This is a genomic window from Paenibacillus paridis (genome assembly GCF_006345825.1).
Classification (GTDB): domain Bacteria; phylum Bacillota; class Bacilli; order Paenibacillales; family Paenibacillaceae; genus Pristimantibacillus; species Pristimantibacillus paridis.
Map to the genome: position 1 here is coordinate 1,439,461 of NZ_VCIX01000092.1, position 57,288 is coordinate 1,496,748.

The window sequence follows — 57,288 nt, forward strand, 5'->3', positions numbered from 1 at the left end:
TGGAAATTATCGAATTTGCGAATAAAATATTAGGCAGCATGATTGGTGGTGTCAAGCCTGCCGTACCCGTGTTCCGCAGCGGCGACGAAGTGCTTGCGGAGCATGCGCCGGAAGAAAAATGGCTCGCTGGCATTGAAGCTACCGTTCGTGAATGGCAGGCAAAGGGCGAGTACGAGACGATTTCGGTTATCGGCCGTACAGCGCTTGAATGTGACGAAATTTATGAATATTTGATAAAACAGGGCTTTGATGCTTCGCTCGTACAGAGCAAACAACCTGCTTACGGCGGTGGATTGTCAGTCGTTCCCGTCTATTTATCGAAAGGGCTGGAATTTGATGCCGTGCTGGTTGCGGATGCAGGCGAGGGAGCGTATACGCCTCTCGATGCCAAGCTTCTATATGTTGGGTGTACTCGTGCCCTGCATAAGCTGAAGCTGTTCTACCGAGGCACGCTTTCTTCGCTGCTGGCAGATCATTCTTAATTCAGCTATACTTAAAAGGCATGCCGCTGCGATTACCGCAGCGGTTATTGCTATATGCTGACGCTCAGTGTGCTCGGCAAGAATGCCTCTCCTATTTCTTTTTTGTTTACGAACCGTTCATTTGGAACAATAATGTGAACAACGAATCCATTTGTCGTTTGTGAGCGTATTACAAGCGAATAAGGAGCGTGTATAAGAAAATGGGGACGGGCATCGATACGCAAGAGCAATTGCAAGCAGCTTTACTGGAAATCGAAGTATGGGAAAAAGAACAGAAGGATTTATGGTTTTGGGAGAAGCTCGGCCGATTGCCCTTCATGTTATTGGATAAGGTAACGCCAAAGTTCATCCAAGAGAAGATTGGCCAGGCCGTAGACGAAATCGGCAGCTATATTCAAACCGGCGGCAAATATCTCATTTCCGAACGCTCGGTAATCGAACGGGTGAACCGAAATTCAGATGTAGAGCAGAGCCTAAACATAGACAAGAATGAACCCATTACGATTGGCGATCTGGCAGCTATGCCGTTAGCGGTCATGAACAAAAGCGCAGCGCAGCTGTCATCAAGCCGCTCGGCAATGGCTACACTTCAGGGCGCAACCACCGGAATTGGCGGTATCTTTACGTTAGCCGTTGACATTCCGGCCGTACTTGGGCTTTCACTCAAAATTATTCAGGAAATCGCAGTCTGTTATGGCTTCGATCCTAAGGTCAAAGAAGAACGCGTATTTGCTGTCAAGGTGATGCAATTCGCTTCTTCAGATATCGTTGGGAAAAAAGCGATTATTGAGGAACTTGGCGCCTATGACCCTGCCAGCCGCAGCAATCAAATGCTCTCGCAATTGCAAGGATGGCGCGAGGTTGTGACCGTGTACCGCGATAATTTCGGATGGAAAAAGCTGTTTCAAATGATACCGGTCGCAGGCATGTTGTTTGGCGCATTTATTAATCGCGGCATGCTGAATGATGTAGCAGAGGCAGCCACGATGCTTTACAGGAAGCGCAGAGTGCTCATAAAGCTGGCGGAGAACGAGGAGAAATCAGGATGATAACGACAGAAAACAAGACCATGGAGGAGCAAGCTGCCTCCTTTCTAGGCGAAGCCTATTTTGAGCTGGGGAGGAGCGAGGAGGAGGCTAAGTTTCGCATAAACGAAGCGCTGCTAGAAATCGAGCGGACAGGCAGCTATACCCATACCTATGAGGAGCTCAAGCACGGAGCGAGAATGGCATGGCGGAATAACAACCGCTGTATCGGACGACTGTTTTGGCAAACGCTAGAGGTGTTTGATGCCCGTGATGTCAAGGATGAGATTGATGCAGCAAGCCGAATCTTCAAGCATATGGGTTATGCGACGAATCACGGGCGCGTCCGGCCGGCAATTACGGTATTTCCGGCAAGCCATGCGTCTAATCGCTTAAGAATTTGGAACCATCAGCTTGTTCGTTACGCCGGTTATGCCATGGACGAAGGGATCGTAGGCGACTCCGCATCGCTTGCATTCACGGCTGCTTGCGAGAAGCTTGGCTGGAAGAGCGCAGGAACTCGCTTTGATGTGCTGCCTCTGGTTGTGCAAATGGAAGGTAGTGCCCCGAAGTGGTTTCCTTTGCCGGAGGAAACGGTTCTGGAGGTACGCTTAACTCACCCCGCGCACGAAAATTTCGGAGAGCTCCAATTACAATGGTATGCCGTTCCGTTTATCGCGGATATGGAGCTTGAAATCGGCGGGATTCGATATGCCGCAGCACCATTCAATGGCTGGTATATGGGGACAGAGATAGGGGCGCGAAATTTATCTGACAGCGATAGGTATAACCAGCTGCCAGCGGTAGCCAAGCTGTTCCAATTCGATACGTCAACAAATACCTCCTTGTGGAAGGATCGCGCGCTGACCGAATTAAATATAGCCGTGCTTCATTCGTTCAAGAAGCACGGCGTTAGCATTGTCGATCATCATACGGCTGCAGAGCAATTTCTTCGTTTCGAGAGGCAAGAGCAGGAGCAAGGCAGGGAGGTGACGGGCCGCTGGTCATGGCTCATTCCGCCAATGTCTCCCGCAACCACTGGTATTTGGCATCGCAGCTACAATGATATCGAGCGCACGCCTGCTTACCGTTATCAGCCTGTTCCGTATGAAACGAATTAAATGACATCTTGTTTCAGCAAATCCTCGCGTATGAGGTCGGCCGTCAATTGTCCGCTTAACGTGACCATTGGCACGCCGCCTCCCGGATGGGTGGAGCCGCCAACAAAATATAAATTGCCTAGCATGGCGCTTCTAGATGCGATTTTGAAGCCTCCGTTCAGCTTGCGATCCGTAACAACGCCATAAATGGAGCCTCCGTTGGAGCCGTAAAGCGATTGAAGGTCATTCGGAAGAAATTGGTATTCCCATTCAATATGCTTTCTCAGATCCTGTGCACCCATCCGCTCAAGCTTATCCAGCACGAGCTCGCGGTAAGCTTCTTGATAGGTCGCCCAATTTTCTCCCTCCCGCAGCGGTGGAACATGCGTTAAGACGAACCAATTCTCTTTGCCGGCAGGCGCTTGCGATGGATCGTTTTTGGATGAGATACCGACATAAACGGTCGGGTCAGCCGATGGTCTCTTGTTCACAAACATATCGCGAAACTCTTGCTCTGGCCGCTTGGAGAATAGGAAATTATGGTGCTTAAAGTTGTCATAGGACCGATTGACGCCAAGCAGCATGACATGACCTGATACGGAAGGTTCGTATTTGGCCAGCTTCTTTATGGTCGATGCGCTTTGAGGCTGGGACCCGAGAATGCTTTTGTGAGCAGGCACCGCTTCCAGATTGCACACAACCAGGTCGCAGGCTATCGTCTCGTTTTCCAAGCGGACACCCGTGGCCCGGCCGTTCTCCGCAATAATCTCAAGCACCTCGCTATTTGTCCTTACCTCCACGCCGAGCTCAACCAGTAACCGAAGCATGCCTCTGGCAATGTTGTACATACCGCCTTCGACATAGTAAATGCCAAGCCCCATTTGAACGTAAATGAGTTGAGACAAGGCTGCCGGTGCTGCGTAAGGCGATGAGCCAATATACATAATCATAAAGTTAAAGAGCTGCTTCAAATGCGGGTGGCGCAAATAATGCTCCGTTTTTTGAGCCATTGATTTTAATGGATCCATCGCCAGAAGCTCTTTCAAGGAATGCTGCTGGCGCATATCCGATATGCCCGTAATCGAGCGGCTGTAGAAGCTTTTTAAGCTAAGCTCATATTGCTGGCGGCAATAGTCCACATAACGGATAAAGCGATCCCGGTCATCCGGAGATAGCGAACCAATCTGCGCAAGCATATTCGGCAGGTCGCCAAGTACGTCCAGCTCGGTCCCATCCTCATATTTAGCCCGCCACTGCGGCTCGACCCTCTTTAAAGTCATGTAGTCTTCCAACTTTTTGCCGGCAGAAGCGAACAGCTGCTCCAGAACCCAAGGCATAGTCAATATGGATGGGCCGGTATCGAATCGGTATCCCGCGCCTTCGCGAATATTCAGCTTGCCGCCGGCTCTTTCGTTTTTTTCCAGCACGAGCACGTCATGACCGTCAGCACGCAGCCGAATGGCAGCTGATAGCCCAGCCAACCCGCCTCCAATTACAATAACTTTTTTATTCATCCTATATTCCTCCTGATTTGAAATAGCTAAAATGGTTGATAATAGATTCATACCCCCATTTAATTCCTATTAATCCCAGTGTGTACGCTTTCGCGTCAGGAAATACGGTACATCTGAAAACTTTTAATCCGTTCAATATAAATTATAATGATTTACGGTTTCATAGAGTTTGCTCGTTAGCTTTTAACCTTAAAAGGAGATATTGCCCTATGATTCTTTATTTTTGGGATGCCGCCTGCATAGCGGTCGGTTTTTTGCTTTTTCAACCAGCTTGGCTGGCAAATCGGAAAAGTAGTCAACCGGAGAGTGCCGTAAGTGGAGCGATGTCGGATGAATATCAAAGCGCCAAGCAAGAGGGAATGGTTTCGGTTATCATTCCTGCGCGCAATGAAGCACATAATTTGCATATTCTGCTGCCCTTGCTTATGGAGCAGACTCGCCTTCCTTATGAGATCATCGTGGTAGATGACGGCTCTGAGGATGCTACTGCTGAGACAGCCGCCGCTTATGGCGTTGTGGTACACAAGGCACAGCCTTTGCCGCAGGGCTGGATCGGAAAATCATGGGCTTGCTGGCAGGGGGCTAACGTATCCAAAGGGGCATGGCTGGTATTTATCGATGCGGATACCCGTCCTATGCCGCAATTCCTTGAGCAGATGCATAAGCAGCTTCAGCAAACGGATGGACTGATTACGGTTCAGCCTGGGCATGACGTGCCATCTTTCCGTGAGCAATGCTCCGCGTTCTTTAATCTCGTCATTACGGCGGGCTCCGGAACGAGAAGCGTCTTCCCGATGCGTACCGATGGCTTTGGTCCTTGCGCGGCTTGCAGCAGGGAGCAGTATTTTGAGATGGGTGGCCATGAGAAAGTACGATCGGAAATTTTGGAGCATGTCCATTTGGGCAAGCAATTCAAGTCTGCTGGCGCATCATCGCGCTTGCTTCTTGGCAAAGGGCTGCTGCAGTTTCGAATGTATCCGATAGGCTGGAGGCTGCTTGTGCAAGGCTGGTCCAAGAGCATTGGACTTGGCGCAGGCTCAACACCTTTTGCGATGCTGCTTCTTGTGATCTTATGGTTTTCCGGGCTTGCTTCTGCCGCAATTCGTTTGTTCTCCATGCCTGCTTTGCCGGATGCAGCAGACTGGTTAGCCTCGCTTGTCCTTTATACGTTCGCAGTATGGACGGTCGCAAGGGGGCTTGAGCTAAGCGGAACGTTCAAATGGTATACGAAGCTTTTTTATCCAGCCTATATGCTATTTTTTGCAGCCGTGTTTCTTTACTCTTTCATTCTTTCGTTTGTTAATCGAAAAGTTTCGTGGAAAGGGAGGCAGATCGATGTTCCTTAAGCTGCCGGCCTATTTCGTCTGGATTATGAATATCGGAGGGTTGTCACTGCTGCCTCTGTTGATCAGTTTCGTGTTCATTCAATTGCCTGACCGTTGGTTTCATCAGGATCAGGGGCTGCTTAGGCTTCTTCCGATGGAGCGAAACGGGAAAATATATAGTCGTATTTTAAGGATAAACCGCTGGAAGGGCTGGCTCCCCGACGGAGGAGCATGGATGAAGGGTGGATTTGCCAAAAAAAAGCTTCAGACAAACACGCTTTCCTATTTGCAGCAATTCACCAAGGAAACGAGACGCGGCGAATGGGCCCATTGGTGCATGCTGCTAATGACCCCCCTGTTCATACTTTGGAATGAGGGCTGGGGCATAATAGCTGTGTTTGCCTATGCTTTTTTTGCCAATTTGCCCTGTATCCTTGTACAACGGCACAACCGCGCGAGGTTCTCTCGCCTGATGTCGCGAAGGGACGAGATATGCTATTCTAAAGAGATGAAATTAGTCAGCTTGGAGGAATAGTAAACGTGGATTTTAACCTGCAATATTTATCTTTTTTCGTCATCCATACCGATGGAGAGGAGAGTGCCGCCTCCTCAGGCAAGCGTTACAAGCATTATCAAACGCTGGAGGAGGATACTTACGAGGATAGCGAGATACAACGGTTTCTCGATGATGAGTTCAAGCGGATCGTGAAGAGGAAGGTGGAGCGCAATCCGAACTCCGCCGGAGCCCCGACGAAAATCGGCCGCTTCATGGTCGAGCCCGGCTATGAGCTGGGCAGCAACCAAAACTATAATTTGTTCCAGCGCCTGCGCGACGCGGATTCGAAGGAGAGGTTCATAGGCATTGCAGATGAGCTTGTCCGGATATACATGGATACAAGCGCGGTTAGGGGCGGGGCATTTATTATTGCTCTATCCAAGCTGAATACGTATTTTGACGAGCCGTTTTTGTTTCTTCTCAAGTGCGACTTTGAACCTAAGATCGCTAGAATTTCCGATGAGAAGAGCCTGATTTCCCAAGTAGAGATGGCGATAAGCGCCCGCAGCATTAAGTCGATCCAGTACCCGCATATGCCTGAGGAAGGAATGCTGGAGCATTGGGAGCTGAAAATTCACCAGGCCTCGCATGCTCGTTATTTCGAGGATTTCTTGAAATATGTCTCCTACGAGAAGCCATTGCCGGAAGTAATGGGCGAGCAGGTGGTTGAGATGGTCCATCAATTTATTGCCGACAAATGGCAGGAGGACGAGAGCAGCGAGCGCCGCGAGGAGGAGAATGCGGTCGAGGTCTGGGCTGCGAGCGAGAAGCGGGAATTACAGGAATGGTGGACACCTGAGCAGGTTGAGGTGGCAGCGGCAGCGCTCGTCGAGCAGAAGCCGGATTTGCAGTTCTCTTTTAAACTAGATGATGTAACCGTTAAGGGGCTGCTTGCCGACTTTGGAGCCGCGATTCATTTTGCCAAGCATAACGGCCGTTATGTGGTTGTCATTGAAGGCGATGCGTTTCAATTCGAGAAGGGCATGTCTCCGGTAGAGCTAGTGCAGCCGCTGGATTTGGTCGATGTGATGCCGCGAATCGGCAGCCGTAAACCGGCAGAAGACGCTGATTCTGGCTATAGCTACACGCCGGCTGGCGAGAGTCCATCAAATAACGATGATGTGCCATGGTAAACTTGCGAGCATGTATCAAATGCTGGAATAAGGGAGAGGATAATTAAGTGGACAACTTATTTTTTATAGAAATAGGCATGGGGTGCGATCTTCACGGTCAAAATATTACGAAGGCATCGGTGCGTGCGGTACAAAACGCCATTCACCACAACTCGATGCCGGGACTGCGGTCGCTGCTTCCGGGTGGGTCGCTGGATCAGATGAAAGTGCGGGTAAGGCTTGCGCTTCCTTGTGACCATGAACTGCTTGATGTGGAGCAGGTCAAAGCAGTGCTGCCGTACGGTCAAGTGACCGTAGAGCTGCTCGACGGCGGGATGCTTACGACTAGCGGTGTGGTCTTGCCCGATAAAGACGACAAAAACGATTTGATCTATATCGTAAACGCGTCGGTTGAGGTAGGCTACTAATCGCATCTCCGTTGCCAAAAGGGAGAATACGATGGTTTTAAAGCTCGTTCTATTCGCACTATTGCTTGTATTTACGGCATTCTTCGTAGCAACGGAGTTTGCGATTATTCGCATGCGCTCAAGCCGGGTTAATCAGATGGTAGCAGAAGGAGCGAAGAACGCTAGAGCCGTTCTTCAAGTGACAAGCAAATTGGACGGATATTTATCCGCCTGTCAGCTTGGCATTACGATTACAGCGCTTGGTCTCGGCTGGCTGGGTGAACCAACTGTGGAGCAGATCTTGCATCCCATCTTTGACCGTCTTCATATCGAAGGCGAGCTGAGCTCGGTCTTGTCGTTCGTGATTTCGTTTCTAATCGTGACGTATTTGCATGTGGTTCTCGGCGAGCTAGCTCCGAAGACGCTGGCGATTATTAAATCGGAGGAAGTCAGCCAATGGACAGCGCCAATTATCGTCGTTTTTTATAAGGTGATGTATCCTTTCATTTGGCTGCTCAACGGCTCCGCTAACGGTTTGGTTCGATTTCTGGGATTAAAGCCTACAAGCGAGCATGAAGCGCATTCTGAAGAAGAAATCCGCATTATCTTGTCCGAGAGCTATGAGAGCGGCAAAATCAATAAAAGTGAATATGGCTATGTGAACCGGATATTTGATTTCGATGAACGGTTGGCGCGTGAGATTATGGTGCCGCGCACGGATATGGTTTGTTTATTCACGGACCTTACCCGTGACCAGAACCTTGAAATCATTAAGAAGGAGCAGTATACCCGATTTCCGGTTGCGAAGGGCAGCAAGGACAACATCATCGGCATCTTGAACACGAAGCAGTTTTTTCTGCGCTATGATACCGACCGCGATGTTGAGGTGGTCAAGCTGCTGCAGCCGGTCATGTCCGTTCCAGAGGTTATACCCATCAATAAGCTGCTCCGAAAAATGCAGCAGGAACGAGTGCATATTGCGATGTTGCTCGATGAATACGGAGGCACCGCGGGCTTGATTACGATCGAAGACATCATCGAAGAGATCGTAGGCGAAATACGCGATGAGTTTGACGCGGATGAGGTGAAGGAAATCGAAATCATTGAGCAGCAGCGATATTTGGTCAATGGAAAAGCCTCGATCAGTGACTGGAATGAAGCGGCGGGGACCCATTTGGACAGTGAAGACGTGGATTCGATTGGCGGATGGCTGTTCAACCAGAAGCCGGAGCTTCCCGTAGGAGAGCCATGGACGTATGATAATATGACCTTTATCATACGCGAGCGAGATGATAATCGCATTCGAAAAATCGAAATCCAAACGGATTTGAGCGAAAGTGAGATTAGCGCTTACGGACATGCATAGGCTTGTATAAGGAGCCGTATTTTAGTCTATTTATGAGGGGGCCTGGGCGTTGGGGGATTTAATTAATGCCATTATTATGGGGATTGTGGAAGGATTGACCGAGTTTTTGCCCGTCTCGTCAACCGGACACTTGATTTTAACGGCAGAGCTGCTGAAATTCACGGGAGACCGGGCCAAGACGTTTGAGGTGGTCATCCAATTTGGTGCTGTACTCGCTGTGCTGGTGCTCTATCGAAAGCGGTTTGCCAAGCTGCTTAACTTCAAGATAAGCAAAGGCTCAGGCTTGAATGCCCTTCATGTATTGCTGGCGATGATTCCTGCTGGTGTCTTCGCGGTTGTGCTGCATTCATTCATTAAGCAATACTTGTTTGGCCCGCAGACGGTCCTCATCGGGCTCGTAGCGGGCGGCATTCTGATGATTATCGCCGATCGGGTGAAGCGAAAGCCCGCAGCAGAAGAGCTTGATGATATTACATATAAGCAGGCCTTTGCGATCGGCTGCTTCCAGGTGCTTGCGCTTTGGCCGGGCTTCTCGCGTTCCGGCTCCACGATATCAGGCGGCATGCTTTTTGGAACGAGTCAGAAGGCAGCCGCAGAGTTTACATTTATCGTCTCGGTTCCCATCATGGCAGGAGCAAGCGGCATCGATCTACTCAAAAGCAGGGAGTTTCTGACCATGGCCGACCTGCCTCTGTTCCTGATTGGACTTATCGCTGCTTTCATTGTCGCGATGATTGCCGTTGTGACCTTTATCAATATGATGAAAAAAATTAAGCTATCTTGGTTTGCCTATTATCGCTTTGCGCTTGCAGCACTATTTTATTTTATCATTTTATAAAAAAATGCCATTAACCGCTCAATTGTAAGAGAAGCACCGAGAACCATTTTCATTTAGCTTTTTTCGCCAAAAATATCAAGTCATTCATCTATCATTTTTTTATATCTAAACGATCATTTTTTCTGATAAACCACCTTAAATCAGGGCAAATTGCCCTGATTTCTTTATTTTCACGAGCAATATCGCCAAATTGCATAAATATGGGATTTTGAAGGCTCGTGGACAGCGTTGAAGGATTTGTCTGATTATGTTAGGTTAAGTAATATTGTAATGGTTTTTTCAGAGGAAACGAAATGTTGATGATTTTATGTTTATGAGAGGTGGATATTGTTGCAACTTCAGGTAACGAACAGTCCGTTTAACCAAGAGCAGGCCGAGCTTCTAAATCGCCTCCTGCCTACATTGACCGAGTCTCAGCGCGTATGGCTTACCGGTTATTTATTTGCCAGCCAAGCGTCGGCTGGAGCGGCTACAGCCGTTTCGGAAATCCAAGCAATTGCAGCGGCTCCAGCTGCTGCAGAGACCGTAATTGCAATCAACCAACCTGCCGCATCCAAAGAAGTTACGATCTTGTTCGGTTCCCAAACCGGCAACTGCCAACGGCTCGCAACGGGGTTTGGACGCAAGCTGGAAGAGCAGGGCTTTCAAGTCACTCTAGCAGCCATGAACAAGTTCAAGACGAATGGCTTGAAGAAGGTTGAAAATTTACTGCTTATCGTCAGTACTCACGGCGAAGGCGAACCGCCAGATAACGCGCGGGCGTTCCACGAGTTTCTCTATAGCAAGCGAGCGCCACAGCTTGAGAACCTGCATTTCTCCGTTCTGGCGCTTGGAGATACGTCCTATGAGTTTTTCTGCCAGACGGGCAAAGACTTTGACAAGCGGCTGGAAGAGCTTGGCGGAAAGCGGCTATGCCCGCGTGTGGACTGCGACCTGGATTATGATGAGCCGGTGGCAAGCTGGTCTGCGCAAGTGCTTAACTCATTAGGCAATCGTGTCAATGCGGTATCAGGAGCGGCTCTTGCAGCAGCGGCTACAGATCTAGCGAACGATGTTGCTGCCGAGCCATCTGCCTATTCGCGCACAAATCCGTTTAGAGCGGAAGTTCTGGCCAATTTGAATCTGAACGGCCGCGGCTCAGATCGGGAAACCCGTCATTTGGAGCTGTCCTTGGAAGGTTCCAATTTACAATACGAACCAGGCGATAGCCTTGGCATATATCCGGAAAACCATCCTGCGCTCGTTGATGCGATTATTCAAGAGTTTGGCTGGAATCCGGAAGAAATCGTTCCCATTAACAAAAATGGCGAGCAAGGCTCGCTCAGAGAAGCGCTGCTTAAGCATTATGAAATTACGACTTTAACGAAACCATTGCTTACACAAGCCGCAGAACTGTCGCTGCATGCCGGATTGCGGGAACTTATCGCACCAGGCAAGGAGCAAGAGCTCAAAAATTATATCAACGGACGGGATCTGCTTGATTTGGTGCAGGATTTTGCCCCATGGCAGGCATCTCCAAGCAGCTTGGTTGCTATTCTAAGAAAGCTGCCAGCGCGTCTTTACTCCATTGCAAGCAGCTTTAAAGCGAATGAGGATGAAGTTCACCTGACCATTCGCGCTGTTCGTTACGAATCCCATGGCCGCGATCGATACGGCGTGTGTTCAATTCATTGCGCGGAACGCGTGCAACCAGGGGACAGCTTGCCGATTTACATTCAGCAAAATCCGAACTTCAAGCTGCCGGCTAATCCGGAGACACCGATCATTATGGTTGGCCCAGGCACTGGCGTAGCGCCATTCCGGGCATTTCTTGAGGAGCGTGAGGAGCTTGGCGCAGAGGGGAAATCATGGCTCTTCTATGGAGACCGTCATTTCGTAACAGACTTCCTCTATCAGACGGATTGGCAGAGAATGCTAAAAGACGGTGTGCTTACGAAGCTAGATGTTGCCTTCTCTCGCGATACAGAAGAAAAGGTATACGTTCAGCACCGTTTGCTGGAGAAAAGCCGGGAGCTGTTTGCATGGCTGCAAGAAGGAGCTTATGTATATATTTGCGGAGATGAGAAGCATATGGCTCATGATGTACATTCGGCTTTGCTTACCGTGATTGAACAAGAAGGCGGTTTGAGCGCCGAAGAAGCCGCAGCTTACCTTGAAAATCTACAGCAGGAACAGCGCTACCAGCGTGACGTTTATTAAATAGATAAATAATCAGCATGAGTGTGTTTATGATTGCGAGAGGAGACAGCAACAATGGCAAAAGAGCAATTGGTTAAGCCGATCGGCGGCCCGCCAAGCGAGGTTGAGCATATCAAGATCGAAAGCAATTATTTGCGCGGCGCGCTAGTTGAAACCATGAGAAATCCGATTACAGGCGGCCTGCCTGAGGATGACAATCGGTTGTTGAAATTTCACGGGAGTTATATGCAGGACGACCGGGATCTGCGGAATGAGCGTGAGAAGCAAAAGCTGGAGCCAGCATTTCAATTTATGATCCGGGTGGTCTTGCCTAGCGGCGTAGCCACCTCTGATCAATGGCTAGCGATGGATGGGCTGGCACACAAGTACGGCAACGGCACGCTGCGTTTGACGACTCGTCAAACCTTTCAAATGCACGGTATCCTTAAATGGAATTTGAAACCGACGCTGCAAAAAATCAACAGCGAGCTGATGACTACACTTGCAGCCTGCGGGGATGTTAACCGCAACGTAATGTGCAGTCCGAATCCGTTTCAATCCGATCTTCATGAAGAAGTGAGCTACTGGGCTCGTCAAGTGAATGACCACTTGGCGCCGCGGACTCGCGCTTATCATGAAATCTGGCTTGACGGAGAGAAAGTGATTGACGGTCAACAAGATGGGGCAGAGGTTGAACCTATCTACGGGCCGGTATATTTGCCACGTAAATTCAAAATCGGATTTGCGATCCCGCCTCATAATGATGTGGATGTATTCTCGCAGGATATCGGCTATATTGCTGTCGTAGAAGACGGGAAGCTGAAAGGCTTCAACATTTCTGTTGGCGGCGGCATGGGGATGACGCATGGAGATTCAACGACTTATCCGCAGCTTGGTAAAGTCATTGGCTTCTGTACGCCTGAGCGTATCGTGGCGCTTGCGGAGAAAACGGTCATGATTCAACGGGATTACGGAAACCGTTCCATTCGTAAAAATGCAAGATTCAAATATACGATTGACCGCCATGGTATCGAATGGTTCAAAACCGAGCTGGAAAACCGTCTTGGTTGGCAGCTTGAGGAAGTCCGTCCTTATCAATTCGATAACAATGGCGACCGTTACGGCTGGCTGAAGGGCAGTAACGGCAAATGGAATTTGACGCTTTACATCCAAAGCGGGCGCATTGAAGACAAAGACGGTTATAACCTAATGACCGGACTGCGCGAGATCGCTAAGGTTCATGCTGGCGATTTCCGGATTACGCCGAATCAAAACCTCATTATTGGCAATGTAAGCAGCCAGAAGAAACGTAAAATTTCCGAATTGGCGGAGCAGTATGGCTTAACGGATGGTACGCAGCATTCTGCCCTGCGCAGAAGCTCTTTATCTTGTGTATCTTTGCCGACTTGCGGACTTGCCATGGCGGAAGCTGAGCGTTACCTGCCGACTTTGATCGACAAGCTGGAGCCGATTATCAATGAAGCCGGTCTTCGCGACAAGGAGATCAACATCAGAATGACAGGTTGCCCGAATGGCTGCGCTAGACCAGCTCTCGGCGAAATCTCCTTTATCGGCAAATCGTTAGGCAAATACAATATGTACATGGGGGCTGGCTTTGCTGGCGAGAGGCTGAATAAGCTCTACCGTGAAAATATTGACGAGACCGAAATTCTCGACACCTTGAAGCCGATTATCCATCAGTACGCGAAGGAGCGTCAATCCGGCGAGCATTTCGGAGATTACGTTATCCGAGCAGGCTTTGTCAAAGCGGTTCATGATGGGCAGGAATTCCATAATTAATTTGCTTTTCTTAGCATAAGCCAAGGTAAAACTGTTGTTTCCATCCTTTGGCGATGCGGGACCTTTCGTTCCAAGAAATATAGGAAAGTATAGCCTAAGGCTATGCTTTCTTATATATGAAGCCAGCCCAGGGCAAATGCCCTGGGCTGGCTTCATATATAAGAAACAGGCGATCCGATAGCCGGAATCGCCTGTTTAATTCTTGGTTTATTGTCTGAATAATTAACCGCGAAGAAGCTTCTTGTCGAGCACGAAGGTGCCAAATGGCAGAAAAGCAGCGATAAAAGCGGCTGCGACCTTGAGTATCGACCAGCGGTGAGCTATCCAAACATGAAGAACGGCAAGCATATAAAGGACAAATAAGAGCCCATGCAAACCTCCAACTACAGTGACAGCGTGCGGGAAATCTGCCCAATACTTGAGCGGCATCGCAATGAGCAGCAGCACAAGAAAGGAAATCCCTTCATAGAAGCCGATGAAACGCAACCGGCCTAAAGCAGTCTTTAACATCAAATAACCTCCAATTTAATATGAGCTAGCGCGGTTCCAAACCTGTCCACAATAGTTCTACGATTTCGGCAGCAGCTTGTTCCACTGTTTTTTCATGATTTATAATTTCTTTACGGTTTTTTATGGTCAGCATAGCCGTGAAGATGTGAGCAAGCAGCATGGCATCGTTACCGACAATCTCTCCTTCATCGATAGCTTGCTGAAACACGCGGGCTATCAATTCGTGCAGCGCATGCTCGCTAGCCCGAATGCTTTCGGCTTGTTCCTCGGTCAAGCCGCTGGACGCCTCCCGCATCATCGTTTCAAACTCGACATGGGCATTGTTCATATGACGAATGGCAACTTCAAGCATTCGCTCCCTAAGGGGACCTGGGCTATGAACAAGCTTGGCCGTTTGATCATAGGCCATCTTCAATACAAACTGGAGACATTCCGTAAAGAGAATAGCCTTGTTGTTAAAATAGTAATATACGCTTGCTTTGGTGATCCCGCAGGCTTTTGCTACACCTTCCAAAGATACCTTTTCAAAACCATGCTCCATAAATAAATACGCAGCGGTTCGCAATATTTGATGCATCGTCTGAATTGAACCTGTGCCTTTGGGACGGCCTGGTTTGCGTTTAACTGGCTCCTCGCTCATTGCCATGCCCTCCATTCATCATATTGTCAAAATTAATGATTGATTAATTAACCTTCGGGTATATATAATTAATTAGCAGCATGATTATATTTTAAACGATATGAGCGATAATGTGAAATGGAGGATTTGTCAAATGATCGAAAAACTAGCTGGGATTATTGCAGGGCCGCGTACCAGATGGGTCACGTTAGCCGCCTGGATCATCATAGCTGCACTTCTGAGCGTATTTCTTCCCGCAGTTGGCGAAAAGGAACAGAGCAATGCACCAAATCTAGAGGCGGATAGCCCCTCGGTTGTGGCGGATCAGCTCATTAAGGAAAAATTCCCTAGCTCATCGGGTATTCCCGCGCTCGTAGTCTGGCACCGTGAAAGTGGGTTAACAGAGGAAGATTATGTACTTATTCAGAAAACGACTCAAACCATCGTTGAAGCTCCTTTGAAAGAGCAAGGAGATGTTGTACCTTTGCATCAAATGCCGCTGCCTGCTTTAAAGGACTTTGCATCTGATGATGGAACAACGCTTGTACAACCAATCTCTTTCGGCGAACAGACAGAAACTGAAGTTTTAAAAGAAAACATGGACGCCATACAAGTGGTTATCGAACAAGCTTCGGGTAAAAAGCCTTTTGACGTTGCTACGAACGATGCTGCTGAACTTAGCGTGCGAATCAGCGGACCCGCAGGCATTTCCGTAGACGCGACCAGCTTATTCAAGGGTGCTGACGTTTCTCTGCTCATCGCAACCGTATTAATCGTGCTTGTATTGTTACTGCTGATTTATCGGTCGCCAATCCTCGCGATTATACCGCTTGTCGGAGTTGGCTTTGCTTATGCCGTAACCAGTCCGCTTCTAGGCTGGATGGCTGGAGAAGGCTGGATTACCGTTGATGCACAAGCCATATCAATCATGACCGTGCTCTTGTTTGGTGCCGGAACGGATTATTGTCTGTTCTTCATCTCACATTTCCGTCAGGAGCTTACGCGTGAGAGCGACAAAATGAAAGCTTTAAGACGCTCGTTCAAGGATGCTTCCGGCGCTATCGCGATGAGTGGTTTCACGGTTGTATTATCCTTGCTTGCGTTGTTGGCTGCCAAGTACGGTGCCTATGATCGCTTTGCAGTACCATTCAGCTTATCGATACTGATTATGGGCATAGCGAGTCTCACACTTGTTCCTGCACTGCTTGCGATCATAGGGAGAGCTTCCTTTTTCCCTTTCATTCCGCGTACGGAATTTATGGAACAGTCCCGTGCAGCGAGGAAAGGCAAACCTTATCTCAAGCCTAACCCGCAGAAGAAGCTGGGCTCTAAAATCGGAAGTATCGTTATTGCTAAGCCGTGGACAGTCGTTATTTCATCTGTGCTTGTGCTAGGTATTCTTGCAAGTTTCTCTAGCCAAATTAAGTACACATACGATTTGTTGTCTTCATTTCCTGAAGATATGCCATCCCGTGAAGGGTTTGAAGTCATCTCGAGAACGTTCACGCCTGGCGATCTCGCACCGATAACGGTTGTCGTTCAGACAGAAGGTGCTGCACAGGATCTGGATACGTCTCTTGCCGGCGTTCCGCTGGTCGATCATGTACAAGAGCCAAAGCAAAGCACGGACGATCCAAATTTAATGTCCTATAGCGTAATTTTGAATATTAATCCCTATTCGCAAGAAGCCATGGATACGATTCCGAAACTTCATGCAGCAGCCGAAGCTTCATTAACGGGCGCAGGGTTGACCGATGTGGAGCAAAAGGTATGGGTCGGAGGCCAAACAGCGACGCAATATGACTCCAAAGTGCTGACGGACCGCGATAACCGTGTCATTATTCCTTTGGTTATTGGGCTTATTATGGTGCTGCTGCTAGCCTACCTAAGGTCTGTAACTGCTATGCTATATCTGATAGGTACCGTATTGCTGTCCTATGCTGCTGCTCTCGGGCTCGGATGGATCATTTTGCATGAATTTATGGGAGTAGAGGCGATCCAAGGCGCCATACCGCTTTACTCCTTTGTATTCTTGATTGCTCTCGGCGAGGATTACAATATTTTCATGATCTCGAGCATATGGAATAAGCGCAAAACAATGCCTTTAAAGCAAGCTATAAAAGAGGGCGTAAGCGAGACCGGCGGTGTCATTACATCAGCAGGGCTAATATTAGCTGCAACTTTTGCAGTATTAGCGTCGCTTCCGATTCAAGTGCTTGTCCAATTTGGGCTTATTACCGCAATAGGTGTCTTAATGGATACCTTTATCGTTCGTCCATTCCTTGTGCCAGCGATTACGACTTTGCTTGGCAAACATGCATTTTGGCCATCCAAAGTCGAGCTTGTCAAGGATTCCAAACAAAATGTAAAAGCATAATTCAATAAAGGCTGGATTTAAAGCGGCGGTTGCTGCATTAAATTCAGCCTTTTTTCTGTATAGCTTCCTCTTGCTGAGGTAGAAGAGGCCAATTCTTCTTGAAATGTAGCACCGTATAGGAGTTTGCTCGTGCTTTCACCATACGTCTCGCAGAAACGATGGTGTCTACAGAAAGGACGACATCAAGCGTTCTTCTTACCAAAGTTGAAACTTTTTCCCATTTCATTACGTCTTATCTTAAAGGCCTAAAAATACCTATTACAGAAAAAAGTCGGGGGAACTATTTTATGATGATCAAAAGATGCTTAATCAGCGTGGGGCTATCGATGATCCTTATCATCGGCAGCATGCTTTTAGGAGGAACAAAAGCCTCGGCTTGCTCATGCGCCGGCACGATTGCTGTAGAAGAAGCGCAAGCCAAAAGCGATGCTGTATTTGAAGGAACTGTAACCGCAGTCAAGTCATCTTCCATGCGTTTATTAAACTCTCCAGCCAAAGCGGTAAAAGCAAACTTTCAAGTCAATGAAGTGTGGAAAGGGCACGTAGCGCCCACTATTGAAGTGTTAACTGCCGGGAGCAGCGAGAGCTGCGGCTATGAGTTCACGATGGGAGAAAGATATTTGGTATATGCTACTGCCACTGGAAAATCACTTGAAGTAAACCTTTGCAATGGAACGGTTCTTCATAATCAGGCGGAGCAACAGATCTCGCTGCTCGGCAGCGGCTCCTTGCCGCCGCAGGCAAGTGAAGGAGAGCAGCAGTCAGGCGAAACATTCGTACGTAACATGATCCTGCTGTTCAGCGTAATTATTGTTGGCTCCGCCGCCGCATTGCTATACCGTAAGCAAAGAAGCACTAGATCAAAAACATAGCGACGATCGTTGTTACAGCGAGACCGATAAGGACAGGCTTCAAATTGCGTCGTGCTAGCTCAAAAGGATCAATGCCGCAAATGGCAGCGGCAGGAATGAGTGCCCAAGGGATGATGGTACCGCCACCAACCCATATGGCAGCGACCTGGCCAAGGGCTGTTAAGGTGGCAACGCCCGAACCAATAGCATGGCCGAACAGCTGCGCGATCGACCCTGCCAGGGAGATGCCAGAGAAGCCTGATCCATCTAGACCGGTGATTGCGCCTACAACCGTTAAGGTGATTGAACCTACAAATCCATTTACTGGCACGACATGTGCGAGGGCAATGCCAAGGTCATTTACAATGCCATGAGAGGCTTCAGGAAGCTTCTCCCCAAACATTGCCAAAAAACCGGAGTCTCCTAAATAAAAGAAGGCAGCAATAGGAATGACGGGTCCGAATACTTTAAAGCCAAACAAAAAGCCCTCAATTAAATAACTCGTCGTTTTTTCTAAACCTTTGCCTTTGTGAGTTAGCATCGTAATCAGAAGCATAATGAGGATGGCAGTACCGCCGATCAGTGCTGTTGCGTCCCCTCCTTGAAGATCAAGGATAAACATGGCTATAACGTCTAAGGCAAACAAAACCGGAATGAGGATGGCAAGCAGGCGCTTGGTGTTAAGCGACAAAGCGGTGCGGTCCAATTCTTCATTAGGATCGATCACTTGCTCTTTATCGTTCGTTGTAGCTATCAAGCCATCGCGCCAAGTCCCCAGCTTCTGGTCGCGCCGCATCATCCAATATGCAGCGACAGTCGTTACTAAACCCATCACTATGACTAAAGGTATGCTGGCTTGCATAACAGAGCTTACAGGTATTCCGGCGGCGTCAGCCGTAAGTTTAGGAGCACCCTGAATGATATAATCGCCGGATAAAGCAATGCCGTGGCCGAATAGGTTCATGGCAACAGCAGCTCCGAGAGCTGGCAGCCCTACACGTAGCGCAACAGGAAGCAAGACGGCTCCAATAAGCGCAACCGCAGGCGATGGCCAAAAAAACCACGATGTCACCATCATAATGAGTCCGATTCCCCAAAAAGCGAGAGCAGGCGTTCTTAGGAACCGAGTAAACGGCGAGATCATAATTTCATTTATACCGGTTCGGATGAGTATCCGGCTCATGGCCACAATAATGGAGATAATCAATATTGTGCCGATCAGTTCTTTTATTGCAAATATGAAGCTGTTGAAAATACCGCTTACAGAACCGCTTGCCGAAGTCGTTGCAAGAATGCCGATTCCCAAAATGCCTGCGATACAAATTAATGTGGTATCGCGCCGCATTAGCATAAATCCGATAATAGCTATAACGAAACCTAAATAAACCCAGTGCAGCGCCGATAATTGAATATCCATCCCGATCATCTCCCTATGAGATACACGAAACCAGTGCGAACTGATTTCGTATACTACTGTATGCATGAAGATGGATAGGCGTTCATCTAGAAGACTTGAGTAAAAATAAGGAGTGATCGGATGATAAAGCGCAGCGTAACCATGCTACTGCTCTCTGTAATGCTTCTGACTTCTGGCTGTGGTATTATGAATGAAGTAGGGCAAACGGTAAATTTTGCATCGGAAACAACGGATTACTTACAATCGTTAACGGATTTTGGACAAGAAATGAATACACTTGCTGAGCAGGCCGTCACTGATTTGGATGCCAGAACGAATCTGAAAGAGAAGCTGCTTGCGTTAAAGGAGCAGGTTGTTCAATATGAAGGGCTACAAGTCCCGGAATATGCCCAAAAAATTCATGAGTCGATTTCCGAATATAACGCGACGCTTCAGAAGGGTCTTGATCAGGCTCTGACGAATATAGAACAAGGAAGAGCCGCTTTCGATTCGACGGGTATTCCGGATACGATCAACAAAATTAATGAGCTGCTGAATCAAGTGAATCAGCTCACACCGTAACAACCAACAGGAAGGAAGAACAACAGTGATTAATATTCAAGTATTGGAAGCATCGATGACGTATGCCAAGGAGGACGGCTACGTAGGCAAGGTACATTTCGGAGTGGATGGGCATGCCAATGAGTATGAGATTGCTTTGCACAGCAAGAAAGGGAAAGAATGGGGCTACGGCTTGTTTTTCCTGCATGAATCCGGCAAGGAAGAAGAGCTGCTGGCTTTAGAGGATTTGCTAGAGGAGGACGACGAATTGTTCGATTTTCTCGTCGACACGGCAAAGGCTAAGCTTGAAAAAGCAGAATAAAGGAATATACACAAGGCCATGCGGGCTCTCTCTGATGAGAGAGGCTCGCATGGCCTTATTTGTTTAATGACCGTTGGATGAGGTTAAGCCTAGCTTGCGAATTATCAACTTGCTTTCATCATTAAGTCCGATAAAAGATACTTGTTTGCCTTGCTGCTCATATTTGCTTTTTACTTTAGCGATAGCCGTAACGGCTGATTGATCCCATACATGGGAGCCGCTGAAGTCCAGCGTAATTTGGAGGGGGTCGCTTTGGTAATCAAATAGAGAAACAAAGCGGCTTGTCGTTCCGAAAAAAAGCTGTCCAGCGATTTTATAGGTACGGCCCTTGGTTTTGTCGGATGAGACAGCCACGCGAATTTTTGCCATTTTCCCAACGAATACAAATGCGCTTAGAACAACTCCTGCAAAAACACCTTTTGATAAATCATGAGTAATGAGCACGATCACAACGGTAACGATCATAATCACAGCATCAGCGCGTGGAACCTTATGGATATGAATGACTGATTTCCAGTCAAAGGTGCTGATCGAAACCATGATCATAACACCGACTAGGGCAGCCATCGGAATGTTATTGACCACATCGCTTAAGGCCATGATAAGAAAGAGCAGGAACGACCCAGCCACGAGAGTAGAAAGTCTAGAACGGCCGCCAGATTTGACATTAATGACCGATTGGCCAATTAACGCGCAGCCAGCCATTCCACCGAAGAAGCCTGTTGCCATATTCGCTATGCCTTGCCCACGAACTTCTTTGTTCTTGTTGCTGGTCGTATCCGTCATCTCATCGAGAACCGAAGCGGTTAAGAGCGATTCCAAAATACCGACAATAGCTAGAGAGAAGGAGTAGGGTAAAATGATCCATATTGTCTTAAGTGAGAAAAGTACGTCCGGAATATGAAAAATCGGCAGCGTGCTTTCAATTATGCCTCTGTCGCCTACGGTTTTGAGATCGGCGCCAATGGCAACGGCAATGACGGAAACAATAATAATCGCTGCTAAGGGAGACGGGATTACCTTTGTAAACTTAGGCAGCGTATAAATGATGACCAGAGTTAAAGCGACGAGAGCATACATGATCCAGGTAGCGCCAACGAAATGAACGAGCTGGGTCGTGAAAATGAGAATGCCAAGCGCGTTGACAAAGCCGAGCATGACGGATTGCGGAACGAATTGAATCAGCTGGCCAAGCTTCAGAACACCCATGATATACTGCAGGATACCAGCTAGAATTGTCGCTGCGAACAAATACTCTATGCCATGATCCTTGACAAGGGAAACCATGAGAAGGGCCATTGCGCCCGTGGCAGCGGAGATCATGCCGGGCCTCCCGCCGACGATGGAAATCATGACAGCCATGCAGAACGAAGCGTACAGGCCGACCATGGGACCAACGCCAACCATTAGCGAGAAGGAGATGGATTCGGGAATAAGGGCTAAGGCAACCGTTATCCCTGCCAGTACATCTCCCCGAACATTAGAAAACCATGATTTTTTCAGTTTTTCGAGCAAAACAAAGAAGCCTCCTTGAATTTTTTGTCGGAGGAGCTATACCGCTCGCAATCCGATGACTGAATTGACTTTCCACTCTCAGAAAAGTCGGGGCCGATGCACACTAGGCGTAATTATACAATAATTATGGCATCCTTGATCAATATCAAAACTTTACTTAAGCGCTTACATTTAGGTATATCAACCGTTTTCTCTGGTTTTCGCCATTTTAGACAGTAAATTAAATTAAGATGAAACGGCCTCACCGTCCTCTGCAAGTGGAGGACGATGAGGCCGTTTGCCGTAGAAATAGAAAATATTTTATCGCGTGAAACCTATAAAGTCTTCTATTTAAATAAAGGAACTAGCGCGTCATTAGGCTGATTCCTTTATTTGAATACGGAGGGCTACATCGGACGGTCAACTTGGTCTTTGGCTTGTTTGCCTTTTACATATTTGTAGGCAACAAAGAGGACAACGACTGCGGCTAACACATAGATGATCCATGTTCCGTATTGGTAAATGTGATTGGATAGATCCTGAACTTGATCCCCGACAACAGAGCCGATAAAAAAGTAAATCAGCGTCCAAATAAGCGCGGAAGGATAAGCAAATATGGCGAATCGTTTGTAGGCCATCCGGTTCATCCCCATCACATACGGGGTTACATGCCTCAAAAAGGGGAGACAGAGGCTAAGGCTAATGGCATAACCGCCATAACGCTCGCTTAACTGCTCGGATTTTTCGACAAATTTGCTAATATTCTTCTTGCTGCTGAACCAGACCGTCAGCTTGCTTCCTGCAAATCTTCCGATGCTGTAACCGAAAGTCATTGCGGAGCAAATGCCTAGAAAGGTCATCATGAAGGCAGGTATAGGCGATAAAACGCCCGATTCCGCTAATGCGCCGCCTGTCATAACTACGGCTTCATTGGGAATGGGCAGGCCGATTAAGCCGAGACAGAGGACGAGGAACAAAGCGAAATAACCGATTTCTTCTATGATACTTAATAATAAATCATACATTAAACAACATCCTTATCTTCCATATCATGCATGATGATGATCATGGGCTTTATATAGGTTAACACATCCGAATTCGCTTGAATACCATTCATACGCGGGTAGGTGAAGAATGATTCAAATTTAACCATTTCGTAACTAATTGGCCTTATCGAGCAGATACAATAGAGAATAGGTTTCAAGTGGCATGAAGGGGCGACTATTCACATGTTGGATTTCCAGAAAAAGGTTGAAGATTTACGGCGGTTTGAATCGCTCTGTTTTACAATATGCATGACCCTGCTGGCAGAAGAACAAGCAGCTTGCAAAGCAGCTGAACAAGCATTATGCCAACTGTTTGGCGATATCGGGTTTTGGAAACTCAATGAAAAAGAAAAATCGCCATATATTCTCCGAATCTGTACACACGAGTGCTTTCAATGGAAACGGCAAAATTTATTGCAAACGTCTTAAAACAATAAATACGTTGATATTTCATGTATGCAGCGATCATAATAGAAGAGATAATCATCTTTATTATTCTATTTTCCTATACGGAGACACCGAAAGGATGGACAATGAACGCTAATCAGACTCGCAAAAAAGTTACCATTGCCTTGTTCGTCGCTACGTTTCTAGCAGCGATTGAAGGAACGATCGTCAGCACGGCAATGCCAAGCATCACTGGGGAATTGCAAGGCATTCAACAATACAGCTGGATCATATCGATCTATTTGCTAGCAACGGTGATTACAACACCCGTGTATGGCAAGCTGTCCGATTTGTACGGAAGGAAAAAGATGTTCATTATTGGAGCCTTGATCTTCCTCGCTGGTTCTATGCTGTCCGGCGTGGCACAATCGATGAATCAGCTCATATGGTTTCGGGCTTTGCAGGGCTTGGGTGCCGGAGCGTTAACCACGATTCCTTATACTATTATCGGGGATTTGTACCCCTTTGAGCAACGGGCTAAAGTCCAGGGTTGGATGTCGAGTATTTGGGGAATTGCAGGAATATCCGGTCCTTTGATGGGCGGCCTGCTTGTAGATTACATATCTTGGCGAGCGATTTTTTACATGAATTTGCCTTTCGGCATCGTTGCCATCTATTTATTGTCGACTTCCTTGAGGGAGACGATTGAGAAGAAGAAAAGACATATCGACTATCCGGGCATTGCCACCTTTACGATCGCCATGTTCAGCTTTCTCTATGCCATGACGCTGCTGCGTGAAAACACAGACGAATCCGGCTCTTTCGGGCTGATGGGCTTGCTGTTTGGCATCTCTGTATTGTTTTTTATTATATTTGCTCGTATCGAAGTTCGGTCACCCGAGCCAATCATTCCCTTTCAACTGTTTCGCAATCGAATCATAAGCATGGCGAATTTGGACAGCTTTTTGCTTTGCGTCATTAACGTAGTCATTATTTTTTATTTACCGCTCTGGATTCAAGGCGTCTTCGATAAACCGGCTACTTATTCCGGTCTGGCGATGATACCACTTTCTGTCGCATGGCCGCTCGGTTCGATTTTGGCAGGCAATTGGATTTCCAAAAAAGGATTGCGGTTTATCGGCGTGATCGGTTCTTGCTTCTTGCTGGCCAGCAGTATCGGATTTGCTTTCATGACAGCTTCCACTTCCATTGTATTATTCATCGTCTATACTTTTATGGCAGGGTTGTCATTTGGTTTGTCGCTGACGTCCTTAACGGTTGCCGTATCCTCTTCGGTTGGCTGGGAGCTTCGAGGCTCCGCTGTAGCCAGCAATAATTTCATTCGCACCTTAGGGCAAACGATTGGAATTACGATTTTCGGCTTGCTGCTCCATACCGGCAGTGCGGATACGATTGAAGCATCCGTACTTTCAGCTAGCCTACATACGATCTTTGTTTGGGTGGCCGTGTTATCGGTGTTGGTTGTCCTTGTGTCCATCGGATTGCCGAAGCTGAATCAAGCTGAACAGCAGCAAAGAAACGCATCATAGAAAGGTCGTCACCGGATATGAAACCAATGGATCTGGATTCCTATAACAAGCAGCTGTCGGAATGGAAAATAAACACGGTTATCGTTATGAAAGGCGAACGCCTTCTTGGTGAATGGTACGCGAGCGGCAAGGATACGATCGGACCGTTATATTCCTGTACAAAGAGCGTTTTGTCCGTTCTGATCGGCATTGCCGTTGATAAAGGCGTTATTTCGGATGTGGAGCAGCCAATCACAACCTTTCTTAAGCATCCGATAGAAATCTCCGAGGCGCTCAGTCAGATTACAATCAAGCATTTGCTTACAATGACGCCGGGCTTTGAATGGCCAGATTTTGATAAGCCTTACAAAACGTTCAAAGCAGCGCCGGATCCGGTAGCATACGTTTTTGACCAGCCGCTGATTTCCGCACCGGGAGCTGCATTTGCCTATAATTCGGGAGGGTCGCATTTGCTATCGGCGATTCTAACGGAAGCGGCAGGCATGTCCGCGCTTTCGTTCGCAAAGGAGCATTTATTTGAGCCGCTTGGTTTCCAAAGCGCTCGCTGGATGGAAAGAACGGGTGTTAATGAAGGGGGAACAGGGCTCTATCTCACCGGTAGGGATCTGGCTCGAATCGGTGCTCTATACGCCCAAAAAGGTCGTTTCGGGGATAAGCAGCTCGTGTCGGCAGCTTGGGTGGATGAGTCTACTGCTCTTCATCACAAAGGACTATTGCAATATGAGCCTCCGATCTACGGAGGGTATGGCTACCATTGGTGGCACTCGCCTGAGAGCCATAACGGACAATGCGACTGCTATTTTGCGTTTGGTCATGGCGGACAATATTTGCTAATTGTTCCGGAGTATGAGCTGGTTATTGTTATTCGCAAAAAAATTACGAAGCGGAACGATGCCATGTTTGCGAGAAGACTCATCTTTGAACAGATGATCCCCGATTTCTTGTCGTCGGCCCGCAATTCTCAGAAAATAAGCATAAATAAACCTTAAAATGAAAGGCACCGATCCCGGATCGGTGCCTTTTTCATAACTAGCCGGTTCGCCGTGGCTAATGCGTGAAGTACATGTTATGTTCGAACGAAATCCGAAAGATGTGCGTATAATTATTTCATGAAATGTATTGCTTAACGGTGAATTCTGCATTATGATGTTATATAATCTTACATTACGAAAGTGAAACGACTTATTTACTTTCTGTTTGGCAGTCCGGCTGAGAGATGCTGACAGGTGAGCAAATGCATAGCATCCTTTTAAGCAGCGGTAAAGAAGTCATTGGTCCATTTTAAAAAGTCAGAAAATTATAATAATTAAACAGAAAACTTGCGAGTTTGACATGAGGGGGAAATTAGATGTCTACGATATTAATTCGCAACGCAGTCATCATGACAATGAATGCGAAGGATGATATTTTTACCGGGGATGTTTTAATAGAAGGAAATCGGATTATGCAGTTAGGTGAAGGACTTGAGGCGATGGATGCTGACCGTGTCATTGACGCTGGCGGCAAGGTGCTGCTTCCGGGTTTCGTGCAGACACATATTCATCTTTGTCAGACGCTGTTCCGTGGCAGAGCTGATGACTTGTCGCTTATTGAATGGCTGAAAGAAAAAATTTGGCCGCTCGAAGCCGCGCACAGCGAGGATTCCGTTTATTATTCGGCTATGTTGGGAATTGGCGAGCTGATCCGCAGCGGAACAACGACGATATTGGACATGGAAACCGTGCATTATACGGAATCTGCATTTCAAGCCATTAAGGAAAGCGGCATTCGGGCACTCTCAGGCAAGGTGATGATGGACCATGGCACTGAGGTTCCTCTAGCTCTGCAGGAAAATACGCAAAAATCGCTGCAGGACAGTGTGGATTTGCTGGAGAAGTGGCACGGCACTGAAAATGGGAGAATTCAATATGCTTTCTGTCCGAGGTTTGTTGTCTCTTGTACGGAAGAACTGCTTGTCGGTGTTCGTGACTTGTCAGCCAAGTACGGTGTCATGGTACACACCCATGCTTCCGAAAATGCAGGCGAAATCGCGATGGTAGAAGCGGAACGCGGCATGAGGAATGTCGTCTACCTGGATCACATTGGCCTCGCGAGGCCGAATTTAATTTTAGCTCATAGCATTTGGCTGGATGATGAGGAGAAACAGATCATACGTGAGCGGGGAGTGAAAGTCACGCATTGTCCCGGCTCTAATATGAAGCTGGCATCCGGCGTGGCGGAGATCCCGCTAATGCTCGAACAAGGAATTGATGTCGGGATTGGAGCAGATGGCGCACCTTGCAATAACAACCTGGATATGTTTCAGGAAATGAGATTAACGGCTTATATGCAGAAGGTGAAGCATGGCCCAACGGTAATGAACGCGAAGACGGTTTTGCGAATGGCGACGATGGGAGGCGCGAAGGTGCTCGGATTAGAAAAGGAGATCGGCAGCGTCGAGGTAGGCAAACTTGCTGATTTGCAGCTGCTGGATTTGGAGGACTTCCACGTATACCCTTCCTTTGACGCGGACTGGTATTCCCGAGTTGTTTATGCCGCGACGAGAGGCGATGTGGATACGGTGCTTATCGACGGACAACTGGTTATGGAGAACAAGCTTGTTAGGACGGTTGATAAGAAGATCGTTCTCAAGGAAGCGGACCGCTCGCTAAGAAAGCTAATTGAGCGGTTATAAGAATAAGTTCGTTCAAACGGCTAATCGAAACCTTGGCAAGGCTGGATGCTTAGGGAGGGATATCGGATGGATATGCATGAGATATTAACAGCGGTGAGGGAAGAGAATCAAAGAGCAGTACTTGCGACTATCGTTTGCGTGGAGGGCCATTCTTATCGCAAGGCTGGCGCAACAATGCTGTTCATAATCGGGGGTAAGCAAATTGGCTCTATAAGCCCGGGCTGTTTGGAGCATGATCTCATGGAGCGTGCCGAGGAGGTATGGACTACAGGCCGATTTTCTTGTATCGACTATAACATGAATCAGGATAAAGATGTGATCTGGGGCGAGGCCATCGGTTGCGGAGGGGAGATCCGCTTGCTATTAGAGCCGGTCAATGAATGTTTGCGAGCGGTTTTGCTGAAAGCGAAAGAGTATAACGACGAAGGCCAGTCTGTTAGGCTTACTCGAAGCTGGAATGACCATGCTATCAGTTATTCGTTTACCGATGTTACCTTTGAAGAAGACGCACCATGTTATACCGATAGGCATGAGGAAGGCTGGGTTAGAATGTCAATGGACATCTGCCCAAGGCCGCGGCTTGTTTTGTTTGGAGCGGGCAAGGATACGGATGCTTTATACGCTTTAGTGAAATCCATCGGATTCCATATTGTCATTGCGGATTGGCGGGGAGCAATATGCACAAAGGAGCGCTATCCGGATGCAGAATGTATCGTAGGTACGCCTGTGGAAATTATGGAGGAGGTTTGTTTTCGCCCAGATGATTATTTAATCGTTTGCAGCCATCAGCTTCAGCAGGATAGGGAAATGATTCGGCTCGCTTTGCCGCTGAAGCTAGTATACATCGGTGTCATGGGCTCGAAGAAACGCATTCGGCTGCTGTTCGAGACCTTTTTAATTCCTTCAAATGTAAGAGCGCCTATCGGTCTGTCTATCGGTGCGGATGGTCCGGCAGAAATTGCGGTTAGTATAGCCGCCGAACTGATTGCCATAAGAGCGGGCATTAAGCAGCGCTCTAGGAAGGAGTGGGGAAGGGATGTCGATTTCGGCCCTTTATTTGGCGGCAGGGCAAAGCAGGCGCATGGGAATGCGCAAGCAATCGTTAGAGCTGGCGACAAATAAGCCGCTTGCAAGCCTCGCGCTTCAAGCTCTTCTATCCAGTTCTGTCTCTCAAGTGGTTGTCGTCGTACACCCGGAGGACCCGTTATCTTGGTTGCCTAAGCGACAGCAGCCCAGCGATAGCCATTCGTTTGCAGGGGGGAACTCTATCGTCAATATCGCTCCGTGCATGGAGGCGGCCAAGGGAATGGCGCATTCCATCAAATATGGAATTGGCGTGCTATTGGAGGAAGATCCGTCTGTTGAAGCGGTTTGCATTGCTCTAGCAGATCAGCCGTTTATTTCAGCCGAAATGATCGAGGAGCTTATTCATTATTGGCGCAGCCACCCGGAGCTGGACTTTGTTGCGACTAGATCCGGAGAAATAAGCGATGGCATTCCTGTGTTGATGCCACCTGCCGTTATAGCGCGATCTATGTTTGCGGCTTTAATGAGTTTGGAGGGAGATGCGGGTGCGCGAAAACTGTTTCGTTCACCTCTGTTTAATGGAGAAGGTCTAGCTGTAAAAGATAGAACTATTTTGATTGATATTGATACCATATCTGACATGGAAAAAGCGAGGGATCACTATTCGAAATGGATTTGTCAATAATAAGCGTAATAAATGTAAATATATATAACATTAAACATGATGCATTTAATTTTTCGGGGGTATATTCAGCAATAAAATTTTTATTATGAATTTAATGTTATATATATTGACGTAATGTTAACGTGGATATATATTGAAAGTAAGTGATTGGTTTCCACCAAAACTAGCGAGAGCTACGAAAGCTGAACTGTAAAGGCTGACGTAAGCATTTTGCGACAGGAGAATGGCGGCTCTTTTGCAGCGTGTACAGTCATCTGCTAACTCTTGAAAAATAGAGAGTCGGGGAGGAACAGTATGAATCCTTACAAAAAGGCAATGTTCACAGGTGCAGCACTTCTTTTATCGCTCGTATTGGTCCTTAGCGGTTGTTCTGGCAACAACGCAAACCAGAAGGCTAACGGGGGCGCAACCACAACGCCAACGGAGGCAGCTACTGAAGGCACAGCGACAGATGAGCCCGCAAAACTTCCGCGCGTCGCATTTGTTTATATCGGTCCTCCAGGAGACGGCGGCTGGACATTCGAGCATGACAAGGGCCGGTTGTACATGGAGGAGAAGCTGGGGATTAAAGCGGATACGGTCGAAAATGTACCGGAGAGCGCGGATGCCGAGCGAATCATTACCGAGCTTGCGCAAAACCACGACGTCATCTTTACTACAAGCTTCGGTTATATGGATTACACGTTAAATGTGGCCAAAAAATTTCCTAACGTGAAGTTTCTTCATACCGCCGGTTACAAAACGAATGACAATATGGGCACGTTCTTCGGCAAAAACTATGACGCCAGCTATTTAAGCGGCATTGCAGCAGGGAAAGTCACGAAGAAAAACGTGATCGGTTATGTTGGAGCGTTTCCTATACCGGAGGTTATCTATAACATCAATGCCTTTGCGCTTGGCGTGCAAAGCGTAAATCCGGAAGCCAAGGTAAGCGTCGTATGGACCAATACCTGGTATGATCCGACAACCGAGCGGCAAGCGGCGGTCAGCTTGCTTGATAAAGGAGCGGATGTGCTGCTGGCATATCAAGATTCCCCAGCTACTCTACAAGCGGCGGCTGAACGGGGGGCAATGGCTGGAGGCAATGACTCGGATATGACGCGTTTTGCACCGGAAGCCTACTTGACGAACCCGATTTGGAATTGGGGTCCTTATTATACGAAGACCGTTCAGGATATCATCGACGGCACTTGGAAAAGCGAGCAATATTCAGGTTCGCTCGCCGATGGAATGGTTGATATTGCACCGATTGGGCCCAGCGTGCCTGAGGATGTAAAAACGCTTGTCACAGACACGAAAGCCAAACTCATTAACGGAGAGCTGAATGTCTTTACAGGGCCAATCACGGATGCTTCGGGAGCCGTGAAGGTCGAGGAAGGCAAAACGCTGACGCTCGACGATATTTTGGTGATGGACTGGTTTGTCAAAGGCGTTGAAGGCACGATCCCAAAATAAGCAGCTTTACACATACCGATCAATCAACAAATCCCTGAATGAAGGGATTTGTTGGTTTATAAACAGCTATTTCCGCAAACGCCCGCTTCCCAAATGCTTAGAACAAAACAAAGGTAATGCTTACGAAGCAGTTTTGTATTAGAAATGTAGACGATACTTTCGTTTCTGATACAAAACTTTAGGAGGGAACCTATGCATGAAACGTACTCGGTAGAGATGAGAGGGATTGTGAAGCAGTTCGGCACGGTCATCGCGAATGACCATGTTGACTTTCATGCGAAGCCCGGACAGATTCATGCGCTGCTTGGCGAGAACGGAGCGGGGAAGAGCACGATGATGTGCATGCTCTCCGGTGTTTATCGGCCCACGAGCGGCGAAATTTTCATCCACGGCAAGCCGGTAAAAATCCGATCTCCGAAGGATGCCATGAAGCTTGGAGTCGGCATGGTTTTTCAAAATTTCCGGCTCGTCCAAACCTTAACTGCTGCAGAAAATATCGTGCTTGGGGAGAGATCGTCCTTTTGGCGGGGGCCAAAATGGATGAACAGCAAGCAGCAGGAAATTGAAGCGATAGCGGATCGTTTTGGTTTAGCGTTTCCGGTTAATCGGCCGATTTGGCAATTATCCGTAGGTGAGCAGCAGCGGGTCGAAATCGTCAAAACGCTTTACCGCGGAGCGGAGCTCATTATTTTGGATGAACCTACCTCGGTGCTGACGCCTGGTGAGGCTGAGCAGCTGTTCACGACGCTGCAGCGAATGAAAGAAGAAGGAAAGACGGTCATTCTGACCACCCATAAGCTGAAGGAGGTCATGTCCGCTGCGGACCATATTTCGGTCATGCGCAAGGGGAAGCTGATTCATTCTATGGAGAAAACAGCTACAAATGAACGTGAGCTGGCAAAGCTGATGGTCGGCAAGGAGATTGGCGAGAGCCGTGCGTTCCTGCCGCGGCCGCAAGGAAAGGTTTTGCTTACCGTGTCCAGGGTCGATGTGCAGGCGGATCATGGAAGGAAATCGCTTGATCAATTTTCGCTGCATGTCCATGAGGGGGAAATTGTCGGTGTCGCCGGCGTAGCGGGCAATGGGCAGAAGGAGCTTGCCGAGGTACTGACAGGACTTCGGAGCTGGAAGCAGGGGAGGATTCATTTTGCAGGCAAGGAGCTTAGGAACGGTTCGGTGCGGGCGGCGATTGAGGCGGGGATCGCTCATGTACCGGAAAATCGAATGAAAAGCGGGCTTGCCGGCAGTTTAGGGATCGTTGACAATCTGTTGTTCAAAACGTACCGAAAGGGCGAGCGTTCACGCTTAGGTTTCCTTCGAACAAGTAACAATCGCTCCTGGTCACAAGGGCTGGTCGACCAATTCGATGTCAAAACGGCGGGTCTTGATACGCCAGTTCAGCAATTGTCGGGCGGAAACCAGCAAAAGCTGCTTTTTGCAAGGGAGGTTGACCAGGAGCCGCTCCTGATGGTAGCTGTGCATCCAACGCAAGGGCTTGATGTCGGGGCTACCGAGGGGGTTCATTTGCTTTTAGGGAAAATGAGGGATGAAGGTAAAAGCGTATTGTTGATTTCGGAGGATCTGGATGAGGTCATTCAGCTGTCTGACCGCATTCTCGTTATTTTCAACGGGAAAATTGTTGGCGAGATGGGGCGGGAGGATGCGGATCGAGAGAAGATCGGCATGTATATGGCAGGCCTCCAATCGGCGGAGGAGGAAGCGGGATGAGTGAACAAAAGCCAATCCTTCACAAAGGCGGGACGATTTCCGTCGAGGCAACGCAGCAAGCAAGCAGGCCGAGGTGGCGTTCCTATCGCATCGAAATCGACAGTACCAAGAAAGACAGCTCGTGGTGGATTCCATTTGTATCGATGCTGCTAGCCTTAATCGTTTGTGGCATTTTCATTGCTGCGAACGGCATGAACCCTTTTCCTGTCTATAAGAAAATGTTCACAGGTGCGTTTGGAACGTCTTATGGCTTAACGGAAACGCTCGTTAAAACGATACCGCTACTGCTGTGCGGGCTCGGGGTGACCATTGCGTACCGAATTTCGGTATGGAATATCGGAGCGGAAGGGCAATTTGCGGCAGGAGCGATGGCCGCGACTGCGGTTACGGTTTATTTTCCAAATATGCCCGGTCTTCTCATTATTCCGACAATGATCGTCTTCAGCATTGTTGCAGGAGGGATCTGGGGATTGCTGACGGCGATTCCGCGTACCTATTTTCAAGTCAATGAGCTTGTCACCTCACTCATGCTCAATTACGTCGCGCTGCTGGCGATGGATTATTTCGTATTCGGTCCTTGGAAGGACCCCAAAGGCATGAACTTTCCGGGCACGCCGATGTTTACAGAGGCTCAGTCGCTTCCCGTATTGGGTGACACCCGGCTGCATTTGGGACTGCTGTTCGGTTTGGTTGCTATCGTTCTATACGGTTTCTTCATTAAGTATACGCGTTGGGGCTATGAGCTTAGGCTGATCGGAGCCAATCCGGAAGCGGCTAAAAACGCGGGCATTCGAATCAGCAGACATATTTTGCTGGTGATGCTGATCAGCGGCGGCTTAGCTGGCCTAGCTGGCATGGCGGAGGTGTCTGGCGTCACGCATCGTCTGATGTACGGCATATCCCCTGGTTATGGCTATACGGCAATCATCGTGGCCTGGCTCGCCAAGCTGCATCCGATCGGGCTTGTGGTTTCCGCCTTTCTGTTCGGCGGTCTTATTGTCGGAGGTTACAGCGTGCAGACGATCGGGCTTCCATCCTCGATTTCGGAGATGCTGCAGGGAGCGATACTGTTCTTTCTTATTGCAGGCGGCACATTAAGCAAATTCCATCTTCGCAGAATTCGATGAAAGGAGCGTGCAAGGATTGGAAATTGTGTATCAAATGCTGCTCGCCGCCATCTCCTCCGGTACGCCGTTATTGTTTGCAACCCTAGGCGGCATATTGATTGAGCGTTCAGGCATCATTCAACTTGGCGCAGAGGGACTGATGCTGATGGGTGCCGTCACAGCCTGCCTCACGTATCTACAAACCGGAAGCCTCGGCATCACGCTTCTGGCGGTGTGCGGCATCAGTATTTTGCTAGGCGGCATCCATGCTTTTCTTAGCGTTTCCCTTAGAGCGAACCAGATCGTATGCGGGCTTGCAATGACGCTATTCGGTGCCGGCCTTAGCGCCTATTTGGGGAAACCCGTCAGCGGGCTGCCTGTGCCAAGAGCGGTACCCAAGGTAGATATGCCTTGGCTGGAGAATGTGCCGTTTATCGGGCGCATCTTTGCCCATCTTGATTTGTTAACGTGGTTTAGCTTCGTCCTTGTAATTGCCCTTCATTTGTTTATACATCGAACCTCATGGGGGCTTCATCTGAGGGCCATCGGAGATAACCCGGCAACGGCCGATGTCATGGGCATTCGCGTTCAAGCGTTTCGATATGGCTATATTATCGTCGGCTCGATTCTTATCGGCCTGGCAGGAGCGGATTTGCTTCTCGTATACTCGCCGACCTGGACGGAGGGCATGACGACGGGGCGGGGCTGGATTGCGGTTGCTTTAGTCATATTCGCCAGATGGAACCCGATTCGCGCGCTCTTCTGTGCTTATTTTTTCGGAGCGCTCGATATGCTTGGTTTCCGCATTCAATTAATCGGAAGCGATATCCCATCGTATTTTCTGAAAATGATTCCTTATGTTGTAACGATATTAGTATTAATGTTTCTAGGATGGCGCAACCGCAACAAACCTTCCGGCTCGCCGGAATCGCTTGGCATACCTTATATTCGCGAACAACGATTTTAACGGCAACTGGAGGGGAGTACGATGGGCATGAACATACAGGAGGCCATGGCGTCTCCTCTGGTTTGGCATCCACAAACGGCTGCGGAGGCTTGGCAGTTGAAACAAACCTATGGCACAGAAGGAATTTACACTTCAGGCGGAACACTGCTTCGCACCCAGTGGGAGTCAGGCATATCGGCCATACCGCGGCATTTGATCGATTTAAGCACGATCCGCGGATTGAATGATCTGAGAATTGGGGAAGCGGGGCTTGTGGTTGGCGGTCAAACCAGTCTGCAATCCTGCCGCTCGAATACGCTGCTCAGCCGTCATTTTCCGATGGTTTCCGAAGCGATTCGTACCATTGCGGCCCCATCCGTCCGGCATCTCGCTACGATAGGAGGCAATGTCGCCTCCAGCATTGGCGATTCGATTGCAGCGCTGCTTGGATATGATGCGGAGGTCATCTGGTTTGACGGCACGACGGAGAACAGAACCTTACTGTCGGAATGGCTGCCTGAAGCAAGTGCAGCAAAGCGTGGGAATGAACGTTTGCTCCTAAGTATGCTGCTTCCTTTTGAGATATCACTTGAGGAGACCTCAGTTAAACATGATGATAAGGATTTAACAATGCAAATGAAGCGCTTCGGCGCTTACCATAAAATCGGACGGCGTGAAGCTTTTACTCCGTCAGTCGTCACAGCTTGCATGAATGGCGTGCTCACTCATAACAGCGTTATTAAACAGATTCGGATAGCGCTAGGCGGGGGGCAGACGGTGCCAGTCAGGCTGGAAAAATTGGAAAAGGAAATCAACGGTGCCGCAGTGGATGGTCACCTTCTCCGTCACGTATATGAGCGGATTATCGAGCTTTTTGAACCGCGCGAGGATTTATTCGCCTCTGCAGCTTACCGGAAATCGACAGCCGCCAACTTGATTGTTGCCGAGCTGTGGAAAGCAGCCAAAGGCGAAACGAAACCTCTTTAATGAGATTTTAACTGGCTTTAGAACAGTGAAAGAGATACGTTGCGAGAAAATGGTTGCTTGGAAACGCAGCATTCGTCTTTACAGAACAAAACAGGAAGGGTGAGGCGTATGCTCTTAAACCGTGCTAGCAGTGGAGGGCGTTGGCGAGTTCGTCCCGATGGACCGGGGAAGGTGACGGGCGGCTTGGCTTACTTGACGGATATGACGACTGACCAAATGCTTTATGGCCTTGTGCTGCGGAGCGAGCATCCACATGCCCGTATTCTATCGATTCATACGGACAAAGCGAAGAAGCTGCCAGGAGTGCGTGCGATTCTCACCTATATGGATATTCCCGGCCTAAATGCCTTTGGGATCGCGCACCCGGATCAGCCTGTGCTTTGTGAGGAGCGAGCCAGATACGTTGGCGATGCTCTTGCGACCGTGGCAGCAGACACGCTCGCAGCTGCGCAGCAAGCGCTTGAGTTGATTGAAGTGGACTATGAGGTGCTTGAGGTCGTAGATGATCCCGAGCGTGCGTTATTGCCGGGTGCACCACAGCTCCACCCTGGCGGGAATGAGCTGCATCGTACGGTATTTAGCAGGGGCAATGTTGATCAAGGCTTCCGCGATTGTGCTTACATCGTCGAAGAAACGTATTATACTCCCCGTCAAATGCACACGTATATGGAAACCGAAGGCGGCTTGTTCGTACCGGGAGAGGATGGGCGCTTGACCGTATACTCTCCTACGCAGCACGGCTTTATGGACCGTATGCAATTGTCCCGTATTTTGGCTAAGCCGCAGGAGGAGATCCGAATCGTATCGAGTCCGATCGGCGGCTCATTTGGCGGCAAGGATGAGTTAAACGTCCAGCCCTATGGCGCGCTGCTTGCGATGCAGACGGGAAGGCCCATTAAAATTCACAATTCCAGATGGGAGTCGGTCCGCGCAGGGCTCAAACGGCATCCCATGAAAATTACGATGAAAACAGGCATAGATGCTGCCGGAAAGCTTATGGCTCATCAGGTTTCGATAATCTCCGATACCGGACCGTATTCCACGTTAGGCGCTGAGGTGTTGAATTTTGCGACTGAGCATGTAATCGGCCCATATCAGTATGAGCATTTGGATGTAAAAGGCGTTTCGGTGTTTACGAATAACGGAATGTCCGGAGAGTTTCGCGGCTTTGGCGGCAATCAGGCGATCTTTGCGCTGGAAGGCCAGATGGATCGTCTGGCAGAGATGGCGGGCATGGATCCCTGGGTTTTTCGGAAGCTGAATATGAGGCAATCGGATGATCTGGGCCCTTTCGATCAGCCGATTGCAATGACAGATGGAGCCAAGCAGGTTTGGGAGGCGATCGCGAAATGCCCGTTATGGATGGAGAAACAGCAATTGGCGCGTATGAGCCATAGCGGTGATGAACCTTGGATCAAAACGGGAATCGGCGCTGCGTTCACCATGCACGGAGCAGGGCTTGGCGTCGGTATTCCTGATCCGGCAGGTGGACGCCTTGCGCTGGCAGCTGACGGGAAAATCGAAGCGGTATTCGGCTATGAAGAGTTCGGGCAGGGTCTGCTGGCTTCTCTGGAGCAAATGCTGATGGAGCAGTTTGGCTTCGGGGCGAAGGATATCCGAATGATTATTGGAGACACCGATGTCGTCCCTGACAGCGGTTCTACCACGGCTTCGCGGGCAACCGCAATGATGTGGAAATCGCTGCAAAAGCTGAAGGCGCCATTCTCCGGTCAACTGCTGCAGCGGGCAGCCGCTATACTGAATCGCCGAGTTGAGCAGCTTCGGCTGGCGGAAGGCGGGATAAAAGGGAGGAGTGAAGAAGCGCTGCTCCTTTCCTATAAAGAGCTTGCAGCTGCTGCAGGCGAGCCGATCCGCTGTGAAACCTCTTTCTCCTTTCCGACCTCGTCTACCGAGCGGGTAGGTGCCCACTATATGTATACCTATTCCGCTGTTGTCGTAAAGGTAGAGGTCAATACGCTAACCGGACGCGCCAGAGTGCTGCAGCAATACCATGTCGTTGCCGCAGGACCTGTTATTAATCCACAGGGCTATTTGGGACAAATTGAGGGCGGAAGCAGCATGGCGCTTGGTTTTACGCTGCTGGAGGAATCAATCATGGAGAAAGGCCATTACATTACCCGCAATCTAGATTCGTATTTGGTTCCTACAATAGAGGATCAACGCGGCCTCGTCGAGGTTGAAGCGATCGAGCAGCTGCCAGAGGGGGACGACTACGGGCCGCGCGGCATTGGCGAGGTAGGTTCCGTCACTTTAGCGCCTGCCATTGCGGCGGCCATACGGCAAGCCAGCGGCAAATGGGCAACAAAATTGCCGGTGGAGCCAAGCTTTTTACAGGAAACGCCGTTTTTTCTAGGGAAGGGGTGAGTGGGAATGAGCGAAGAGGCCGTGAAGTCAGAAACACCTTATGTACTGCGCTGCTTCGTTAATGGAAAGGAAGAATCGATTCACACGACACCGGCTGCTCGCTTGCTAACCATTGTAAGAGATGAGCTTTCCCTTACGGGAACGAAGCGTTCCTGTGAAATTGGCCGCTGCGGCGCTTGCATGGTGTTAATCGATGGGAATGCGGTTAATTCATGCCTTACGATGGCTTATCAGTGCTCGGAGAAGCAAATTACAACGATTGAAGGATTAGCCGTGCAAGGCATGGATCCCATTCAACAAGCATTTCTTGAAGAGGGCGGCTTTCAATGCGGCTACTGTACGCCCGGCATGATTATATCCGTTAAAGCGCTGCTCGATGAAAATCCCGACCCTACCGATGATGAAATATCCGAAGCATTGTCAGGCAACATTTGTCGCTGTACCGGCTATGGCGGCATATGGAGAGCGGTAAAACGGGCAGCGGAAGGGAGGCGTCAAACGACATGACAAGCAAACATGAGCACTCCTATTATCTATTAAGAAGCATAGAGGTTTCCCGGCAAGCAAGGGAAGCTGGAAATACGCCTTTTGGCGCGATATTGGTCAATGCTGAAGGCGATATTGTATTGGAACAAGGAAACATTGAGATAACGGAATTCAATTGCACAGGCCATGCGGAGAGAACGCTGATGGAGCAAGCCTCGAAGCGCTTTAGCAAGGAAGAACTATGGCATTTTACGCTATATACCTCTGCCGAGCCCTGCGCGATGTGCGCGGGTTCCATTTATTGGGGGAATGTAGGCACCGTAGTCTACGGCATTTCAGAGAAGCGCTTGGCGCAGATTACTGGTGACGTTGAGCAGAATCCTACGCTCGATTTGCCATGCCGCATTGTATTTGCGCGTGGCCGCAAGCCAATTCAAGTCATCGGCCCGTTTCCCGAAGTAGAGGAAGCAGCGGTGGCGGTTCACGAGGGGTATTGGAAATGAAACTAACTATGGATCAAATTAATGCATGCAGCCGTGAACAATTTGTTGAGCGGCTCGGTACGATTTTTGAATATTCTCCTTGGGTGGCGGCATCCGTTTACCATGCGGTTCCGTTTGCTGACATTGAAGCGTTGCATGCGGCCATGATCAACGTCGTTCGGGAATCAAGGGTAGAGGCGATTGTCGATTTGTTCCGTGCGCATCCCGATCTGGGAACGCGCCTTGCGGTAGGGGAATATTCGGCGAAGGAGCAGCAGGGAGCAGGCCTGAATCAGCTGTCAGCCGAGGAGTATGAGCGATTCTACGGTCTAAACCAAACGTATGTCAAAACCTTCGGATTTCCTTTTATTTTTGCAGTGAAGGGGAAGACCAAGGAAGACATTCTTGCTGCTATGGAGACAAGGATTTGGAACTCGTCAAGCGAGGAAGCCGAGCAAGCGCTGCTTGAAATTGAAAAAATCTCGGGTTTTCGGCTTAGGGAGCTTCTAATCGATTAGAGAAGGGAAGAGGAATCATGCTAAAATTACGCAGCGGTCGCACGCTTTATTATGGGAAAGGGGATGTGCTAACTTATCGCACGTATGCCGCCCCGCTATCTGTCAAAGCGATACCCGAATCCCCTTATACCGGTGACAGCAATGTCATTTTTGCTCATAATATTACCTTCTCTGTCAGCAGCGAGGTGCTGCTTACCTCGTTCACGGAAGGGGACAACACGCAGGTCGTTGCGACAGATTCTATGAAAAATTTTATTTTAAGGCAGACCGCTAATTACAACGGCAGCACGACGGAAGGGTTGCTTGCGTTTATTAGCGAGAGGTTTCTGGAGCGGTACCCGCATATTGACGCGATTGAAATAAGCGCTAGCAAGCTGCCTTTCACTTCGGTCACCGTTGCAGGGGAGAAGGGGTGGAGCGACAGTCAGCTCGTCTTTCGCCGCTCGCATAACGAGCATGCAAGTGCCTCGCTGAAGTGGGCTCGCGGTGCTGATGGAGCAGCTGAACTTACCCTTCATGAAAGTGCCATAGCCCAAATCCAGCTAATAAAAGTAAGCGGCAGCTCCTTCTATGGCTTCGTTCGCGATGAATATACGACGCTGCCGGAGAGCTTTGATCGTCCATTATTTATTTTTTTGGATATATTTTGGACCTATATAGAGGCAGAAGATGCTTTCGATAGCAGTAGGGGGAGATATGTCCCCTCGGAGCAGGTTCATGATCTCGCCCATACGCTGTTTCATTCGGCCAATTCGCCTTCGATTCAATATTTGATTTATCGAATCGGAACGAGTATACTGAGGAGCTTTCCTCAGCTTGCTGAGGTTCGTTTTGAATCCAATAACCGGACGTGGGAGACGATTGTGGAGCCTGAGCATTCAGCGGCAGCCGGCGTTTACACCGAGCCTCGACCGCCCTATGGCTTTCAGGGTTTTACATTAACTAGAGCTGACCTTGAGGAAGGGAGCGGGCTCGAATGAGCGGCCGGATTACGACTCATGTACTGGATTTGGCAGGAGGAAAGCCGGTGGAGGGCATCACGCTAGAGCTTTGGTATTTGGGAGAGCTACCGGGAGGCAGTGACGCAGGTCAAGCTCCACAGCTAGTTGGCGCTTATCGGACGAATAAAGATGGGCGGGTGGAGCAGCCTTTGCTCGAGGGGGATAGGTTAAGGCAAGGCGTATATGAGCTGATTTTTGCGGCAGGTGATTTTTTTCGGCGAACGAATCATTTAGCTGCAATATCAGAGAGCTTGTTCGATGATATCCCCATCCGTTTCAGTATCCGGGAACCTGGGGAGCACTACCACGTTCCGCTGCTGGTCGCTCCAGGCGGATACAGCACTTATCGCGGAAGCTAGATGCAATGGCAGGCATGTATACCCAGCCTGATTGATGTGTATGAATATAGCGAAAGGGGATTTTGACGATGGCGTTAGTGAAGGAACAAGCGGCAGCTGTTAAGGCGTTGTTGTCGCAGCTGCCAAAGGTTGATTTGCATGTGCACTTGGATGGAAGCGTAAAGCCGGAAACTTTAATAGAACTGGCTAAAGAACAGGGAGAACCTATGCAGCTGGAATCAGATGCGGAGCTGCTGGCCCAAATGAAAGTAGAGGACCATTGCGAGAGCCTCAAGGAGTATTTGGATAAATTCAGTTTTGTTCTGCCCTATTTGCAAACGGGTGCTGCGATAGAGCGAGTGGCATTTGAGGTAGTCGAACAGGCGGCCAAGGAGAATGTTCGCTATATTGAGGTCCGGTTTGCCCCTCAACTGCACCGCATGCAGGGCTTAAGCAACCATGAAGCGATTTCCCATGTTATCGCGGGCTTAAAGCGCGGCGAGCAAGCCTTTGGTACGATAGCAAGAGCGATTATTATTTGCTTGAGAAGCCATGCTGAACATTTGAATATAGACGTTGTTGAAGAAGCAGCGCGTTTTTATAAAAGAGGGGTCGTTGCTGTAGATTTAGCCGGCGATGAGGCATCATTTCCTGCTATCAAGTTCCGTCAGCTATTTGAAAGGGCTAGGCAGTTGGGCTTGCCGATTACAATCCATGCAGGCGAAGCGGCCGGAGCGGAAAATGTAAAGGTTGCGATTACGGAGCTAGGGGCGACGCGGATTGGCCATGGCGTCCGAATGCTAGAAGACCCCGAAGTAGTCGGACTGGTTAAAGAAAAGCAAATCCCGCTAGAAATGTGTCCGCTTAGCAATATTCAGACCAAAGCCGTCACGGGCTGGGGAACCTATCCCATTCGTCGTTATATGGAGGAAGGAATTATTGTTACCGTCAATACCGATAATCGAACGGTGTCGGATACAACGATTCAAAAAGAATATGAGCTGTTAATGGACCATTGCGGCCTTTCTCTTGATGATATAGGGACGATCATAATGAATGGGATCAAGGCTGCTTTTCTTGAAGAGACAAAAAAGCTGGAATTAATTGCGAGCTTCTCAGCAGAGCTTCATGCCCGCGGCATTCAAGCATAATGTAAATATATCATTTTAGGGGCTTTGTGTTCTTTACGGAACGCGAAGCCCCTTTGTTATGGCTAACGTTTCCAAATCATTCTATGGTTGCTATACTGGATCTAGAAATTCGAAAATGGCTTCAAAATGGAGGTAGCATAGAAATGACGAATGTGCGGGATGGTATTCTTGGTTTATGTGTTGGCGATGCGCTTGGTGTCCCTGTCGAGTTTCAGTCACGCAAGACGCTCATGGACAAGCCGCTGACGGATATGATTGGCTATGGTTCGCATGCCCAGCCTGCGGGAACGTGGTCAGACGACAGCTCTTTGGTTTTTTGCTTAATGGAAAGCTGCGCTGCCCATCCGCAAATTGACCTTTATGATTTGGCTGATCGTTTTGTCAGCTGGTTGAACAAAAGCTATTGGACGCCGCATGGTGTGACTTTTGATGTCGGAATTGCCACCGCAAAAGCGATTGAGCGTTATAGGGAACTTTGCATACGGCCGGACTTGGCAGGCGGCGTTGACATCTACAGCAATGGGAATGGTTCATTAATGCGTATTTTGCCGCTCGCCTATCTGCTTAGAAATGAACAAATGGAGGATCGTGCGACGCTGATTGCTAAAGTGTCATCGATTACGCATGGACATCCGATTTCGATAATCGCGTGCGTCATTTATATTGAAATGGCTATCCATTTATTGAATGGCTGCAATTTTGAGGATAGCATCGTGAAAATGAGAGAAACGATACTGGAATACTACAAGGATTCGAAAATGGAAGATTTCAAAAGATTCGACCGCATCCTGAAAGGCGAGCTCGGCAAGCTTTCTGAGGAAGAAATTCAATCCTCTGGTTATGTTGTGCACACGCTAGAAGCGAGCCTATGGAGCTTGCTGAATACGGATAACTACAGCGAAGCTGTTATGAAGGCTATTAATCTGGGCGAAGATACGGATACAACAGGCGCTGTAACAGGCGGATTGGCAGGGATCTACTATGGCGTGGATGCTATTCCTCAAAGCTGGATTAGCCAACTGGCAAGACTAGATGATATTACGGATTTATGTGAGCGCTTTGAGGCGGTCTTAAACGCATAGGATGCAGGTAGAGGTAATGGGAGTGACGAAATGCAAAGAGCAAAAGAGCTGTTTACCGATTATTTCGGCAATTACTTTCAAATGCACAAGAACGGACTGCTCGAAGAATACAAAACATATGAGGTAACAAAGGAAGCGGAAACGCAATGGTATGAGGAAATGATAGCAAACGAAGTGAAAAAGCTTTCCATTCGGAACTGGGATGCCGCCTTGCAATGTGTTTCGATATCCAAAAATTATCCTGACAGTAAGATAGTGGAACAAATCGTCGCATTTGCTTCCCGGCATGTGATGTCGTCGGACAGCATGGTTAAGCTGATGTACGCTGAGCTAATAATTGAAATCATTAAGCTGGTCAAAGCACATACCGCGACTGAACTGCTTCATAAAGCATACAAAGAAACAGCGATCATTTTGGAAGATATTATTTCGAAGCCGTTAATCATAGATCCGGGCCATGAGCTGCATGTATTTGGCTTGAAGGACAAACGCTCTCTAAATCTTAGAGCGGCGAACAGCATCGAGAGCATTAAGGCATTATTAGCTTCAGACCAATAAGCATGCGGTTTACATTTGACAATCAGTAATTCCATTATTTGAGCAGTTCGTTATTTCCAATTCGAGATAGAAATGTTACATTACAAAGAGATGGTTTTTTTAGTCTATAGCTTGGGAATTCGTGATATAAGTAAGCATTATACGAATTTGGGAGTGATGTAGATGAATAAGGATCAGCAGCTTTCGCTATTGTTTCTCTTTCTCGGCGTCGTGTTTGTTATTGGAGGGATGGCGGCAAAAAACGTTTTTGAGTATTCGCCCATCCTAGGCTGGATCCTAGGGCTTATTGCGTTTTTAACAAGCACTTATTTTGCATCAAAAGCCAAAAAGTAAGAAAATATAGGCTGCAACAGTTGAAGAAAGCTTTGGAGGATATGATGAAAAAGAGAAATTGGGCACTGCTTGCAGGTGCGATCATTCTATTTTTTGCCCTGTCCAGATGGAATGCTTTTACGCACCTTACATCAGGGCAAATAACGGTAATCGCTGTGCACGAGCATGATATTGAAATTCAGGATCAGAGCGGACACCGATCTACCATACAAATCCCGGATGGCATCTCAAAATTAATCGAAGCAGACAAGTCTTATTGGATTAAATACGAACATCGGGAGTGGGAAAAGCCAACCTTGGTCTCCATTGAGCCTTAGTTGAATTTGGAAATATACCAATCAAGCCCCGTCTATTGTTTGGTTTCTCATTTTGAAGTTGAATATTTAGAACGATATCGTTAGTATAGAACAAGGCATGACGTTTTTTTGCACAAATAAGCGTATGAGCGCGTATCCACTAGGTTACACCTATACGATTTCTAAAACAGAGAGAAGCACAACTAGGAGGAGCAGCATGTCGAACTTACTGGAAAATAAAAACATCGTCATCATGGGCGTTGCGAATGACCGCAGCATTGCTTGGGGAGTAGCTAAATCTCTTCACAAGCAAGGAGCTAACCTTATTTTCACTTACCGCAAAGAGAGATCATTGGATAAGCTAACAAAGCTGCTGGAGCAGCATCAAATCACCGCTCTTCAGACGGTATCCTGCGATGTACTGGATGATGAAAGCGTAACGGCTGCCTTTCAGGACATTCAGCAGAAGTCTGGCATCATACACGGAGTGGTTCATTCGGTTGCTTTTGCCGATAAGGATGAGCTGCAAGGTGAATATGTGGATACGACTAGAGAGGGCTATCTGCTCGCACAGAATTCAAGTGCCTATTCATTGGTTGCCGTTGCCCGCGAAGCTAAGAAGCTAATGACCGAAGGCGGCAGCATCGTGACGCAAACGTATATTGGCGCAGAACGGGTTGTGAAAAACTATAATGTGATGGGTGTGGCCAAAGCTGCACTTGAAGCCAGCGTGATGTATTTGGCAGAGGATTTGGGGAAATACGGCATCCGTGTCAATGCGGTATCCGCAGGCCCGATTCGAACGCTGGCAGCCAAAGGCGTGTCAGGCTTCAACGACATTATGTCGACCATAGAAGAACGAGCACCGCTGCGCCGCAACATCGACCAGGACGAGGTTGGCGACGCCACCATGTTCCTTCTAAGCCAATTGTCCCGTGGAATTACGGGCGAAGTGCTTCATGTCGATGCCGGCTATCATATTCTAGGCTTATAGGCAGTACAAAAAGGCTCAGATTCCGTAATGGGATCTGAGCCTTTTTAATATGGCCAACGTTTTCTAATGAAGAGGATTCTGGTCTAGCGCTCCAAGATCTGATTTTAAGGTGATAGAAGGGCAACGGCCAGCTACTTTTGTTTTTTCGCTTGTAATGCGGTTTGAATGTGATGATTCACGGCTTCGATATCAACGGAGGCCGTCGCAGTATCTTTCAGCTGGTATTTGTTCTTTAAGCTCAGTATGCGATAAACGCTCTCATCCAGTCGCGCTTTGGAAAGCACATCATCGCGAGCAGCTTGCTTTAACGATTTGAGGACTGAAATTTGTGTTGCATAATCATGCCCAATTAGAATAATGTCGCTTCCGGCTTGTACGGAATCTACGGCTGCCTCGCCGACATTAAAATGCTCCGTAATTCCGCCCATCGTCATATCGTCTGTAATGACAATGCCATTATAATCAAGCTCCTCGCGGAGCAAGCCGGTAATCATCTTCTTCGACAAGGAAGCGGGGTAATCCGGGTCGATCTTTGGAATCAATAAGTGAGCAATCATGATCGCATCAGCACCTTGTCGGATGGCCTCTTCAAACGGAAGCAGCTCAAAGCCTTTTAATTCATCGAGCGTCTTGTTAACGACAGGCAGATCCAAGTGGGAATCGACGGAGGTATCTCCGTGCCCAGGGAAATGCTTGACGACAGCCGCTACCTGCTTGGATTGAATGGCCTTCATGGTCACGATGCCATGTGTAATGACAGTATCAGCTTTAGCGCCAAAGGAACGATTGCCAATGACTGGATTTTTGGGATTGCTGTTAATATCAAGAACGGGTGCAAAATCCATATTGAAGCCAAGTGCGCGTACTTCTTCGCCAAGAGCTTGTCCGATTAAATTCGTATAGTTGGCATTAGCAGCTTTGCCAACATCGGCAGCTGGCGGCAGCTTCTTGAAATCGTCCGGCATACGGCTCACTTTCCCGCCTTCTTGATCGATGCTTAGCCATAGCGCGGCTTGGTTATCCTGATTTGCCTGTTTCAGCTGATTTAAGAACTTTAATGTTTGGGCTGCGCTGGTGATGTTATCCTTATATAGGATAAATCCGCCAACATGATAGCTGTCGATCATTTCTTTGGAATGCTCCTGCATGGATGTGCCTTCTAAACCGACAAGGACCATCTGGCCAATTTTTTCATCCAGGGTCATGTTGGCAATTTTTTCGGCAATCGGATCGATGGCTGCTGTAGGCTCGGCAGTTGGAGACGCAGTCGGCTCTATTGTAGGCTGCGTACTCGGAGCAACGGTTGGATTCGTAGAAGAATTGGCTCCATTGGATGTATTTGTACTGCTGCAGCCTGAAAAAATAAGCATAATGGAAATCACGGTAGCTATTTTCAAGTTCATCAACGATACCTCCTTCTAGCAATATCCCCTTGAATAAGTTGGGGCATACCATGCTAATGTTTTTAACTGACGAGGATTGACGATCAGATGTTGCAGCAGAAAACCACATATATCATACTCTCTCATCATAAGCTGTATAGGTCATGAATGCCATGATTAGATGAACAAGTGATAGGGAGTGGAAGAATGGAAAATCCACCTTATGACGGGAAAGACAACAATCAAATCCCGCAGCCCTTTAGAATAAGCGACGGTGCTGGCGGAATTGACCGTGGTCCGAGGGATATTATGCGGGACAAGGAAAATCCGAATATGTTCGTGCCGCCAGTGACAGACGCGGGTTTGCTTCCCAATTTAAAATTTTCCTATTCAGATACGCATATGCAACTAAATCAAGGCGGCTGGTCTCGGGAAATAACGGTCCGTGATCTCCCTATTGCGACAACGCTTGCCGGCGTGAACATGAGCCTGAACGCAGGCGGAGTGCGCGAGCTGCACTGGCACCAGCAGGCTGAATGGGCTTATATGCTTCTTGGAAAAGCGCGGATCACTTCTGTGGATCAAGCCGGACGTAATTTTATTGCAGATGTCGGAGAAGGGGATCTGTGGTATTTTCCAGCGGGCATTCCTCATTCCATTCAAGGGCTGGAGGGCGGATGCGAGTTTTTGCTCGTCTTTGATGACGGCAGCTTCTCGGACCTTAATACTCTTTCGATTTCCGATTGGTTTGCTCATACGCCAAAAGAAGTGCTCTCTGCTAATTTTGGCGTTCCAGAACAGGCGTTCAAGGACATTCCAACCGATCAAGTCTATATTTATCAGGACAAAGTGCCAGGTACGCTTGAGAGCCAGAAGGTTCAATCTCCCTACGGTACGATACCTCTGAGCTTTACGCACAGCCTCCTAGCACAGCCGCCGCTTAAAACGTCTGGTGGCAGCGTGCGCATTGTGGATTCCTCCAACTTTCCGATCTCGAAGACGGTTGCTGCCGCCTTAGTGGAAGTTGAGCCGGGAGGAATGAGGGAGCTGCACTGGCATCCGAACAATGACGAGTGGCAGTATTACCTTGCCGGACAGGGACGGATGACGGTTTTTGCTGGAAACGGGGTTGCGCGAACCTTCGATTATCGAGCGGGTGATGTCGGATATGTTCCATTTGCGTATGGTCATTATATCCAAAATACGGGAGAGCAATCCTTATGGTTTTTGGAAATGTTCAAAAGCGACCGTTTCGTCGATGTTTCGTTGAATCAATGGATGGCTTTAACGCCGCGTGAGTTGGTTAAAAGTAATTTGAATGTGGGAGATGAGCTGCTGGATGCGCTGCGCAAACAAAAGTGGCCGGTCGTGAAGTATCCAGGTTTTTCTTATGAGCCTTAACAGAATAGAGCCAAACAAAGAATTTCCATTTGCCTTAGGCGGGCGCGATGGAAATTCTTTCTTTTTTATTTGTTGAAAATATTTTCTTCCAGCACATCATGCTTGTTGCCGTATACTTTCACGATGTGGCATTCTCCCCAAGCCGATAACGAATCCAAGATGGCCTTCAAGCTTTGGCCATATTCACTGAGTTGATACTCTACCTTCGGGGGAACCTGATTATATACGATGCGATTGATAATACCGTCTTCTTCAAGCTCTCGAAGCTGCTGTGTCAGCATCTTTTGGGTAATGTCGGGGATGAGGCGCTTAAGCTCACTCGTCCTCTTCAAACCATGCGTCAAATGACATAGGATGATGCATTTCCACTTGCCTCCGATAACCTCCAGTGTGGCCTCCACACTCACGTTATATTTCTTTTTGATCATGCTATGACTCCTCTAAGTTCATATTGTGGGTACTTAAAAGTACCTATAGTACTTATAAGTACGTACTGTTCAATTTGCTCGGCATAACCGATAATAACATTCATCGGCCGATCAACGCTACACGAATTATTTTATAGACAGAGGATGGGGGAAGCAGGATGACGACAGAAAAAAGAAGAAGCACATTAGCGCTGCTGGCGTTAGCGGTTAGTGCGTTTGCCATCGGAACAACGGAATTCATTAGCGTCGGATTGCTGCCGCTCATTTCGCAGGACTTGAATATTTCGGTTACGACAGCCGGTTTAACCGTGACGTTATATGCGCTGGGTGTGATGTTTGGCGCACCAATTCTTACATCCTTAACGACGAAAATACCGCGAAAAACACTGCTGCTCGCAATCATGGTCGTCTTTATTATCGGAAACTCGCTGGCTGCTACGGCTTCGACGATCGCATTTCTGCTATTTGCGAGAATTATTTCGGCATTCGCACACGGTGTGTTTATGTCCATCGGGTCGACGATTGCCGCTGACGTTGTCTCTTCAGACCGCAGAGCTAGCGCGATTGCAATTATGTTTACCGGATTGACCGTGGCTACGATAACCGGCGTGCCAATCGGAACGTTTATTGGACAGCAACTGGGCTGGCGAGCTGCTTTCATAGCGATCGTTATTGTAGGAATTATAGCGTTCATCGCCAACAGCATTCTTGTTCCGTCTGATTTGCGCAAAGGTACGCCGACGACCATCGCCCAACAGATGAAGCTGTTTACGAATGGCCGATTGCTGCTTATCTTCATCATTACAGCTTTAGGTTATGGCGGAACCTTTGCCGTATTCACTTATTTAGCCCCAATGTTGCAGGAATTAAGCGGGTTTAAACAAAATCATGTGACCGTTATTCTGCTCTTTTATGGAATCGCGATTGCGATCGGCAATGTGATTGGCGGGAAGTTAGCTAATCGCAAGCCTTTAAAAGCTTTATTTTACATGTTTATTGTACAAGCCGTCGTATTGTTTATTCTGGCATTTACAGCTCCATTCAAAATCGCCGCGCTAATTACGATCCTCCTGATGGGCTTGTTCCATTTCATGAACGTTGCAGGACTTCAGGTTTATGTAGTTATGCTGGCGGAGCGGTTGATGCCTGGCGGCGTCGATGTTGCATCTGCGATCAATATTGCAGCGTTTAATGCAGGTATTGCCATTGGCGCATATCTAGGCGGAGTAGTGACTGATTCCATTGGTTTGATTCATACGTCTTGGTTTGGCGGGATCATGGTGGTGGCAGCCGTGCTGTTGACGGGCTGGAGTCTCAAGCTGGAGCGCAAGGATACCTTGAAAGAAAAGACAGTTTAACTACAACATTTTACTAGCGAAGGAGATTATATAATGAATCATTTACAAGCGACAACAACTTTGCATAACGGTGTGGAAATGCCTTGGTTTGGGCTAGGCGTATTTAAAGTAGAGGAAGGCGAAGAGCTGGAACAAGCGGTAGCTTCAGCGATTAAAAATGGGTATCGGAGCATCGATACCGCAGCTATTTACGGTAACGAAGCGGGTGTTGGAAGAGGAATCAAGCCAGGACTTCAGCAGGCAGGCATTAGCCGCGAGCAGCTGTTTGTGACATCGAAAGTATGGAATGCTGATTTAGGCTACGAAGAGACGCTTGCGGCCTATCAAGCGAGTCTTGACAAGCTTGAACTTGAGTATCTGGATCTTTATCTGATTCATTGGCCCGTGGACGGAAAGTTCTCTGAAGCGTGGCGAGCATTGGAAACCTTATATAAAGAAGAGAAAGTGCGGGCGATTGGGGTAAGCAATTTTCAAATTCATCATATCGAGCACTTAATGAAAACAGCAGAAATCAAACCGATGATTAATCAAGTGGAGTACCACCCGCGCTTAACGCAAGAAGAGCTCAGAGCTTACTGCGCGCAAAACGGGATTCAACTCGAGGCTTGGTCACCGCTGATGCAAGGGCAGCTGCTTGACCACCCGCTTCTGCAGAAAATTGCGGACAGCTATAGCAAATCAGTGGCACAGGTCATTTTACGCTGGGATTTGCAAAATGGTGTTGTTACGATACCGAAATCAACGAAGGAAACACGAATCATCGCTAATGCAGACGTATTTGATTTTGAACTATCTGCAGAGGATATGGCCCGTATTAGCGGCTTGAATGAGAATCACCGCGTAGGTCCGGACCCGGATAATTTCGATTTTTAATAGGGAGAGACAAAGAATGTTATATTCTTTGTCTCTTTTTTCGTTATTGCCGCCCACTCATGAAGTTACTCGGCACTAATCGGCTAATGTGTTAAAATATGCCTAAGACCAAACGATGATGAGCGGAGGCCATGAAATGAAAAATAATAAAAACAACCTTCATGAAACGCAGACATCAAGAATGGAATCGGTAAGCTCCTTTCATCCCCTATTTGAGGATGCGCAGCGTATTGAAGGCGGAGGCGTCCCGCAAAAGGTGATCTGGCATACGCTGCCCAAAGGCATTCGGGTCATTGGCTATATTTTTACTGGGCTTGTTGTGGCTATGCTACTTATCGCGCTCAGCACCAATTTTTATTGATTTTTACTTTCATATTTAGGAGATATTTTTAACATGCTAAAGTATAATATTTGTTTTATTAAGCGCGGGGCTGAAATCCTATTGCTCAACCGGGAAAGGTCTAGCTGGATGGGCTGCTGGAACGGCATTGGAGGCAAGCTTGATCCTGAGGAGACGCCCCGCGACTCCATGATTAGAGAAATGGAAGAGGAAACGGGCATTGGGTCTTATTCGTTGAAATTTAAAGGGTTGGTTACGTGGACGGGCGATGACTTTGATTTTGGAGGGATGTATGCCTATGTCGCCGAAGTGCCTGAGAACTTTGAATACGCCACGCCTGTTAGAACGGATGAAGGGATTTTGGATTGGAAAAAGATAAATTGGATCCTGCACGCGGATAATGTCGGCATTGTACCGAATATACCGATCACGCTGCCATATATGCTAAATGAACAGGAATGCTTCAATCATCATTGTATGTATGAGAAGGGGAAGCTGCTAGACATTTATCATGAACGGATATCTCCGGATATTGAAACCGATGAAGTAAGCAGGGAAATATTTTTTCAGAGCTGTATAGCGAAACAACAAGCGAGCATTTGCAGGTTATAGTTGATTTATGAGTGCGGTTTAGGTTATTTTGCATATAAGGATATCCATACATAGAACCTACAGAATAGAGGAATGAAGTTGAAGTTTAGACCTTGTATCGACTTGCATGACGGGAAAGTAAAGCAAATTGTCGGTGAAACGCTGAATGCCGAAATCATTGAAAATTTTGTATCCAAGCAAGATTCTACTTATTATGCTGAGCTGTTCAAAACGGATGCGTTAACAGGCGGACATGTGATTATGCTTGGCGGCGGGAACGAAGCGGCGGCAGTTAGCGCTCTTCAGCAGTATCCTGGAGGGCTGCAAATTGGAGGCGGCATTACCGCTGAGAATGCTTCCTTTTATTTGGAGAAAGGCGCTTCGCATATCATCGTTACGTCCTACATCTTCAAAGATGGTCAGCTTAATACAGATCATCTGGCGAAAATCGTTTCCGAGGTAGGCAAGGAACGACTCGTTATCGATCTTAGCTGCAAAGAAAAGGATGGGAAATGGTTCGTTGTGACGAATCAGTGGAAGCAGTTCAGCAACTTTGAAGTTAATCAGGAAAACATGGCCTATCTTGAGCAGTATAGTGATGAATTTCTGGTCCATGCGGTAGATGTCGAGGGCAAGCAGCGTGGGATCCAGCAAAGTCTTGTCAGCTCACTCGCGGAGTGGGTCCATATTCCGACCACGTATGCCGGCGGTGCCAGATCCATTGCGGATATGGATCAATTTCGTGAGTTGTCCGGAGGCAAGCTTGATATAACGATCGGCAGTGCCCTGGATATCTTTGGCGGCAATTTACCTTATGATGAAGTTGTGGCATACAGCAAGAGACAATAGACGATTTGTCTGTCTGACTTGGACGTAAATGAACGAATCGTAAAGAAGATGGCTGACCATAGGTTGGCCGTTTTTCATTTTATGCGTGGTGTCGGTGCAAGGAGGAGCCGCTTGACCCGACATATTGAACCACTTATACTTTTTGAAAAAGACGAAGAGCAAAAAACATGAATTAAAAATGGTGTCTCCTTTTATAGGCGGTAGGACTTTAGATACGGAAGGCGGCGAGGGATGAGCAATTCAATGAAAGCTGAGCTTTTTTTACGGGAAATGGAGTTTCTCCAAGGTAGGAGTCGGATCGAAAAGATCAATAAAGGCTATTCCAATGACCTGAAGTTTATTGTTGAGAAGAATGGCGTGCTCTACTTGTTAAAAGCCTTTGCACTGGAGGAGTTAACTACCAAGCAAGCCGAATATGACGCAATATGCCAGATGCAGAAGTTCGATGTTAGATGCTCCAAACCGATAACGATCGGCGTGCTGCCTCAAGAAAATTTAGGTTATATGGTATTAACCTATGTTGAGGGTGAGGAAGCAACGGATGCACTCCCTACGTATTCACCTGACATACAGTATACGATTGGTTTGGAAGCGGGAGCAGAGCTGGCTAAAATGCACAGCTGGCATGCACCTGCGGCTAGCGAATCGTGGCATGACCGCAAGCTCGCAAAGCATATGCGCTATATGGACGAGTATTCAAACCTGCCAAGCGAGCATCGGATAAAGGACGAAAAGCGATTTCTGGCTTTTATTGACCGTCATTTGCATCTGATGAAAGGGAGGCCGAACGTTTTTCAGCATGATGATTTTCACGTAGGCAACTTAATTATCAAGCAAGGCGAGTTTGCCGGCGTTATCGATTTTAACCGAATGGATTGGGGCGATCCTGTTCATGATTTTTTGAAGGCAGGCATGTTCAGTTCTGAAGTAAGCATCCCCTTTACGATAGGCCAAATCAAGGGCTATCATGGCAATCGGGAACCTGATGAAATGTTTTGGACGCTCTATTCTTTGTATTTGGCGATGAGTATCGTTTCGTCTGTGGTTTGGATTTTGAAGGTTAAGCCTGAAGAGCTTGGAATCATGAGATCCAAGCTTGAGCGAGTGCTGGAGGAGCATGATCATTTTCAATCAACGATTCCAAGTTGGTATTTGAAGGAGCAATTATAATTATGAGAACGGATCATTATAAGCTGATGTACGATTTTGTGAGCTGGGCAGGCGAGCAATCCCATATTGCAGGCATAGCGCTTGTAGGTCCCTGTGCAGACGATGAGAATGAGGAAGCGGGAGAGCTTACCTTCCTGCTTCTTTCGGATAAAAAATCTAAAACGATTGATGCCATCCTACATCAGTTTCATTTTGAGGAAATGGAGCAAGTGACCAAAGAAGACCGGGGATCGTTGGTTACGATACGAATCAGTTATGCTAGCGGTTTGGAAGTTGAGTTTGGCGTGGCTGATGAAGCTTGGCTGCAAGTGCCAATCGAGCAAGCGGCAGGTGATGCCTTTATGCAAGGCTTCAAAGTCATTTGGGAACGGGAAGCGCTGTTCGAAGAAATTGGGAGATATATTGAAAGACGCTTACTTGAATAATCGGAAGACAATTCTAATGGAAGCTTTTCAGTCAGAATAGGCGTGAATTATACTCAGCTAAGGTGAAGGATCTTCAAACTGCCATTCGTATGGGGTTGAAGGTTCTTTTTGTTACGTTCAACGATATATAGGAAAGCTTGTTGAAATATGGACTATCCCATAGAAATAATTAGATGTATAATCATGGAAATAAAGGGAGGGGATGCGATGAAGGAGATCCGAGCGGTTATTTTTGATTTAGACAATACGATTATTGACCGGACAAATTCATTTCAGTCATTTGCTGCTTCCATGCTGGAGCATTATTTTAATCATGAAGCGGATCATTCCCAAATGCTTAACCATGTGATGGAGTTAGACCAGGATGGCTATAAGGACAAGCGGGAGCTGTTCGATGAGCTTCTTGTCAGCCTGCCATGGCTGAACAAGCCTAAGCAAGCCGAGTTGATGAGGTATTATCATGAGCACTATGCAAAAAACGCGGTCCTCATGGAAAACGCACGAGCAGTCATTGGCTACATACGTGGCAAATACAAGACAGCAGTGATTACCAATGGAAGAAACGCAATTCAGTATGGGAAATTGGATCATTTAGAACTTCGGGCGGCATTTGATTTTATCATCGTTTCGGAGGAAGCGGGCTATAAGAAGCCAGATCTTCGGATCTTTGAAGCTGCCTGCACAGGATTGAAGCTGTATCCACACCAATGCCTTTACGTAGGCGATCATCCGGTAAACGATATCGAGGGCGCTTGGCGTGCGGGCATGTCTACGATATGGGTAAAGGTAAATCAGCCGTGGCGCGAGGAGCTAGAAGCAAAGCCTCTGCATACGATTAACAGGTTCGACGAATTAAGGCATATTCTTTGAAAAGGAGGAAAATATGAAGGTTACCTTGCAAAAAAATGATATTGCTAGCAAGCAGCTTTCCTGGTTATGTGTAAAGCCCATTTTGGAAGAGGTAAGAGGCAAGGATGCAGCCGTCAAAACAGATGCTTACAACCGGTTGAATGATGCCCAAAAGGCGCTATATCTCTTTTATGCTTTCCATAACCATACGAAAACGTTAGCCGAGTTTTATTGGTTTGCCTCTTATTTTGTAAGTGAGCTGAAGGGCTGGCGAGAGCTGACTAAGGGACTGCTATTTTACGGAGAAGAGCATTTGGTCCTTATTTGCAATGAAATGGAGCAGCTGGTTACCGCGCACAACAAGCAAGCTGACGGAGCTTGGCGTCAGGCGCTTGCGTCGGATTTAGACCACAACAAAGAGTTGCTCGGACATGTGACAAGGCTGTATGAGCAATACCAGCCAGCAGCAGAGAAAAGCATTCAGCGAATGAACGAATATATAAATAACCATAGTGAGCAATTTTACCATTTGAATGATTAAGAAAGAGGGGAAGATTCCGAACATGATCCGATATCAAAATAATAAAGAACTAACTGCGGAAGATCTATCCAAGGTATTCGAAAGCTCGGGGATTAAACGTCCTTTTCAGGATCTGGATCGGCTGCAAAAAATGATTGAACATGCGGATATTATCATAAGCGCTTGGGATGGGGAAGCGTTAGTGGGCGTGGCCCGCGCGGTGACGGATTATTCTTATTGCTGCTACCTCTCAGATCTTGCGGTTAGCAAACCATACCAAAAGCTCGGGATCGGCAAGCAACTTGTTGAACGATTAAGAGAAGTGCTTGGAGCAGAGGTATCGCTTGTACTTCTCTCCGCGCCATCGGCTATGGAGTATTATCCGCGTATTGGCTTTACTCAAACCGATAAAGGCTTTGTCATAGCTAGGGAAAGATAAAATGAGTGTGCTACAGGGAAGTAGAGGATGAAGATGGAATCATACTGGGCTGTCAATCAGGATATAAACATTCATTACATAGACACAAAATCTTTAGCTGATTTGAGTTTAACGCCGCTTATCATTTGTCCGGGATTGTCGGAAACGGCAGAAGAATACGAGGATCTATTATTATTTCTTCTGCCTAGAAGAGCGATTGTGTTATCCTTTCGCGGACGTGGCAGCAGCGATACTCCAATGAGAGGGTATGATCTTAAGGAGCATATAACGGACATTTCTGCGGTAGTCGAACATTCCAAGCTGGAGCGTTTCCATCTCATGGGGAACTCTCGCGGTGTATCCTATGCGCTTGGATATGCTCAAACCAACGAGGAACGTCTTGATTCCCTGATTGTGGAGGATTATCCGGCGGAACATAAGCAAATGCCGACCGGGTGGGCGGCTGATTACTTATCCAATTATATCATTCCTACGAATCGGACTGCGAATATACGAGTTGAAGCTGTAGAAGGTATCCAGCGAGAGTCATCCGCTGTTTTTTTTAACGCGAATCTCATGCTACCCGTTTTGGTCATGCGAGGTTTGCTTGAAGGCTCTTTAATCAACGATCAGGATCTTTGTCAATATACAAGCTTAATGCCTAACGTAACGATTGCATCATTCGAACAATCCGCACACAATATTCGCTATAAGGAACAAGGTAAGCTTTATCAAACCATTAGTCAGTTTCTGGCTCAAATTGACCAGGAAAAAGGTTAAGAGGATAGGGCATTACTATGGTAGCGCTTCCCTTTAAAGGATAAGATAAAAGGCTAAAAACCCAGTTGACATTGAAAATGATAATTGTTATCATTAGGTGACTTTTGGGGTGACATGCTTTCACTTCAATCCAATATCTTGTTCTACAGGGGGAACTACCGTGAATATCCGCAACAACAAAAAATTTATGTTCGTATTAGTAAGCTTGATGGTCATGTCCTTATGGCTGGCAGCTTGCGGAAACAATAAGACGAACAACGAGACGAACAGTGCTGCAACAAACGAAGCTGCTACGAATGCACCTGCGGCTACTGATGCGCCTACGGAAAGAACATTAACGGATGAGCTTGGCCATGAAGTTACCATACCTGCCAATCCACAACGCATTGTAGCATCCTATTTAGAGGATCATTTGGTTGCTTTGGGCATAAAACCTGTTGCGCAGTGGTCGGTGCCTAACGGCATTCAGGACTACCTGAGCGCGGATCTTGAAGGCATTCCTACCATTGCTTACGATCTTCCTTTTGAAGCGATGACGAGCTTTGAACCTGACCTTATCCTAATGGCATACGACGGCAATGTTGAAGGCGAGAAGTTTGACCAATATACAAAGATCGCTCCAACCTTTACGATTGGAGACAAGCTGACGGCAGATTGGCGCGGAGCTTTGCTGAAAATTGGTGAGGTTGTCGGCAAAAGCGAAGAAGCTCAAAAAGTGCTAGACACTTACGATGCTAAAGCAAAAGAAGCTAAAGAGAAATTGCAAGCCGCAGCGGCAGGCCAATCAGCGGCAGCGCTTTGGTTTGTCCAAGGCAACTTCTATATCGTAAGCGACCAGCTCTCAAGTGGCGACTTGC

At 47.8% G+C, this 57,288-nt stretch carries 59 protein-coding genes (2 of these 59 cut by a window edge); 51 read left to right on the plus strand and 8 right to left on the minus strand.

The features are described 5' to 3' along the window. The 3 genes from FJQ58_RS28290 to FJQ58_RS28300 all read left to right on the plus strand — a co-directional run. Positions 1–482, plus strand: partial view of a HelD family protein gene (locus FJQ58_RS28290; RefSeq protein ID WP_139998590.1) — the end only. It extends 1,600 nt beyond the left edge of the window; 482 of the gene's 2,082 nt are visible here — the last part of the coding sequence; its start codon lies beyond the left edge, outside the window; the stop codon is at positions 480–482. Positions 483–682: 200 nt separating this feature from the next. Then, positions 683–1,531 carry an EcsC family protein gene (locus FJQ58_RS28295; protein WP_140000160.1) on the plus strand — a complete coding sequence of 283 codons (849 nt, stop codon included), beginning with the start codon at positions 683–685 and terminating at the stop codon, positions 1,529–1,531. Continuing rightward, a complete protein-coding gene (locus tag FJQ58_RS28300) occupies positions 1,528–2,628 on the plus strand; it encodes a nitric oxide synthase oxygenase (RefSeq protein WP_139998592.1) in 1,101 nt (366 codons plus the stop codon). The genes FJQ58_RS28295 and FJQ58_RS28300 overlap by 4 nt, the downstream gene beginning before the upstream one ends. Here the strand turns inward: FJQ58_RS28300 and FJQ58_RS28305 are convergent. After that, positions 2,625–4,121 carry a phytoene desaturase family protein gene (locus FJQ58_RS28305; protein ID WP_139998594.1) on the minus strand — a complete coding sequence of 499 codons (1,497 nt, stop codon included), beginning with the start codon at positions 4,119–4,121 and terminating at the stop codon, positions 2,625–2,627. The genes FJQ58_RS28300 and FJQ58_RS28305 overlap by 4 nt on opposite strands. Before the next feature lie 209 nt (positions 4,122–4,330). Here FJQ58_RS28305 and FJQ58_RS28310 point away from each other — a divergent pair, with 209 nt between their 5' ends. From FJQ58_RS28310 to cysI, 8 genes are all read left to right on the plus strand, one after another. Further along, the gene (locus FJQ58_RS28310) at positions 4,331–5,467 is read left to right on the plus strand and encodes a glycosyltransferase family 2 protein (protein ID WP_139998596.1); all 1,137 of its coding nucleotides are present in this window, start codon (positions 4,331–4,333) and stop codon (positions 5,465–5,467) included. Further along, positions 5,457–5,981, plus strand: coding sequence for a glycosyl-4,4'-diaponeurosporenoate acyltransferase CrtO family protein (locus FJQ58_RS28315; RefSeq protein WP_139998598.1), 525 nt, complete (start codon positions 5,457–5,459; stop codon positions 5,979–5,981). The genes FJQ58_RS28310 and FJQ58_RS28315 overlap by 11 nt, the downstream gene beginning before the upstream one ends. A 5-nt stretch (positions 5,982–5,986) precedes the next feature. Continuing rightward, positions 5,987–7,135, plus strand: coding sequence for a DUF3900 domain-containing protein (locus FJQ58_RS28320; RefSeq protein ID WP_139998600.1), 1,149 nt, complete (start codon positions 5,987–5,989; stop codon positions 7,133–7,135). Positions 7,136–7,182: 47 nt separating this feature from the next. Continuing rightward, positions 7,183–7,542, plus strand: a complete 360-nt coding sequence (locus tag FJQ58_RS28325) for a Lin0512 family protein (RefSeq protein WP_139998602.1) — start codon at positions 7,183–7,185, stop codon at positions 7,540–7,542. A 31-nt stretch (positions 7,543–7,573) separates the two neighbouring features. Further along, positions 7,574–8,887, plus strand: coding sequence for a hemolysin family protein (locus tag FJQ58_RS28330; RefSeq protein ID WP_139998604.1), 1,314 nt, complete (start codon positions 7,574–7,576; stop codon positions 8,885–8,887). A gap of 49 nt (positions 8,888–8,936) precedes the next feature. Then, the gene (gene bacA / locus FJQ58_RS28335; RefSeq protein ID WP_139998606.1) at positions 8,937–9,725 is read left to right on the plus strand and encodes an undecaprenyl-diphosphate phosphatase; all 789 of its coding nucleotides are present in this window, start codon (positions 8,937–8,939) and stop codon (positions 9,723–9,725) included. 330 nt (positions 9,726–10,055) lie between these two features. Further along, positions 10,056–11,924 carry an assimilatory sulfite reductase (NADPH) flavoprotein subunit gene (locus tag FJQ58_RS28340; RefSeq protein WP_140000162.1) on the plus strand — a complete coding sequence of 623 codons (1,869 nt, stop codon included), beginning with the start codon at positions 10,056–10,058 and terminating at the stop codon, positions 11,922–11,924. A 54-nt stretch (positions 11,925–11,978) separates the two neighbouring features. Next, on the plus strand, positions 11,979–13,703 hold the full coding sequence (cysI, locus tag FJQ58_RS28345; RefSeq protein WP_139998608.1) for an assimilatory sulfite reductase (NADPH) hemoprotein subunit: 1,725 nt from the start codon (positions 11,979–11,981) through the stop codon (positions 13,701–13,703). Positions 13,704–13,925: 222 nt separating this feature from the next. Here cysI and FJQ58_RS28350 read toward each other — a convergent pair whose 3' ends face one another. Both FJQ58_RS28350 and FJQ58_RS28355 read right to left on the minus strand, forming a co-directional pair. Beyond that, entirely contained in the window at positions 13,926–14,213 is a 288-nt protein-coding gene (locus FJQ58_RS28350) for a DUF3817 domain-containing protein (RefSeq protein WP_139998610.1), read from the minus strand. A gap of 25 nt (positions 14,214–14,238) precedes the next feature. Next, a complete protein-coding gene (locus FJQ58_RS28355) occupies positions 14,239–14,853 on the minus strand; it encodes a TetR/AcrR family transcriptional regulator (protein ID WP_162341811.1) in 615 nt (204 codons plus the stop codon). 133 nt (positions 14,854–14,986) lie between these two features. Here FJQ58_RS28355 and FJQ58_RS28360 point away from each other — a divergent pair, with 133 nt between their 5' ends. Both FJQ58_RS28360 and FJQ58_RS28365 read left to right on the plus strand, forming a co-directional pair. Beyond that, positions 14,987–17,209, plus strand: coding sequence for an MMPL family transporter (locus FJQ58_RS28360; protein ID WP_139998614.1), 2,223 nt, complete (start codon positions 14,987–14,989; stop codon positions 17,207–17,209). 287 nt (positions 17,210–17,496) lie between these two features. Continuing rightward, positions 17,497–18,081, plus strand: a complete 585-nt coding sequence (locus tag FJQ58_RS28365) for a hypothetical protein (protein ID WP_162341813.1) — start codon at positions 17,497–17,499, stop codon at positions 18,079–18,081. On the opposite strand, the gene FJQ58_RS28370 is transcribed toward FJQ58_RS28365, so the two are convergent. Further along, positions 18,065–19,477 (minus strand): hypothetical protein, encoded by a 1,413-nt coding sequence (locus tag FJQ58_RS28370; RefSeq protein WP_139998617.1) that lies wholly within the window; start codon positions 19,475–19,477, stop codon positions 18,065–18,067. The genes FJQ58_RS28365 and FJQ58_RS28370 overlap by 17 nt on opposite strands. A 120-nt stretch (positions 19,478–19,597) precedes the next feature. On the opposite strand from FJQ58_RS28370, the gene FJQ58_RS28375 reads away from it, so the two are divergent. Together FJQ58_RS28375 and FJQ58_RS28380 are read left to right on the plus strand one after the other, a co-directional pair. Next, positions 19,598–20,038, plus strand: coding sequence for a DUF6376 family protein (locus FJQ58_RS28375; protein WP_139998619.1), 441 nt, complete (start codon positions 19,598–19,600; stop codon positions 20,036–20,038). A gap of 25 nt (positions 20,039–20,063) precedes the next feature. Continuing rightward, positions 20,064–20,339, plus strand: a complete 276-nt coding sequence (locus FJQ58_RS28380; RefSeq protein WP_338016177.1) for a hypothetical protein — start codon at positions 20,064–20,066, stop codon at positions 20,337–20,339. Positions 20,340–20,402: 63 nt separating this feature from the next. Here FJQ58_RS28380 and FJQ58_RS28385 read toward each other — a convergent pair whose 3' ends face one another. Together FJQ58_RS28385 and FJQ58_RS28390 are read right to left on the minus strand one after the other, a co-directional pair. Further along, on the minus strand, positions 20,403–21,854 hold the full coding sequence (locus tag FJQ58_RS28385; protein WP_139998621.1) for a SulP family inorganic anion transporter: 1,452 nt from the start codon (positions 21,852–21,854) through the stop codon (positions 20,403–20,405). Between the two features lie 386 nt (positions 21,855–22,240). Next, on the minus strand, positions 22,241–22,858 hold the full coding sequence (locus tag FJQ58_RS28390) for a DedA family protein (RefSeq protein WP_139998623.1): 618 nt from the start codon (positions 22,856–22,858) through the stop codon (positions 22,241–22,243). A gap of 204 nt (positions 22,859–23,062) precedes the next feature. Between FJQ58_RS28390 and FJQ58_RS28395 the strand changes: the two genes are divergently transcribed. The 23 genes from FJQ58_RS28395 to fabI all read left to right on the plus strand — a co-directional run bounded on the left by FJQ58_RS28395 (position 23,063) and on the right by fabI (position 45,047). Continuing rightward, positions 23,063–23,308 carry a hypothetical protein gene (locus tag FJQ58_RS28395; protein ID WP_139998625.1) on the plus strand — a complete coding sequence of 82 codons (246 nt, stop codon included), beginning with the start codon at positions 23,063–23,065 and terminating at the stop codon, positions 23,306–23,308. A 104-nt stretch (positions 23,309–23,412) separates the two neighbouring features. Further along, positions 23,413–24,816, plus strand: a complete 1,404-nt coding sequence (locus FJQ58_RS28400) for an MDR family MFS transporter (RefSeq protein ID WP_139998627.1) — start codon at positions 23,413–23,415, stop codon at positions 24,814–24,816. A 17-nt stretch (positions 24,817–24,833) separates the two neighbouring features. Then, positions 24,834–25,805: a serine hydrolase domain-containing protein gene (locus FJQ58_RS28405; protein WP_139998629.1), complete on the plus strand. Its 972-nt coding sequence runs from the start codon at positions 24,834–24,836 to the stop codon at positions 25,803–25,805. A gap of 359 nt (positions 25,806–26,164) precedes the next feature. Continuing rightward, positions 26,165–27,490: a 5'-deoxyadenosine deaminase gene (locus FJQ58_RS28410; RefSeq protein WP_139998632.1), complete on the plus strand. Its 1,326-nt coding sequence runs from the start codon at positions 26,165–26,167 to the stop codon at positions 27,488–27,490. Between the two features lie 66 nt (positions 27,491–27,556). Next, entirely contained in the window at positions 27,557–28,612 is a 1,056-nt protein-coding gene (locus FJQ58_RS28415; protein ID WP_162341815.1) for an XdhC family protein, read from the plus strand. Further along, the gene (locus FJQ58_RS28420) at positions 28,527–29,201 is read left to right on the plus strand and encodes a nucleotidyltransferase family protein (protein ID WP_139998636.1); all 675 of its coding nucleotides are present in this window, start codon (positions 28,527–28,529) and stop codon (positions 29,199–29,201) included. Before FJQ58_RS28415 ends, FJQ58_RS28420 begins: the two co-directional genes overlap by 86 nt. 294 nt (positions 29,202–29,495) lie before the next feature. Then, positions 29,496–30,656 (plus strand): BMP family ABC transporter substrate-binding protein, encoded by a 1,161-nt coding sequence (locus FJQ58_RS28425; protein ID WP_238404374.1) that lies wholly within the window; start codon positions 29,496–29,498, stop codon positions 30,654–30,656. Positions 30,657–30,848: 192 nt separating this feature from the next. Beyond that, on the plus strand, positions 30,849–32,384 hold the full coding sequence (locus tag FJQ58_RS28430) for an ABC transporter ATP-binding protein (RefSeq protein ID WP_139998638.1): 1,536 nt from the start codon (positions 30,849–30,851) through the stop codon (positions 32,382–32,384). Then, positions 32,381–33,511, plus strand: a complete 1,131-nt coding sequence (locus FJQ58_RS28435) for an ABC transporter permease (RefSeq protein WP_139998640.1) — start codon at positions 32,381–32,383, stop codon at positions 33,509–33,511. The genes FJQ58_RS28430 and FJQ58_RS28435 overlap by 4 nt, the downstream gene beginning before the upstream one ends. 34 nt (positions 33,512–33,545) lie before the next feature. Next, positions 33,546–34,457 (plus strand): ABC transporter permease, encoded by a 912-nt coding sequence (locus FJQ58_RS28440; RefSeq protein WP_420799871.1) that lies wholly within the window; start codon positions 33,546–33,548, stop codon positions 34,455–34,457. 21 nt (positions 34,458–34,478) lie between these two features. Beyond that, on the plus strand, positions 34,479–35,423 hold the full coding sequence (locus tag FJQ58_RS28445; RefSeq protein ID WP_139998644.1) for an FAD binding domain-containing protein: 945 nt from the start codon (positions 34,479–34,481) through the stop codon (positions 35,421–35,423). 108 nt (positions 35,424–35,531) lie between these two features. After that, positions 35,532–37,808 carry a xanthine dehydrogenase subunit D gene (gene pucD / locus FJQ58_RS28450; protein WP_139998646.1) on the plus strand — a complete coding sequence of 759 codons (2,277 nt, stop codon included), beginning with the start codon at positions 35,532–35,534 and terminating at the stop codon, positions 37,806–37,808. A 6-nt stretch (positions 37,809–37,814) separates the two neighbouring features. After that, a complete protein-coding gene (locus FJQ58_RS28455; RefSeq protein ID WP_139998648.1) occupies positions 37,815–38,315 on the plus strand; it encodes a (2Fe-2S)-binding protein in 501 nt (166 codons plus the stop codon). Further along, the gene (locus FJQ58_RS28460; RefSeq protein WP_139998650.1) at positions 38,312–38,797 is read left to right on the plus strand and encodes a nucleoside deaminase; all 486 of its coding nucleotides are present in this window, start codon (positions 38,312–38,314) and stop codon (positions 38,795–38,797) included. The genes FJQ58_RS28455 and FJQ58_RS28460 overlap by 4 nt, the downstream gene beginning before the upstream one ends. Then, positions 38,794–39,294, plus strand: a complete 501-nt coding sequence (uraD, locus tag FJQ58_RS28465; RefSeq protein WP_139998652.1) for a 2-oxo-4-hydroxy-4-carboxy-5-ureidoimidazoline decarboxylase — start codon at positions 38,794–38,796, stop codon at positions 39,292–39,294. The genes FJQ58_RS28460 and uraD overlap by 4 nt, the downstream gene beginning before the upstream one ends. 17 nt (positions 39,295–39,311) lie before the next feature. Beyond that, positions 39,312–40,274 (plus strand): factor-independent urate hydroxylase, encoded by a 963-nt coding sequence (gene pucL / locus FJQ58_RS28470; RefSeq protein ID WP_139998654.1) that lies wholly within the window; start codon positions 39,312–39,314, stop codon positions 40,272–40,274. After that, positions 40,271–40,654 (plus strand): hydroxyisourate hydrolase, encoded by a 384-nt coding sequence (gene uraH / locus FJQ58_RS28475; protein WP_139998655.1) that lies wholly within the window; start codon positions 40,271–40,273, stop codon positions 40,652–40,654. Before pucL ends, uraH begins: the two co-directional genes overlap by 4 nt. Positions 40,655–40,722: 68 nt before the next feature. Next, on the plus strand, positions 40,723–41,784 hold the full coding sequence (gene add / locus FJQ58_RS28480) for an adenosine deaminase (RefSeq protein ID WP_139998657.1): 1,062 nt from the start codon (positions 40,723–40,725) through the stop codon (positions 41,782–41,784). Between the two features lie 143 nt (positions 41,785–41,927). Continuing rightward, positions 41,928–42,866: an ADP-ribosylglycohydrolase family protein gene (locus tag FJQ58_RS28485; protein WP_139998659.1), complete on the plus strand. Its 939-nt coding sequence runs from the start codon at positions 41,928–41,930 to the stop codon at positions 42,864–42,866. A 30-nt stretch (positions 42,867–42,896) separates the two neighbouring features. Further along, a complete protein-coding gene (locus FJQ58_RS28490) occupies positions 42,897–43,424 on the plus strand; it encodes a hypothetical protein (RefSeq protein WP_139998661.1) in 528 nt (175 codons plus the stop codon). Positions 43,425–43,586: 162 nt separating this feature from the next. After that, entirely contained in the window at positions 43,587–43,757 is a 171-nt protein-coding gene (locus tag FJQ58_RS32670) for a hypothetical protein (RefSeq protein WP_202915343.1), read from the plus strand. Positions 43,758–43,801: 44 nt separating this feature from the next. Beyond that, positions 43,802–44,074, plus strand: coding sequence for a hypothetical protein (locus tag FJQ58_RS28495; protein ID WP_139998663.1), 273 nt, complete (start codon positions 43,802–43,804; stop codon positions 44,072–44,074). Between the two features lie 196 nt (positions 44,075–44,270). After that, positions 44,271–45,047 (plus strand): enoyl-ACP reductase FabI, encoded by a 777-nt coding sequence (fabI, locus tag FJQ58_RS28500; RefSeq protein ID WP_139998665.1) that lies wholly within the window; start codon positions 44,271–44,273, stop codon positions 45,045–45,047. A 131-nt stretch (positions 45,048–45,178) separates the two neighbouring features. On the opposite strand, the gene nagZ is transcribed toward fabI, so the two are convergent. Next, complete coding sequence (gene nagZ / locus FJQ58_RS28505; protein ID WP_139998667.1) at positions 45,179–46,450, minus strand: beta-N-acetylhexosaminidase; 1,272 nt, start codon at positions 46,448–46,450, stop codon at positions 45,179–45,181. Between the two features lie 186 nt (positions 46,451–46,636). On the opposite strand from nagZ, the gene FJQ58_RS28510 reads away from it, so the two are divergent. Beyond that, on the plus strand, positions 46,637–47,830 hold the full coding sequence (locus FJQ58_RS28510; RefSeq protein WP_139998668.1) for an oxalate decarboxylase family bicupin: 1,194 nt from the start codon (positions 46,637–46,639) through the stop codon (positions 47,828–47,830). 65 nt (positions 47,831–47,895) lie between these two features. Here FJQ58_RS28510 and FJQ58_RS28515 read toward each other — a convergent pair whose 3' ends face one another. After that, complete coding sequence (locus FJQ58_RS28515; RefSeq protein ID WP_139998670.1) at positions 47,896–48,258, minus strand: winged helix-turn-helix transcriptional regulator; 363 nt, start codon at positions 48,256–48,258, stop codon at positions 47,896–47,898. 158 nt (positions 48,259–48,416) lie between these two features. Here FJQ58_RS28515 and FJQ58_RS28520 point away from each other — a divergent pair, with 158 nt between their 5' ends. The 12 genes from FJQ58_RS28520 to FJQ58_RS28575 all read left to right on the plus strand — a co-directional run. Beyond that, positions 48,417–49,616 (plus strand): MFS transporter, encoded by a 1,200-nt coding sequence (locus FJQ58_RS28520; protein WP_139998672.1) that lies wholly within the window; start codon positions 48,417–48,419, stop codon positions 49,614–49,616. Positions 49,617–49,646: 30 nt separating this feature from the next. Further along, positions 49,647–50,489 carry an aldo/keto reductase gene (locus tag FJQ58_RS28525; RefSeq protein WP_139998674.1) on the plus strand — a complete coding sequence of 281 codons (843 nt, stop codon included), beginning with the start codon at positions 49,647–49,649 and terminating at the stop codon, positions 50,487–50,489. 136 nt (positions 50,490–50,625) lie between these two features. After that, a complete protein-coding gene (locus tag FJQ58_RS28530; RefSeq protein WP_139998676.1) occupies positions 50,626–50,850 on the plus strand; it encodes a hypothetical protein in 225 nt (74 codons plus the stop codon). 33 nt (positions 50,851–50,883) lie between these two features. Beyond that, positions 50,884–51,441 carry an NUDIX hydrolase gene (locus tag FJQ58_RS28535; protein WP_139998678.1) on the plus strand — a complete coding sequence of 186 codons (558 nt, stop codon included), beginning with the start codon at positions 50,884–50,886 and terminating at the stop codon, positions 51,439–51,441. 78 nt (positions 51,442–51,519) lie between these two features. After that, the gene (hisA, locus tag FJQ58_RS28540) at positions 51,520–52,269 is read left to right on the plus strand and encodes a phosphoribosylformimino-5-aminoimidazole carboxamide ribotide isomerase (protein WP_139998680.1); all 750 of its coding nucleotides are present in this window, start codon (positions 51,520–51,522) and stop codon (positions 52,267–52,269) included. Positions 52,270–52,500: 231 nt separating this feature from the next. Beyond that, positions 52,501–53,439, plus strand: a complete 939-nt coding sequence (locus tag FJQ58_RS28545) for an aminoglycoside phosphotransferase family protein (protein ID WP_238404375.1) — start codon at positions 52,501–52,503, stop codon at positions 53,437–53,439. A 2-nt stretch (positions 53,440–53,441) separates the two neighbouring features. Then, complete coding sequence (locus FJQ58_RS28550) at positions 53,442–53,864, plus strand: hypothetical protein (protein ID WP_139998682.1); 423 nt, start codon at positions 53,442–53,444, stop codon at positions 53,862–53,864. Positions 53,865–54,071: 207 nt separating this feature from the next. After that, positions 54,072–54,734 carry an HAD family hydrolase gene (locus FJQ58_RS28555; RefSeq protein ID WP_139998684.1) on the plus strand — a complete coding sequence of 221 codons (663 nt, stop codon included), beginning with the start codon at positions 54,072–54,074 and terminating at the stop codon, positions 54,732–54,734. A gap of 13 nt (positions 54,735–54,747) precedes the next feature. Continuing rightward, the gene (locus tag FJQ58_RS28560) at positions 54,748–55,254 is read left to right on the plus strand and encodes a hypothetical protein (RefSeq protein ID WP_139998686.1); all 507 of its coding nucleotides are present in this window, start codon (positions 54,748–54,750) and stop codon (positions 55,252–55,254) included. A 22-nt stretch (positions 55,255–55,276) separates the two neighbouring features. Continuing rightward, positions 55,277–55,672: a GNAT family N-acetyltransferase gene (locus FJQ58_RS28565; protein ID WP_139998688.1), complete on the plus strand. Its 396-nt coding sequence runs from the start codon at positions 55,277–55,279 to the stop codon at positions 55,670–55,672. Between the two features lie 27 nt (positions 55,673–55,699). Next, entirely contained in the window at positions 55,700–56,431 is a 732-nt protein-coding gene (locus FJQ58_RS28570; RefSeq protein ID WP_139998690.1) for an alpha/beta fold hydrolase, read from the plus strand. 166 nt (positions 56,432–56,597) lie between these two features. Continuing rightward, positions 56,598–57,288, plus strand: the 5' portion of a protein-coding gene (locus tag FJQ58_RS28575) for an ABC transporter substrate-binding protein (RefSeq protein WP_140000181.1). Its footprint extends 302 nt past the window's final position; only the first 691 of its 993 coding nucleotides appear in the window; it begins with the start codon at positions 56,598–56,600; its stop codon lies off the right edge, out of view.

Excerpts from the sequence above, each read along its gene's own strand:
- FJQ58_RS28295 (WP_140000160.1), top strand. The coding sequence starts at position 683 with ATGGGGACGGGCATCGATACGCAAGAGCAATTGCAAGCAGCTTTACTG.
- FJQ58_RS28300 (WP_139998592.1), top strand. The coding sequence starts at position 1,528 with ATGATAACGACAGAAAACAAGACCATGGAGGAGCAAGCTGCCTCCTTT.
- FJQ58_RS28305 (WP_139998594.1), bottom strand. The coding sequence starts at position 4,121 with ATGAATAAAAAAGTTATTGTAATTGGAGGCGGGTTGGCTGGGCTATCA.
- FJQ58_RS28310 (WP_139998596.1), top strand. The coding sequence starts at position 4,331 with ATGATTCTTTATTTTTGGGATGCCGCCTGCATAGCGGTCGGTTTTTTG.
- FJQ58_RS28315 (WP_139998598.1), top strand. The coding sequence starts at position 5,457 with ATGTTCCTTAAGCTGCCGGCCTATTTCGTCTGGATTATGAATATCGGA.
- FJQ58_RS28330 (WP_139998604.1), top strand. The coding sequence starts at position 7,574 with ATGGTTTTAAAGCTCGTTCTATTCGCACTATTGCTTGTATTTACGGCA.
- cysI (WP_139998608.1), top strand. The coding sequence starts at position 11,979 with ATGGCAAAAGAGCAATTGGTTAAGCCGATCGGCGGCCCGCCAAGCGAG.
- FJQ58_RS28350 (WP_139998610.1), bottom strand. The coding sequence starts at position 14,213 with ATGTTAAAGACTGCTTTAGGCCGGTTGCGTTTCATCGGCTTCTATGAA.
- FJQ58_RS28355 (WP_162341811.1), bottom strand. The coding sequence starts at position 14,853 with ATGAGCGAGGAGCCAGTTAAACGCAAACCAGGCCGTCCCAAAGGCACA.
- FJQ58_RS28360 (WP_139998614.1), top strand. The coding sequence starts at position 14,987 with ATGATCGAAAAACTAGCTGGGATTATTGCAGGGCCGCGTACCAGATGG.
- FJQ58_RS28365 (WP_162341813.1), top strand. The coding sequence starts at position 17,497 with ATGATGATCAAAAGATGCTTAATCAGCGTGGGGCTATCGATGATCCTT.
- FJQ58_RS28370 (WP_139998617.1), bottom strand. The coding sequence starts at position 19,477 with ATGGATATTCAATTATCGGCGCTGCACTGGGTTTATTTAGGTTTCGTT.
- FJQ58_RS28375 (WP_139998619.1), top strand. The coding sequence starts at position 19,598 with ATGATAAAGCGCAGCGTAACCATGCTACTGCTCTCTGTAATGCTTCTG.
- FJQ58_RS28390 (WP_139998623.1), bottom strand. The coding sequence starts at position 22,858 with ATGTATGATTTATTATTAAGTATCATAGAAGAAATCGGTTATTTCGCT.
- FJQ58_RS28395 (WP_139998625.1), top strand. The coding sequence starts at position 23,063 with ATGTTGGATTTCCAGAAAAAGGTTGAAGATTTACGGCGGTTTGAATCG.
- FJQ58_RS28400 (WP_139998627.1), top strand. The coding sequence starts at position 23,413 with ATGAACGCTAATCAGACTCGCAAAAAAGTTACCATTGCCTTGTTCGTC.
- FJQ58_RS28405 (WP_139998629.1), top strand. The coding sequence starts at position 24,834 with ATGAAACCAATGGATCTGGATTCCTATAACAAGCAGCTGTCGGAATGG.
- FJQ58_RS28410 (WP_139998632.1), top strand. The coding sequence starts at position 26,165 with ATGTCTACGATATTAATTCGCAACGCAGTCATCATGACAATGAATGCG.
- FJQ58_RS28415 (WP_162341815.1), top strand. The coding sequence starts at position 27,557 with ATGGATATGCATGAGATATTAACAGCGGTGAGGGAAGAGAATCAAAGA.
- FJQ58_RS28420 (WP_139998636.1), top strand. The coding sequence starts at position 28,527 with ATGTCGATTTCGGCCCTTTATTTGGCGGCAGGGCAAAGCAGGCGCATG.
- FJQ58_RS28425 (WP_238404374.1), top strand. The coding sequence starts at position 29,496 with ATGAATCCTTACAAAAAGGCAATGTTCACAGGTGCAGCACTTCTTTTA.
- FJQ58_RS28430 (WP_139998638.1), top strand. The coding sequence starts at position 30,849 with ATGCATGAAACGTACTCGGTAGAGATGAGAGGGATTGTGAAGCAGTTC.
- FJQ58_RS28435 (WP_139998640.1), top strand. The coding sequence starts at position 32,381 with ATGAGTGAACAAAAGCCAATCCTTCACAAAGGCGGGACGATTTCCGTC.
- FJQ58_RS28440 (WP_420799871.1), top strand. The coding sequence starts at position 33,546 with ATGCTGCTCGCCGCCATCTCCTCCGGTACGCCGTTATTGTTTGCAACC.
- FJQ58_RS28445 (WP_139998644.1), top strand. The coding sequence starts at position 34,479 with ATGGGCATGAACATACAGGAGGCCATGGCGTCTCCTCTGGTTTGGCAT.
- pucD (WP_139998646.1), top strand. The coding sequence starts at position 35,532 with ATGCTCTTAAACCGTGCTAGCAGTGGAGGGCGTTGGCGAGTTCGTCCC.
- FJQ58_RS28455 (WP_139998648.1), top strand. The coding sequence starts at position 37,815 with ATGAGCGAAGAGGCCGTGAAGTCAGAAACACCTTATGTACTGCGCTGC.
- FJQ58_RS28460 (WP_139998650.1), top strand. The coding sequence starts at position 38,312 with ATGACAAGCAAACATGAGCACTCCTATTATCTATTAAGAAGCATAGAG.
- uraD (WP_139998652.1), top strand. The coding sequence starts at position 38,794 with ATGAAACTAACTATGGATCAAATTAATGCATGCAGCCGTGAACAATTT.
- pucL (WP_139998654.1), top strand. The coding sequence starts at position 39,312 with ATGCTAAAATTACGCAGCGGTCGCACGCTTTATTATGGGAAAGGGGAT.
- uraH (WP_139998655.1), top strand. The coding sequence starts at position 40,271 with ATGAGCGGCCGGATTACGACTCATGTACTGGATTTGGCAGGAGGAAAG.
- add (WP_139998657.1), top strand. The coding sequence starts at position 40,723 with ATGGCGTTAGTGAAGGAACAAGCGGCAGCTGTTAAGGCGTTGTTGTCG.
- FJQ58_RS28485 (WP_139998659.1), top strand. The coding sequence starts at position 41,928 with ATGACGAATGTGCGGGATGGTATTCTTGGTTTATGTGTTGGCGATGCG.
- FJQ58_RS28490 (WP_139998661.1), top strand. The coding sequence starts at position 42,897 with ATGCAAAGAGCAAAAGAGCTGTTTACCGATTATTTCGGCAATTACTTT.
- FJQ58_RS32670 (WP_202915343.1), top strand. The coding sequence starts at position 43,587 with ATGAATAAGGATCAGCAGCTTTCGCTATTGTTTCTCTTTCTCGGCGTC.
- FJQ58_RS28495 (WP_139998663.1), top strand. The coding sequence starts at position 43,802 with ATGAAAAAGAGAAATTGGGCACTGCTTGCAGGTGCGATCATTCTATTT.
- fabI (WP_139998665.1), top strand. The coding sequence starts at position 44,271 with ATGTCGAACTTACTGGAAAATAAAAACATCGTCATCATGGGCGTTGCG.
- nagZ (WP_139998667.1), bottom strand. The coding sequence starts at position 46,450 with ATGAACTTGAAAATAGCTACCGTGATTTCCATTATGCTTATTTTTTCA.
- FJQ58_RS28510 (WP_139998668.1), top strand. The coding sequence starts at position 46,637 with ATGGAAAATCCACCTTATGACGGGAAAGACAACAATCAAATCCCGCAG.
- FJQ58_RS28515 (WP_139998670.1), bottom strand. The coding sequence starts at position 48,258 with ATGATCAAAAAGAAATATAACGTGAGTGTGGAGGCCACACTGGAGGTT.
- FJQ58_RS28520 (WP_139998672.1), top strand. The coding sequence starts at position 48,417 with ATGACGACAGAAAAAAGAAGAAGCACATTAGCGCTGCTGGCGTTAGCG.
- FJQ58_RS28530 (WP_139998676.1), top strand. The coding sequence starts at position 50,626 with ATGAAAAATAATAAAAACAACCTTCATGAAACGCAGACATCAAGAATG.
- FJQ58_RS28535 (WP_139998678.1), top strand. The coding sequence starts at position 50,884 with ATGCTAAAGTATAATATTTGTTTTATTAAGCGCGGGGCTGAAATCCTA.
- FJQ58_RS28545 (WP_238404375.1), top strand. The coding sequence starts at position 52,501 with ATGAGCAATTCAATGAAAGCTGAGCTTTTTTTACGGGAAATGGAGTTT.
- FJQ58_RS28550 (WP_139998682.1), top strand. The coding sequence starts at position 53,442 with ATGAGAACGGATCATTATAAGCTGATGTACGATTTTGTGAGCTGGGCA.
- FJQ58_RS28555 (WP_139998684.1), top strand. The coding sequence starts at position 54,072 with ATGAAGGAGATCCGAGCGGTTATTTTTGATTTAGACAATACGATTATT.
- FJQ58_RS28560 (WP_139998686.1), top strand. The coding sequence starts at position 54,748 with ATGAAGGTTACCTTGCAAAAAAATGATATTGCTAGCAAGCAGCTTTCC.
- FJQ58_RS28565 (WP_139998688.1), top strand. The coding sequence starts at position 55,277 with ATGATCCGATATCAAAATAATAAAGAACTAACTGCGGAAGATCTATCC.
- FJQ58_RS28570 (WP_139998690.1), top strand. The coding sequence starts at position 55,700 with ATGAAGATGGAATCATACTGGGCTGTCAATCAGGATATAAACATTCAT.